We start from the raw sequence: 54,995 nt of genomic DNA on the forward strand, positions 1-54,995 counted from the left end.
AACCGCCGACCGGCAGTGACACCTTCACCGGCTCCCAGCTGGGCCCCGAATGGGAGTGGAACCACAACCCCGACACCACCCGATACAGCGTCGGCTCCGGGTTGCGGCTGCAGACCGCCACCGTGACCAACGACCTGTATTCGGCGCGTAACACGCTGACCCACCGCATCCAGGGGCCGTCCTCGACCGCCACGATCCAGCTGGACTACACCAGTATGCGTGACGGCGATCGGGCCGGGCTGGCGATGCTGCGTGATTCCTCGGCCTGGATCGGGGTGCGGCGCGACAACGGGCAGACCCGGGTGGTCATGACCAACGGCCTGGCCATGAACGGCAGCTGGCAGACCACCTCCACCGGCACCGAGGCCGCAAGCGCGGCCGTGTCCGGCGGGCGGATCTGGCTGCGGGTCAACGCCGACATCCGCCCGGGCACCGGCCGGCAGGCCCGCTTCTCCTACAGCACCGACGGAGTGAACTTCACTCCGCTCGGGCCCGCCTTCACCATGGGCAACGCCTGGCAGTTCTTCATGGGCTACCGCTTCGCCATCTTCAACTACGCCACCCAGTCCCTGGGCGGCGCGGTCACCGTCAACCGATTCGACCTGACCACTCCTTGATGAAGGCCCTGCGGTCGTAGTCTGATCACTGAACCCGGTACTCCCGGATTTTCCCGGGAGTACCGGGTCTGATCGCGCTTACGCGGCAATGAGAACAGGAGTACAGATGCCCGACGTGACGGGTCCCGAGCATTCCGAGCAGATTCTGAAGCGGATCAACACCAAGGTCCCGCACCCCGCGCGGATCTACGACTACCTGCTCGGTGGCAAGGACAACTACGCGGCCGACCGCGAGGCGGCCGAGCAACTCGTCAAGGCCTCGCCGGGCACGCGCGAGGGCGTCCGCGCCCACCGCGCCTTCCTCCGCCGAGCGGTACGTCATCTCGCCGCCGAAGCGGGAGTGACGCAGTTCCTCGACCTCGGCACCGGCATCCCAACCCAGGGCAACACCCACGAGATCGCGCAGCAGGCCAACCCCGAGGCCCGCGTGGCGTACGTGGACAACGACCCCATCGTCCTGGTGCATGGTCGCGCCCTGCTGACCGGCACCGGGAGGACCTCCGTGATCGAGGCCGACCTCCGGGAGCCGGAGAAGATCCTCACGCATCCCGAGGTGCTGGCCGTGATCGACTTCACCCGTCCGGTGGGCGTCATCCTGGCGGGTGTCATGCACTTCGTCACCGATCAGGAGGATCCGTACGGCGTGGTCGAGCGGTTCAAGGCCGCCGTGCCCTCGGGCAGCCACCTGCTGCTGTCGCACATCACGCTCGACTTCGCTCCCCAGATGCGCGAGGAGTTGACCAAGCCGTACGACAAGAGCACCGCGCCCATGGTGCCGCGCAGCCACGCCGAGGTGTCGAAGTTCTTCGAGGGCTGGCAACTGGTCGACCCCGGCGTCGTCGAGGTGGTGCTGTGGCGCCCGGACGCGACCGAGCGTCAGGAGCACATCCCGGGCGGGGGGCATGCCTGGGCGTACGGCGGCATCGCGGTCAAGCCCTGACCAAGTTGCCCTGACCGAGTTGCCCTGACCGAGGAGCCCCGCGTCATCCCTCCGCGACCGGCCGGTACGTGCAGACCTGAACGCCGGTGCCGCCGGTGGTCGCGGAGGCCAGTTCGAGTCTGCGCCGCAGGCCGTCGCCGGGGAAGATCGACTTTCCGCCGCCGAGGATGACCGGCATGACGATCAGCCGGAGCTCGTCGGCCAGGCCCTCGTGCAGAAGAGTGCGTACGAGGCTCGGGCTCCCCATGACGACCAGGTCGCCCTCGCCGGTTTCGCGCAGCTTCCGGATGCGGGCGACGGCCCCTTCCCCGGGGATCCGCGTGGTGTTCCAGGCCAGCTCGTCGCCCAGCGTGTCCGACACCACGTACTTCGGCAGCGCGTTCATCCGGTCGGCGAACGGGTCACCGGCGCGCTCCGGCCACGCCGCCGCCATGTTCTGCCAGGTACGGCGGCCGTAGAGCAGTCCTTCCGCCTTCTCCACCGTGTCGTCGAACGCGGCGCCGACGGTTTCGGCGTCGAAGAACGGGCCCACCCACCCGCCGTGGGCGAAACCGCCGTCGGTGTCCTCTTCGGGACCGCCCGGCGCCTGCACGACGCCGTCCAGGCTCATGAACTCGATGACCACGATGCGCATGGCGCTCTCCTCTGCGGCTTGTCTCGATCGGATAGCCCTACCGTAGCCACCGAAAAATAAAATTGTCAATGACGTTCAATCGTTCGGTTGCCCTCCTGCGTGTGCACGTGAGACGACGGTCTCGGCGGGCCGCCCGAGCACCCGTTCGAGGTCGTCGGTCCGCTGCTCCAGCATCCCCGCGCGGATCTGGGCGTTGATCCAGCTCATCGGGCCCGCCCCGGCGTCGGGCACCTCGCGGTAGGGCACGCCGAGCGCCTCGGCCACCTCGGGATAACTCCACAGCGGCCCGGTGAGGTCGTACGCCCGGCCCAGATGTCCCTCATCGGTCAGCACGTTGGCCGCCGCCTCCGCGAGATCCGACCGGAACGCCGTGTTCAGGCCGCGCCCGCCGGTGCTGCTGGTGATCTCACCCTCGACGACCCGCGGGACGAAGGCGTCGCTGTAGAAGGGATGACGCAGGAACGTGTACGGCAGGCCGCTGCGGAGTACGGCCTGCTCGGTGGCGTGATAGGCCTCCGTCATGCCGGTGGCGGCGACGCCGGCCCCCAGGAAGCTGGTGAAGACGACCGCGCCGACGCCGGCCTCCTTGGCCGCGGTCACCGCGTTCAGGTGCTGCCCGATCCTGCGGGCGGTGTCGAGTTCCGGAGAGGAGATCAGGAGCAGACGGGCGGCTCCGTCGAACGCCTCACGCAGACTCGCCGGGTCGTCGTAGTCACCGCGGCGCGCCGGCACGCCCTCGGGCGCGCGGCCGGGGTCGCGCACGGCGGCCACCACTTCCGTACGGGTACGCAGATGCTCGATGACGAGGCGGCCGAGCGCGCCGGAGGCGGCGGAAATCACGATCATGGGGCAAGTGAACTCCCGGCCATCGCCACCCTGCCACCGCTTTTCGGGCGGTAACGGGCGCGGTAGTCGTCCCAGTCCCAGGTGGACAGGAAGGCCGCCGCGGCCGTCCGGCCGTTGAGATAGAGGTGCAGCTTCCGTCGCTCGTCGAGGTCGAAGTCGACCACCCCCACGCCCCCGGTGTCGACCTGGATGGTCCTGGCGCTCACCCAGGGCTGGTTCAGATACGTCTGGTCGTGGCCGACGATCGCGGTCCCGACCAGGGACGTCAGCAGCCGCAGGGCGGGCAGATGGGGAGTCCCGACGAACGGCAGCCTGAGCGTGTCCTCCCGGACCGCGGGGAGCAGCTTCACCCCGAACGTGGGCCAGCGCGGCTGCTCCCCGTCCGGCCGGTCGAGCGTGTCGATGGGGAAGTTGGACAGCACGCCGCCGTCCACGAGCGTCGACACCAGGCCGGTCTCCGGATTGGTGATCGTGACCGGCTCGAAGAAGAAGGGGATCGACATCGAGGCGCGGACCGCGTCGGCCACCCGCTGCCTGCCCGGCTCCGCCACGCCGTAGACGCTCCGGTAGTCCCACGGCAGGCGCACCAGCCGGCCCTGGGTGACGTCCGTGGCGGTCACCACCAGGCTGTAGCGCTGGTCCTCGCCCATCCAGGGCGCCGGGTCGTCGAGCGCCAGGTCGTCGAACGTCTCGACGCCGAGGCCGGCCAGTTCGTTCCCGAGCCACTCCCTCAGGTAGTCGCCCTCGAACACGCCTCGTTCGAACAGCAGGGACAGCAGTGAGAAACCCCTGCCGACCAGCGGGACGCGCTCCACGGCGGACCCGTCCCTGAACCTGCGGTAGTCGACGGCGAACAGGAGCTCGCGCATGCGCTCCGGCGGCATCCCGGCCGCGGCCAGCGCTCCCACCACCGCCCCCGCGGACGTTCCCGCGACACGGGTGCCGGCGGCCCGCCCGAACCGGTATCCGGCCGCGTGCAGTTCGTCCAGCGCGCCGACCAGGCCCACGCCCTTGACGCCGCCGCCCTCCAGCACCAGGTCGGCCCGCATGTCTCCCCCGCCCATCGGCCCCGCCTTTCTTCCATCCGTCCTCGCACTTCGTGCCCGCGGGCGGGGAAAATGGTGGTCATGACCCGTCCCGTACTCGCCTCGGTTCCGGCCGGGCCGGTGGAGGTGCCCGGCGTCGTGGCCGAACTCGCCGGGAGCGACGCCGTCACGCCGGTGTGGCGCAACGAGCTCGGCGGCCTGACGTTCCGGCTGGAGGACGCGGACGGCGGCGCGAGGTACGTCAAATGGGTCGCCGCAGGCACCCCCGAGATCGACCTGCCGGGCGAGGCGGAGCGCCTGGAATGGGCCGGGCGGTGGGCCGCCGTTCCCCGGGCGCTGGCATGGGGCTCGGACGCGGACGGCGCCTGGCTCGTCACGGCGGCGCTTCCCGGCCGCTCGGCGGTGGACCCGCGCTGGACCGCCGACCCCGCCGCCGCGGCGGCCGCGATCGGCCGGGGGCTGCGCCTGCTGCACGACACCCTGCCCGCGCAGCACTGCCCGTACGACTGGAGCGCGGAGCGGCGGCTCCGCGACCGCCACGAGGCCCGGCGGCGTCTCGGCGAGCCGCCCGCCGCCGACCGCCTCGTGGTCTGTCACGGCGATGCCTGCGCGCCCAACACGCTGCTGCACGACGACGGGACGTTCGCCGGGCACGTCGACCTCGGCTCGCTCGGCGTGGCCGACCCGTGGGCCGACCTCGCGGTCGCCGCGTGGAGCACGGAGTGGAACTACGGCCCGGGGTACGACTCCGTCGTGTACGACGCGTACGGCATCGCCCCCGACCCGGAACGCATCGCCTACTACCGGCTGCTGTGGGACGCGACCTAGCCCTCCTGGTCCTGGGGATACCAACGCAGCTCGATGACGTTGCCGTCGGGGTCCTTGACGTAGATCGAGGTGGCGACGCCGCGCGCCCCGAACCGGGGGCCGGGTCCGTCGACGACGGTGAGGACGCCGGAGTCGATGACCTCCTGCCAGTCCAGCGGGTCGACGACCATGCAGAAATGGTCGACGTTCGACTCCCCGCGGGAGCCGCGCAGCAGATCGATGATCGTGTCCGGCGAGACCCGCACCGAGGGGAACGGCGCCTTGCCGGCCCGCCACTCGTCGACGCGCACCGGCTCCAGGCCGAGGACGTCGCAGTAGAACGCCAGCGAGCGCTCGACGTCCTCCACGGTCAGCACCAGATGGTCGAAGCCCTTCACCCGCAAGTTCGCTTTGCTCATGGGCTCCACGATGCCAGGACCGGCCGACAATCCAAGGCCCTCCGCGCGTGACCTATTCGGTATGGGGCCTTCTGCAACACGTTGCGATTGCGGTAGAAGATCACTCGTACCATTTCTCCTCTTTTCGAGGTACATGTGAGAAAGATCCTGCGAGTCGCCGCGGCCCAGATGTTCGCCACGGCCTTCGTCCTCGCCGCCCTGTCCGCTCCCGCCACCGCCGACACGACCGGCGACACGACCGCCGGTACGACTGCCGGCACGGCCGAGAGCGACGCCCAGATCGCCCAGGAGTGGCAGACCGCCTGGGACACCTACAAGTTCTCCGACACCACTCCGCCCGCGCCCGGTTCGGGACGCGGCCGGGTCACCAACAGCATCTCCGTCGACATCGACGCACCGATGCCGGGCACCTTCTACAAGTACTCGGACTTCAACAACCACATGGGCATGAACCCGTTCCTGAAGCGGGTCGTCACCCACAAGCAGTGGGCCGAGCCCCCGGCGCTCTATCGCAACCTCACGGCGATCGAGGAGATCCCGTACGAGGGCATGCTCGTGGTCAGCAAGACGCACGCGCAGCAGCGTCTGTACGCGAGCGGGTTCTACTACGAGACCGACAGCTGGTCGGAGCCCAACGTGGTGACGCACCAGAAGATCACCTTCACGCCGATAGCCGGCGGGAAGACCAGGGTCACCGAGAACCTCACCTTCGAGGCGGACACCACACTGATCGACTTCGTCGCCGCGAACGGCACCGCCGCGCACCAGCAGCTGCAGGCGGCCCTCAAGCAGGCGATCGAGAGCGGCGAGCTCTGATCCCCATCCGGCACTGAGAAGGGCGTCCTCCCGGTGGGAGGACGCCCGTTTCAGTGGGCCCGGCTTCAGCGTCCGATGCCGCTTCTGCTCTCTTCGGCCTGAAGGGTCTGGTTGATCGAGCAGTTGTCGATCCCGTTCTGGCAGTTGCCGCTGAGGGAGTCGGTGAAGACGCTGACGCTCGACACCTGCTGGGTGCCGGCGAAGTCGACGGCGCTGTTGCCCGCGGGGGCGTTCACGTTGCGCTTGCCGGTGGACAACTGGAAGGGCGGGCTGCTGATCGTCGGCGCGTTGGCGGTGTTGATGCCGGTCGTGCGCTGGGTGCCGCCACCGTCGTCGCCATCGCCGAAACCGCCGCCGAACCCACCGCCGAACCCGCCCCGGAAACCGGCCAGACGGGCACCGAGGCGGGCGCCGTGACCATGGCCCTTGTTCCCCTTGCCCTTCTTGCCGTTCTTCCCCTTCTTCCCCTTCTTGCCCTGGCCGCCCTGGCCGCCCTGGCCGTGCGCGCCCGGCGCGTGACCGTGGCCGTGCGGGCCGTGGCCGGCCATAGGGGCCGGCGCCGCCAGTGCCGGCGACGCCGCCGCGACGTTCGACATCGCGATGAGGATCACGGCGACGGCCAGACGCCGGGCGGACGCCGTCATGACGCGCGAGCTCCCTGCCCTGTTGTCGCCCATCCGATCCACACCTGCCTTGTCTCGTGTCATTCGCCTCCGGCGCGTCCGCTTCGGGACACAAGCGGCGCATCCGGCTCATACCCCTCGCTTCGCCTCTCTTTTCCCGCCGAAGGGTCAGGACGTGGCGATGGCGGTCAGCACGTCGAGCCTGGCCGCGCGACGGGCCGGCAGCAGCCCGGCCAGCAGGCCGGCGACGGCGGCCACCGCGACGACGAGCAGGAGCGGACCGACCGGCAGCGTGAGCATGGCCTCGGTGGTGCGGCCCAGCGCGGTGACCGTGCCCGCGGCGAAGGCGACGCCCAGGCCGACGCCCGCGACGATCGCCAAGGCCGCCACGAGGACCGCCTCACCGCGGATCATCCAGCGCATCTGGGCACCGGTCATCCCGACCGCCCGCAGCAGCCCGAGCTCCCGGGTCCGCTCGATGATCGAGAGGGCGAGGGTGTTGGTGATGCCCATCAGCGCGATGAGGACGGTGAGCATCAGTAGCGCGGTCACCAGCCCGAGGACCTGGTCGATCATGGCGTTCCGCCCGGCGACGGCCGCGGCCTGGTCGCGCACCTGTGCGGTCGGGGCGTCGCCGAGGGCCCGTTCGACGGCCTTCTTGGCGTCCGCGTCCCTCACCCCGTCGGCCACCTTGACGAAGACGCTCGCGTCGACGTGTTCTCGGTAGTTCCGCTCGAAGGTGTCCAGCGAGATGACGTAGCCGGTCGACAGCGCCTGGGCGTCGCGGTCACGCAGCAGGCCGACCACCGGGAGACGCTGGACACCGGTGCGGGAGAACGTCATCGCCAGGGTGTCGCCGATCTTGAGGTTGCGTTCCTTGGCGACGTTCGCGGCCAGGACGATCCCGCCGTTCGCGACGGCGTCCAGGCGGCCGGCGACCATGTGGAGCGAGGTGACGCGGGGCAGCGTGACCGGGTCGACCGCGGTGAGCGCCTCGGTCGACTGGCCGTCCTTCCAGTGGCCGTAGCGCAGCCGGGAGGCCACGGCGACCTGCGGCAGCTCGCTGACGTGGTGGTAGGCGTGCGCGGGCAGACCGCCCAGCATCTCGTTGCGGGCGCTCTCCACCACGTAGTCGGCGGTGATCGCCTCGGTGTACGACCGTGCGGTCGAGTCCTTGATCGAGGTCCCCAGCACGGTCATGAAGCTGATGAGCGCGAGGCCGAAGGCCAGGGCCAAGGCGGTCGCGGAGGTACGCCGGGGCGCCCGCGCGGCGGACTCCCGCGCCAGCCGCCCGGGGACGCCGGCCGCACCGAGCGGCCGTCCGAGCAGCCGGATCAGAGCCGGGGTGACCGCGGGCCCGAGCAGGGCAAGCCCCACGACGGTGCAGACCGCCGCCTCCCCGAGCACGACGACCGACCCCGGCCCGGCCAGGACGATCGACAGCCCGGCCGCGCCGAGCGCGGTGAGAACCGCTCCGACGACGGTACGGCCCCAGCCGGCCCGCCCGGGGACGTCGTCGGCCGACGAACGCCGCATCGCCTCGACCGGCGCCACCGAGGCGGCGCGGCGGGCCGGCCCGAGCGCCGACAGGACCGTGACGCCGGCTCCGACCGCGAACGCGACGACCAGGGTCCGGGGCGTGACGACGAGCCCGCCGTCGGGCAGCGTCATCCCGAAGGCCCCCGCGAGGTCGCGCAGCCCCGCCGCGCAGGCGACGCCGAGAGCCGCGCCCGCGGCGGAGGCGGCCAGCCCCACCAGCAGGGCCTCGCCGAGCACCGAGCGCATGACCTGGGCGCCGGTGGCCCCGGCCGCACGCAGGACGGCCAGCTCACGCGTGCGCTGGGTGACGACGATCGAGAAGGTGTTGGCGATGAGGAACGCGCCGACGAGCAGGGCCGCCGCGGCCAGTGCGAACAGCATCACCTGCAGGTAGGAGATCTGCGTCTTGGCCGCCGCCGCGCTGGACGCCGCGACGTCCCGGCTGGAGGAGACCTCGTACCCGGCGCCGATCGCGGCCGACACCGACGACCGCAGCCGCTGGACGTCCGCTCCGTCCGCGGCGAGGACGGCGACCTCCGAGGCGTTCCCGCCGAGCGCGAGCAGACGTTGCGCCGAGGGCCGCGTGACCAGGGCGACAGTGGTCTCGGGCAGCCCCTCGCCGGACCCGAACCCGGCCAGCCCCACCACGCGCAGCCGCTCCGTGCGCTCGGCCCGTACGGTCACCTCGGAGCCGAGGCCGATGCGGTGCCGCCGGGCGGTCGCCGCGTCGACCACGACCTCGCCCTCGGCGGCCGGAGCGCGTCCGGCGCGCAGGGTGAACGCGCCGACCGGGGCGGGCTCCCACGACAGCAGCAATGACGGGCCCGCAGGGACGATGGTCTTCCCGCCCACGCCGAGCAGTCCCTGTCCCCGGACGACGGGGGTGGCGGCGGCCACGCCCGGCACCGCGCGGACGCGGTCCACGACCTCGGCGGGCAGCGGATCCCGCTCGACCTCGACGCCCATGGCCGAGTCGAACGCGGCGGCGTCGCGGACGGTCAGGTCGACCCCCGCGGTGGCCGTGCGGAACTGGTCGTCGAGCAGCCGCTGGGAGGTGTCGGTGAGCACCAGGCTGCCGGTGACGAAGGTCACGCCGAGCAGGACGGCGAGCAGGGTCAGCGCCAGCCTGCCCCGGCGCGCGACGGTGTTGCGGACGATCAGGTGCCACATCGCGATCACTTGTCCTTCGCGCCGAGCCCCGCCATGCGGGCCAGGATGTCCGGAACCTCGGGGTTGTACAGCTCGCCGGCCACCCGGCCGTCGGCGAGGAACGCGACCTGGTCGGCGTACGCCGCGGCGTTTGCGTCGTGGGTGACCATGACGATGGTCTGGCCCAGCTCGTGGGCGGCGTGGCGGAGGAAGCCGAGCACCGCCTCCCCCGCCCGGGAGTCGAGGTTGCCGGTCGGCTCGTCGGCGAAGACGATCCGCGGGCGGGCGGCCAGCGCCCGGGCCACGGCGACCCGTTGCTGCTGCCCGCCGGACAGTTCGGCGGGCCGGTGCCGCAGCCGGTCGGCCAGCCCGAGCATCGCGACGATCTCGTCGATCCACGCCTGGTCGGCGCGCCGCCCGGCGAGGGTCAGCGGCAGCACGATGTTCTCGGCCGCGGTCAGCGTGGGGACCAGGTTGAAGCTCTGGAAGACGAAACCCACGTGCTCGCGGCGCAGCAGCGTGCGCTGCCGCTCGCTCAGCCGGCCGAGGTCGGTGTCTCCGATGAGCACCTGCCCCTCGTCCACGGTGTCGAGGCCGGCCAGGGCGTGCATCAGCGTGGACTTACCGGACCCGGACGGTCCCATGACGGCGGTGAACCGCCCGGCGGGGATCGACAGGGTCGCGCCGTCGAGGGCCCGGACGGCGGTGTCGCCGCGCCCGTAGATCTTCACGACGTCGCGGGCCAGCGCGGCGACGTCGGTACGCGGGAGTGCCTGGGTGATGGTCATTTGGAGGGCTCCTGAGATGTCGTGATCCGGCGGGCGGGGACGGCTCGGTTCCGCCGGTGTTGCTCGGCCTGCCGCAGCAGCTCGTGGTGCCTCAGATGGATCAGCTCGGGGAGGACGGGGAGGATGAGGTGCATGACTGGAGCGTCGCGGTCCGGGCTGTCCGGGGGCTGGCCGCCGGCTTTGCCCGCTCCTGGCGGCCCCCGCGAACCCGGACAGCGGACGGACAGCGGGCCGCCAGACCGTGACGGCACGCTGGACGGCATGGCAGACCAGAGCCGTCAGGGGGCGGCGGAGGAGACGACCGTGCGGGTGCCGGCACTGCTGTGCCGCCGGTGCGTCCGCCTTCTGAGCAGGCACGTACGAGACGTGGCCGGCGTCACCTCGTTCGAGGTCGACGCCGCCCGGGGCCTGCTGCGCGTACGCGGAGACGTGGACGCCGGGCACCTGCGGGCGGCGCTGGCGTCGGCGGGGTTCGCGGGCGACCGGTGCGAGCACCGGCGCGCCTGAGCCGGCTCTGTGCGCTCAGCCGGTGAGCTCAGCCGGTGAGCGCTGCGGCCGTCTCACGGGCGCGGGCGGCCTCGTCGGGCAGTCCCGCCTCGGCGGCGCAGTCGGCCAGGAACGACCACAGGCGAGCCCTGGCCCAGGGGAACTCGCCCTCCTTCAGCAGGGCCACCGCGTCCCGGCATTCCTGGGCGGCGAGGTCGGCCTTCCCACGCACGCGCGCCATGCGGGCGCGGCCCCACGCGGCCCACGCCTGGCAGCGGGGGTTGCGCGCCCGGCGAGCGACGTCCCGGGCCTCGGCGAGCAGCGCCGTCACGTCGTCGTGTTCGTCCAGGTCCAGCCGGGTGTGGGCCATGTGCACGAGGGCGAAGGCCAGCCCGTGGAGGGAGCCCTGGCCGCGCACGTCGTCCTCGGACTCCCGCAGGACGGCGAAAGCCTCCTCCCGCCGTCCGGACTCCCGCAGGGCGATGGCGAGGTGCGCGAGGATCGCGCTGCCGATGACCCGGTCACCCGTGACCCGGGTCAGCTCGAGACAGCGCCGCCACTCGACGGCCGCGGTCGCGAAGTCGCCCAGGCGAAGGGCCAGCAGGGCCTCCAGATACTGGCTCATGCCCAGCCACCAGCCGCCGTCGGCGTCGCCCAGGTCGCGGCGGCTTCGCTCGATCATCGCCCGGTAGCGCACGGCGTCTCCGCCGTACTGGCCGGCCCAGGCCACGACGAGCCGGGAGATCGCGGCGTTGCGTACGTCGCCGATCTCCTCGAAGACCTCGAGGCTCTCCTCGGCGGCGGCGACCGACTGCGGGGTCGGGTAGTAGACGTGCAGGAATCCGATCCCCTGCAGCGCGCGGGCCCGTGCGACGGTGGAGCCGCCGCCAGTCTCCAGCAACATGGTCAGCGCCCGCGTGCCCTCGTAGCGGATCCCGTAGTTCCAGAACCACACGAGCGCGCAGGCCAGCCGGTAGCCGTTCTCGACGTCGCCGCCGTTCACCGCGTGGTCCACGGCGGCGCGGAAGTTGTCATGGTCGTCGTTCAGCCGGGCGAACACGGCGGGGTCGCGGACGCCCAGCCCGTGCTCCTCGGCGAGGCGGACGAAGTGGGCCAGGTGGCGGTCGCGGCACTCCGCGACCTCCCCGGCCTCCTCCAGCCGGGTCCACGCGTAGTCGCGGACGGTGACGAGCAGCCGGAACCGCCCGGTGGCCGGTTCCGGCACCACCAGGGACCGGTCGACCAGCCGGAACAGCAGATCGAGCACCTCGCCGCGGCTGACGCCGCCGCGTTCTCCGGGGAAGGCGCACACCTCCTCCGCCGCGGCCGGGGTCCAGCCGCCGCGGAACACCGCGAGGCGGCGCAGCAGCAGCCGCTCGGCCTCCGGCAGCAGATCGTGGCTCCAGTCGAGGGTGGCGCGCAGCGTGCGGTGGCGGGCCTCGCCGGTGCGGGGTCCCGCCGTCAGCAGCGAGAACCTGTCCGCCAGCCGGGCCTCGATGTCGGCCGGAGACAGCGCCTTGACCCGGGCGGCGGCCAGTTCGATGGCGAGCGGCATGCCGTCGAGCCTGCGGCAGATGGACGCCACCACGGGAGCGGTCTCGGCGTCGAGCGTGAACGAGGGCCGTACGGCACGGGCCCGCTCCGCGAAGAGCCGGACGGCGGGATCGTCTCCGAGCGGGCCGACCGCGACCTGCACCTCGCCGGGTATCGCCAGCGCCTCCCTGCTGGTCGCCAGCACGCGCAGGCGCGGGCAGGCCGCGGCCAGCCGCTCCACGAGAACGGCCACGTCGTCCACCACGTGCTCGCAGTTGTCGACCACGAGCAGCGTGCGGCCGTCCCGCAGGTGCTCCTCGACCGCGTCGGCCGCTCCGCTGCCCTGCGTCACCACGCCCAGCTCGGCGGCGAAGGCGCCGGCGACGTCCGTCCCCGGCTCCAGGGCGGCCAGGCGGACCGGCAGCACGCGGTCGACCAGTGTTCCGACCGGCGTCTCGTCCGGCGACTCGCTCACCCTGCGCGCGATCTCGAACGCGAGCGTCGTCTTGCCCATCCCGCCCGGGCCGGTGAGCGTCACCACCCGCGCCTCCACGAGCCGCTCCAGCGCCGTCGTCACGTCGTCCTGGCGGCCGATCACCGACGTCAGCCGTCGCGGCAGCCGGTCGGCGCTCTCCGGCGCCCGTCCCCGCTCGGGTGCGGCGGGCGGCCCCCCGGCGGACGGAACCTGCTGGCGGAGGATCGCCTCGGCGAGCGCCTGCAGCTCCGGCGACGGGTCGATGCCGAGCTCGTCGGCGAGACCGCGGCGCAGCGCCTGGTAGGCGGCCAGCGCCTCCGCCTGCCGCCCGCCCCGGTACAGCGCGAGCATCAGCAGACGGTGCAGCCGCTCCCGCAGCGGGTGCCGCGCCACCAGGCGTTCGATGTCGGCGACCGCCTCGTTGTGCCCGCCGGACTCCAGCAGGAGCTCGATCCGGTCCTCGACCGCGCCCAGCCGCAGCTCCTCCAGCCGGGCGCTTTCCGTCGTCGCCCACGTCGTGTGGCCGACGTCGGCCAGCGCGGGCCCCCGCCACAGCCGCAGCGCCTCGTCCAGGCAGCCGATGGCGGCGGTGACGTTCCCGGCGGCCGTCTCCTCTCGTGCGCGGACGAGCAGGCGCTCGAACACGTTCGCGTCGACGGCCTCGGCGGGCGCGGCGAGCCGGTATCCGGGGGCCTGCGTGACCAGGACGTCCGCGCCGAGCCCGGCGGCGGCGAGGGCGCGGCGCAGCTTGGACACCCGGATCTGCAGGGCGTTCGCCGCGTCGGCCGGCAGGTCGTCGCCCTCGTCGCCCCACAACGCGTCCGTCAGGGCGTCCACCGGCACCACCCGGCCGCAGGACAGGGCCAGCCGGGCCAGCAGCGCCCGCACGGACGGCGGCAGGGCCGCCGGGGAGCCGTCGGCCCCCCGCACCTCGGTGGGCCCGAGAACCGCGAACGTCACGGCGGTGTTCGGCATGTCACTCCTCGTCATCCCCGGCCCCGCCGGGACTGCCCAATATTAAGGGGCAATGAGTGATTTGCCGGGATTATTTGCGGCGGCGGTCAGCCGCTCGGCCAGGACGCGCGCGTCGCGCCCCACCCACCCCAGCACGGACGAGCCGCGGGTCCGCTGCCAGGGCAGACCGAGGAAGTACAGCCCCGGCCAGGCCGTCACGCCCTCGCGATGCACCGGCGCCCCCTGCTCGTCCAGCACCGGCACGTGCAGCCAGGGGTAGTGCGCACGGAAACCGGTGGCCCAGACGACTCCGTCGGGGCGCACGCGGCGGCCGTCCGCGAGGACGACGTCCCGCCCTTCGGCGTCCACGGCGCGGTCCACCCGCTCCACCCGCCGCAGCAGCCGCTTCACGTCGGTCCCGATGATCAGCTCCCGGTTTCCGACGCGGCGCCCGATCCGGCTGTCACCGCGGATGCCCATGAAGCCCAGGTGGGAGAACCACCAGAACAGGTCACGGCCCAGCACGCGCTGCGGCAGCACCCGGCCCATCGACGAGACCGACAGCCGGACCCGCCGTCCGCTGCCGGCGAGCTCCTCGGCGATCTGCACACCGGTGTTGCCCGCGCCGACGACCAGGATCTCGCCCATGGGGAGCTGCTCCGGACGGCGATACCCGGTGCTGTGCAGCTGAGGGACGCTGGGGTCGAGGCCCGACGCGAAGGCGGGCGTCCGCGGCGTGTGGAACGCCCCCGCCGCGACCACGACCCGCGCTGCGGTGTAGGCCCCTGCCGAGGTCTCGACCAGGAACCGCTCCCCCTCGGGCCGTACGGCCGTGACGTGACGGCCGAGGTGCACGGGGAGGGCGAACCGCTCCGCGTACGCCTCCAGGTAACCGGCCACCTCGTCCTTGTCCGGGTGGCCGTCCGGGTCTCCCGGGAACGGCAGGCCCGGCAGCCCGTCGTACCGGCGGGGCGTGAACAGCGTGAGCGAGTCCCACCGGTGGCGCCATGCGTCTCCGACCCGTTCGTGCGCGTCGAGGATGGCGAACCGCTCACCCGCGCGGCGCAGGTGGTATCCCAACGCCAGCCCGGCCTGCCCGCCACCGACGACCAACGTGTCGTAGTCGGTGTGGCCGGTCACGCCGCCACCTCGTAGCCGGCCTCGGCGATGGCCGCGCAGACGGCGTCGCGGGCGGCGGAGCCGGTGACCACGACAGTCTTGGCGGTGAAGTCGACGGCCACCGAGCCGACGCCGGGCACCTCGCCGACGGACTCCGCGATCGCCTTGACGCAGTGGCCGCAGCTGATGGCCGGCACGGACAGCACGAGCTGGTTCATCGTTCGTTCCTTCGCGTCGCGGGCCGCTCCGTACGGCCCGGATGAGAAGACCATGCCGGGCGGCGCTGTCCGGCCCCTGTCCCGAGCCCGACAGGGCGGACAGGGACCGACAGGAGACGGGCAGCGGGGGGAAAGCGCCGGGCGGGATCGTCGCCTCGAAGCATTCAACCAGGAGGTGGAGCGATGACGGCCATGACGACCGTGCGGGCGCTGGACATCGGCGGCATGACCTGCGCGTCCTGCGTCCGCAGGGTGGAGAAGGCCCTCACCCGTGTCGACGGGGTGGAGGCGGCCGAGGTGAACCTCGCCACCGAGGTCGCCACCGTCACCTACGATCCCGCCCGCGTCACCGTCGAGATGCTCGCCGAGTCGGTCGTACGCGCCGGGTACACCGCCCAGACCACCGTGCCGGAGCCGGGACCAGAACCTGAGCCGGAGCCGGACGGCGAGCAGGACGGGGATGTCGTCCGGCTGAAGCGCACCTGGCAGGCCACCCTCGCCGCCGGGCTGTCGATGATGGTGCTGATGTATCTGCCGCTGCCCATCGACGCGATGGACTGGCTGATGCCGCTGCTGCTGGTCGTCGCGACGGTCGCGCAGTTCTGGGCGGGCCGGCCCTTCTACCGCGCCGCCTGGGCGGCCGGCCGGCACGGCGCGGTCAACATGCACACACTCGTCGCCCTGGGCACGACGGTGGCGTACGGCTACAGCGCCTTCGTCACGCTGTGGCCGGCCGCGGCGGAGCGGCTGGGGCTGCCGCTGCACGTCTACTTCGAGATCTCCGTCGTCGTCATCGCGCTCGTCCTCATGGGCCGGTGGATGGAGGCGAGGGCCAAGAAGCGGACGACCTCGGCCATCAAGGAGCTGCTCGGGCTGCGGCCGAAGACGGCCCGCGTCCTGCGCGGGGACGCCGAGATCGAGGTCCCGGTCGAGGACGTCGTCGTCGGTGAACTCGTCCGGATCCGCCCGGGCGAGAAGATCCCCGTCGACGGCGTCGTCACCGCCGGCGTCTCCACCGTGGACGAGAGCATGATCACCGGCGAGAGCATGCCGGCGCGCAGGGGCGAGGGCGACCCGCTGATCGGCTCCACGATCAACCGGACCGGCTCGGTCGTGATGCGGGCCACCGCCGTCGGACAGGACACGACGCTGGCGCAGATCGTGCGGCTGGTCGAGCGGGCGCAGGGGTCGAAGGCGCCGTTGCAGCGCCTGGCCGACACGGTGTCCGGGTGGTTCGTGCCCGCCGTCATCGGCATCGCCGTGCTCACCTTCGCCGTCTGGGCGGTCTTCGGCCCCGACCAGGGAAGGCTCACCTTCGGCATCGGCACCGCCATCGCCGTACTGATCATCGCCTGCCCGTGCGCGCTCGGCCTGGCCACTCCCACGGCGATCATGGTGGGCACCGGGAAGGCGGCCGAACTGGGCATCCTCATCTCCGGTGGCGACGCGCTCGAACAGGCCCGCCGCCTCACCACGGTCGTCCTGGACAAGACCGGCACGATCACCCGGGGCCGTCCCGATGTGACCCACCTCGCCGCCGTCGCGGGTGGGGACGCCGACGAGCTTCTCGCGTACGCCGCGGCGGCCGAGACGGGCTCCGAGCACCCCCTCGGTGAGGCGATCGTGACGCGCGCCCGGGACCGCGGGCTCCGCCTGCCCGAGATGGAGGGATTCGACGCCGTACCCGGTCACGGCATCGAGGCCCGGGTGGCCGGCCGGGCCGTGCTCATCGGCAACGCCGCGCTCATGCGCCGCCACGACGTGGGCGTCGGCGAGCTGGAGCAGATGGCCGCCACTGCGGCGGCCGAGGGAGCGACCCCCATGTACGTCGCCCTCGACGGCCGCCTCGCCGGACTGATCGCAGTGGCCGACACGATCCGGCCCGAGTCGCGCGAGGCGGTCGACCGGCTGCGCGCGCTCGGCCTGGAGGTGTGGATGCTGACCGGCGACAACCGGGTCACCGCCGACGTCGTCGCCCGGCAGGTCGGCATCGACCACGTGATCGCCGACGTACGGCCCGAGGACAAGGCGGCCCGCGTGGCCGCCCTGCGCGAGAACGGCGCGGTCGTCGCCATGGTCGGCGACGGGATCAACGACGCCCCCGCGCTGGCGACGGCCGACCTCGGCATCGCCATCGGCACCGGGACCGACGTCGCCATCGCGGCCTCCGACATCACCCTCGTGGGCGGCGACCTGCGCGGCATCGTCTCGGCCATCGACCTGTCCCGGCGCACCGTCACCACCATCAAGCAGGGACTGGCCTGGGCGTTCGTGTACAACGTGCTGTTGATCCCGGTCGCCGCCGGTGTGCTGTATCCCTTCAACGGCGTGCTCCTCGACCCGTCCCTCGCCGCCGCCGCCATGGCGATGAGCTCGGTCAGCGTCGTCACCAACGCGCTGCGCCTGCGCCGCTTCCGGCCCGGCTCCGCCGTGTCCCGGCTCGCCGACTGGGGCTATCTCGCCGGCATCGCCTGCCTCGCGCTGGCCGTGGGCGCCGGGTTCACCGCGCTCAGCCGTACGGAGGCGGCGCAGCGCGGGATGAACGGCGTGCTCGCCTGGGCGCAGGACACCGGCATGCCCATGCGGCCCGCCATGAGCGTGATGATGACGGCCGAGACCGAACCCGTTCCCGCCGAGGACGCCGGCGTCCGGATGGACATCCGGGTCCCCTGGGACGTCACTCCCGGCGTCCCCGCCACCGTCCGCATCCAGCTGACCGATCCCGCGACCCGCCGTCCCGTCGACGACGTCGTACGCAGCCACGAGGCGTGGATGCACTTCATCACCACCCGCTCGGACCTGGGCACCTTCTCCCACGTCCACCCCGAGCCCACGGGCCGGCCCGGCGAGTTCTCCGTCCGGCTGACCTTCCCCACCGCCGGCCGCTACCTCGTCAACGCCGAGTTCCGGCGGCGCGGGGAGATGACCGACGTGCTCGACCACCAGGAGATCACGATCGGCCGCCCGGAGGCTTTCGTCACCTCCGAAACGACGACGCCGTCCCCCCGCGAGCAGGTCGTCGGCGGCCTCCGGGTCACCCTCGACGGCGAGGCCGAAGCGGGCGGCAGGAGCGACCTCACCTTCCGCTTCGCGGACGCCTCGACCGGCAGGCCCGTCTCCGGCCTGCGCCCCTACCTGGCCGCCGCCGGGCACGTGGTGATCATGCCGCTCGACGGCGACGGATTCGCCCACGAGCACGCGGAGGCCGAGGACGACCAGGGCCGCCCCGTCTTCGCCCTCCCGGGTCAGACATTCGGGCCCGAACTCGGCCTGCACGCCCGGTTCCCCCGCCCCGGCCTGTACCGCCTGTGGGGACAGTTCCGCGACGCACAGGGCCGGGTCCTCACCACGACGTTCACCGTCGAGGCCCGCTAGTCACGCGCACAGCACTGGCACAGCACGGGCACAGCTCGCGCACTTCGCAGCCCGCCGGCTCTGCGCATCCGTACGGCACCCCGCTCGGATGTGCAGAGCCTCAGCGTGTGCAGGGACGTGTGCGGGGATCGGCGTCACGCTCACCGCTCGCGGGGCGCTATACCTGCAGTCGCCTGGTCCGGGCCGGGTGGTAGGTGAAGGCCCAGCGGTCTGTGCCGATCTTGCGGCGGGTGTAGTGGTCGGGGTTTTGGTAGCGGTCGCGGTTGTGGAACTGGCAGGCGGGGCCGAGGAGTTTGAGGTCGGTCAGGCCGCCGGTGCTCCAGTTGTCGGCGTGGTCGATCTGGCATCTGGTGGCGGGCAGGGGGCAGCCGTCGATCCAGCAGGTGGCGTAGCGGGCGAAGATCGCCCGCCGCTGGGCCGGGGTCGCCAGGCGGACCTTGCGGCCCATGTCCAGCACCTGCCCCTCGGCATCCATCACCAGGCGCACGAGGGTGGAGGTGCGGGCCAGCCGGTGCACGCCGGAGACGGGCAGCACCTGCCCGGTCGCCAGCAACAACCCCGGCGCCGTCCCCAGCAGTGGACCCAGCAGTGGACCCAACACCGTGCCCAGCCGCGCCCCCGACAGCCCTCCGGCCGACGCTCCCGGTCCTGGTCCCGGCGGCGTCCCCGGCTCTGCTCCCGGTGACGCCTCCGGCTCTGATCCCGTCGGCCTCTCCGGCTCTGGTCCGGACAGGCCGGACCGCGTCTCCGTGCCTCCCGGCCCATGCCGGACCTCCCCCGCAGGCCGAGGCCCGGCGTGGGTGGGAGAGTCGGAGGTATCTCCGGGAGGATCAGGCGATCGCCACTCGCTCCACCGCGACTCCCACGAATGCGACTCCTGCCGCTGCGACGTGCTTCCCTGTGACTCCCTCTGCTGTAGCGCGCTCTGCTGAGACTCCCGCCGCTTCGACGAGCTGCTCTGCTGTGACTCGCCCTGCTGTGACTCGCCCTGCTGTGACTCGCCCTGCTGTGGCGCGCTGTGCTGTGGCTCTTGCTGCGACTCGCTGCGCTGGCTGCTCTTCGCCTGCGCGCGTCCGGTCACGTCATCGCCGGACCGCACGTCGCGGGGCCCGGGCTCTTCAGAGGTCTCAGAGGTCTCGGGGTGGTCGGCGCTGGCGGGGTGGCCGGCACTTCCAGCGTGCTCGGGGGCGGTGTCGGTGTCGGGGGTGGGGTCGGTGGGGAGGGATTCGGCGTTGACCAGGACCAGGAGCTCGGCGGCGATCTTCTCCTCCAGCAACGCCATGAACGCATCCGCCTGACGCACCCGCAGCGGCCGGTCATCACCCTCGGCCTTGGGCCTGGCATAAGCGTCCAGCAACGCCTGCAACCGCGCGGCGTGCTCACGCGGCAGATAGAACTCCCCCTCCAGGCCGCCGCCCTTGCCCGGGCGGACCCGAAGGAACCGCCGCCCGTAGTCGGCCCGCTCATCGCGGTCCTCACCATCGGGGTCCAGCACCGCCCGCAGATAACGGCCCGCCTTGGCCACCTCCGCCGCCCCCGCCCTGCCCGCCAGCTCCACCAGGATCGGCTCGGCCAAGCCGGCCTGCTCATCCGACAGACCGCAAACCGCAGCACAGATGGCCTCGGCCACCCCCGCCGCCAACCCACCCGCGGCGAACATCTCCCGCACCCGCGGCAGACGCGCCAACTCGACGCCCAAGGTCAGCAGCCGGCCCGCACCCGCGACCGTCATCCCGCCGGTGGTGCGCAGCCAGCTACGGGTGGAGGCATGCCCATGCCGCTTGGCCTGCCCCGCCCGATGCACCCGCCCCACCCGATCAGCCAACGCCGAGGTGATCCGATCCCGGGCGAACAACAGGTCCTCGGCCTCGGCTAGGCAGATGTCCACATCGTCCGGAACCGGCGCCAGCGCCAACGACTGCGCCGACTCACGCAACGACCCCACCAGCACCCACGACGACCGGCCCCTACCATCGGCGGTCCCGCGGTTAGTGGGGGCGTCATCCTCCACTTTTTGGTCGCGGGCTGCCTCGTCGCGGGCTGCCGAGCCGTCGGACGACCACAAAGGAGAATCGGCAGTCAGCCGATCCCACCAGCCGCCGTCCGCATTATTCGAACGATGGAGGCGCTCAGGATCGAGGTCGAACAGATCCATCGCACCTCCTCGTCGCTTGATTCGAAAACCTGTATGAATTTTCTCCCAGCCGACTCACCTTGAGCAACCTGACCAGGCGATTTGTTGGAGCTACAGGCGCGGCAGGAGATCGAGCAGGGCGTGGAACACGTAAGAGAGCCCGACCGCGACAAGGACGGGAATGACCACGCTGAGACAGACAGCCAGAGCGCAGCCGCGACCTCCGCTCAGAGGGTTGGGAACCGGTTCCTGCGGCTCCACTCCATGCCATAGGGATCGGGGTTCGAGGAGAAGGAACAGCATCGCGCCCACCTCGCCGACGGTGAACAGCCAGAACCAGGCCCATCTGTTCCCCAGCCTGGGCCGTTCTATGCCGAGCATGACGAGGAGCGCGGCGACCCAGGCGACGCCGACGGGCCAGGCCGCGCCGCGGACCGGCACACGGAACGGCCAGCCCGAGAAGAATCCCTGGCGGGACTGAGCCGGCACGGCCTCCGGGCGGGGAACGGCGGCATCGAGATCGCGAAAGAGGTGACTGCGGGTATGGGCCTCGGACTGGTCGGCGTGGTACCAGAACAGGGGGCCCGTCGACCAGCGCAGGTCCACCGGATCCCCCCGGTAGATCACATACGTGACCTGCCCGGCCCGCAGCGCAGCGTGGAAGTCCGCGAGGGTGCGCTCGCGCGGCGTCAGGCTGAGCACGGTCACCAGAGCGCCCCACAGCAGCACGACGAGCAGCACCACGCGCACCCACAGCCCCGCGATCCGGTACGGCAGTCGCATGATCCGAGCTTCACACGGGCGCGCTGTCCGGGAAAAGCGCTACAGCCGGTCCTGCCGGGGCAGCACCACCTCGCGGGCCAGGAGGAGCAGGGCCGCCGCCAGCGGGATGCCTAGCAGGGCCCCGACGATCCCGAGCAGCGCCCCGCCGAGGAGCGCCCCGACGATGGTCGCCACGGGCGGTACGTCGACCGACGACTTGAACACCTTCGGGGAGATCCAGTAGTTCTCGACCTGCTGGTAGACGACGAAGAAGACCACGCAGGCGATGCCGGCCTGCACCGAGGAGAGGAAGCCCACGCCCGAGGCCACGACCGCGCCGATGACCGCGCCCACCAGCGGGATCAGGTCGGTGACCGCGACGAAGATGGCCAGCGCGAGCGCGTACGGCACCTTCATCATGGACAGGAACAGGAAGGTCACCACTCCGGCGATCAGCGAGATGATCAGGTTGCCCGCGACGTAGCCGCCGATCTGGTTGATGATCTCGTCCCCGAGCAGGCGGACCCGCGTACGGCGTGAGCGGGGCACGAACCGGTAGGCCGTCTCCTTGATGGAGTTGAGCGACCCGAGGAAGTAGAGCGTGAGCACGAGCACGGTGAAGCCGCTGAACAACGCGCTGATCACGATGCTCGCCACGCCGAGGAGACCGCCGAACATCTGGGTGGCGAGCCCGCCGCCCGCGACGTACTGCTGGATCTTGTCGAGGATCTGGTAGCGCTCGTCCACCGAGCGGATCACCGGATGGTTCTGGAGTTGCTGCACGTAGTCGGGCAGTTGCCGGACGAACCCGGTGGTCTGCTCGGTGAGCGGCGGCACGACCGCGAGCCCGAAGACCACGAAGAACGCGATGACCGACCCGAACACGATCGTGATCGCGAGGCGGCGGGACAGGTTGCGCCGCTGGAGCGCCTCGACCGCGGGATTGAGGCCGATGGCCAGGAACAGGGAGACCACGATCAGCACGATCGCCGAGCCCGCGCTGGCGATCGCCTGGACCAGGAGCCAGGCGGTCAGCACGCCCAGGGCGCCGATCAGGCCGAACATGAACGGGTTGCCACGCAGCGGGCGTCCCGGCAGGCCGAACGGCCGGTCGAGGGGCATGTCGTGGTCGTGGTCCTGTGGGTTCACGCCGTCCCGGGACCGGTCGGGGGCCGCCGGAGAGCCGGCCGGCTCCGGCGTCGTCTCGCTCTGACCGGGGAGCGAGGGGAACACGCTGGAGATGCCGCTTCCTGGGGAAAGACCGCTGTCGGACACGCCCCCACTGCTGCCCAACCAAGGTCACTTGACACGGATTTATCCGGACAAGTCGCCCTACCCTGCTGGTGAGGCCTGCATGGCCCGCGGCACTCGCGCGGTCCGCAGCAGCGCGGCTCCGGCGAGGTAGACCGGGAGCATCGGCGCGGGCAGCCCGTCCGAGCCGGTGAGCGCCGCGCCGAGGATGCCCGCGACGACCAGGCCGGCGCCCACGAGGGTGACGGCCGTGGCGCCCACGCCGACGGGCCGGCCGGGCGCCGGGCAGGGACCCGCGCGCCGTTCGAACCGGCCGAACACGGCGACGAGGACCACGAGGGCCGCCGTCAGGAACGCGAGCCAGGGCACGCGCAGGAGCAGCCAGGCGGCCGACCCGGGCGGCGGCTGCGACAGCAGGCCGGTGACGTAGAGGGCGGGCACGGCGATCACGACCGCGGTCATGTGCCAGAGGAACACCGTCATGATCACGGAGTTGGTCGCGACGACGGCCGTCCAGGGACGCGTACGGCGCAGCATGCGCCCGCCGCGCTCGTGCAGCAGCAGGGCGACGCCCGTCTGCGCGACCGCCAGGGCGAGCAGCGCGAGCGTGGGCGGCGAGGTGTTCTGCAGGCGGTCGCCGGGGTCGGCCACCATGCTCACGGGGTACGGCCCCGGGACGGTGAGCAGCACGAGCGCCGCCAGGCCGCCCACGGCCATGGGCGCCGCGACCCGGGGACGGGCGGGCAGCGCCCCCTCCCGCCAGGCGATGCCGAGCTGGTAGACCGCCGCCCAGGCCAGCAGGTAGCCGGCGGCGCCGAGCACGGCCGGGCCGCCGAGCAGCCGGGCCGCGTCCCCGAGCGCCACCGGCACCGCGAACACGACGGGCACCGCGAGGCCCGCCCTGCGGTGCAGCGCGAGCAGGACCGGCGTGAGCAGGACGACCGTGACGTACGCGGCGAGGAACCACAGCGGCAGGCAGGCGAGCCAGACTCCCCGGCCGGCCGTGACGGGGTCCGTTCCCAGGAGGACCGCGAGCAGGGCCGCGCCGCTCAGCGTGAGGACGAACGCCGTCGTCGGGCGGATCAGCCGGTCGGTGCGGCCCAGGAACCACCCGATCGCGCCGCCGCCGCGGCGCCGGTAGGAGTCGAACGAGGCGGCGTTGGCGAAGCCGCCCACCAGGAAGAACACCGGCATGACCTGGAACAGCCAGGTGAGCGGGCGGGCCCAGGGAGCGAACGCGAGGACCGTGCCGCCGCCGACGCGATCGCCGTACGTCACCACGACGGCCAGCCAGTGCCCGAGGACCACCAGGGCGATCGCGACGGCGCGCAGCAGGTCGACGTGGCGGTCGCGGCCGGGCGGCGTGCGCTCCGCCGTACGCCGCAGGGTCGTGAACATCTAGTCGCTCTGGTGCTGCGGTTCGCTGATCTCCTTGACCACCGGGGTGAGCAGGTCGGCGGTGAGCTGGTGCATCTGGAGGAGCAGGTCGTCGATCGTCAGCATGCCGACCACACCTGCCTCGTCGGCCACCGGCAGCCTGCGGAAGGCGTGGTGGCGGAACAGGTCGAAGGCCGCCTCGATCTCGTCCTCCGGCCGCACCACCACGGGGTTTTCCGACATCACCCGGCCGACCGGCGTGTCCCCGTCCCCGCCCTGGGCGAGCACGCGCAGGGCGAGGTCCCGGTCGGTCACGACCCCCGCGACGCCCCGCCCTTCGGACACGACGACACAACCGACCCCCGAGTAGTCCATGTGCCGCGCGACGTCCCGCACCGGCGTGATCGGCGGCACGACGACCACCGGCGTGGACATCAGATCTTTGACTCTCATGGCGGGCCCTCCCCCTCGTACGGAAGTCCGCCCTGCTTTGTGACCTAATGCCCTATTTATCCCTCCAAGTTCGAATAAACGTGGAAATGGAGGTGATCCGTATGATCACGCTGAGTGTCATCAAGGCCGACACAGGGGGGTTCGTCGGCCACTCCGCCGCCCATCCCCGGCTGCTGGCCGAGGCCAGGCGGGAGATCGAGCGGGCGAAGTCCTCCGGGCTCCTCATCGACGGCCACGTCGACAGCTGCGGCGACGACATCTCGCTCATCATGACCCACACCTACGGCCAGGAGGCGGGGCTGATCCACTCCTTCGCCTGGGACACCTTCCAGGCGACCACCCACCTCGCCAAGGAACTCGGCCTGTACGGCGCCGGCCAGGACCTGCTGTCGGACGCCTTCTCCGGCAACCTGCGCGGCATGGGCCCGGGCTACGCCGAGCTGGAGTTCGAGGAGCGGCCGTCCGAACCGGTGCTGTGCTTCCTGGCGGACAAGACCGAGCCGGGCGCGTGGAACCTCCCGCTGTACAAGATGTTCGCCGACCCGTCCAACACCGCCGGACTGGTGATCGACGAGAAGATGCACGCCGGGTTCGCCTTCGAGGTGTACGACCTCCGCGAGGACCGGCGCATCGTCTTCGACTGCCCGGCGGACCTGTACGACATGCTCATGTACATCGGCGCCCCGTCTCGTTACGTCATCCGCGGCGTGCGCTCCAAGACGCTGGGCACGACCGCGGCGGCCACCAGCACCCAGCGGCTGTCGCTGATCGCCGGCCGGTACGTCGGCAAGGACGATCCGGTGCTGATCGTGCGCTGCCAGTCGGGCCTGCCGGCCGTGGGCGAAGTGCTGGAGCCGTTCGCCTTCGCGTACTCGGTGGCGGGGTGCATGCGCGGCTCGCACCACGCGCCGCTGATGCCGGTGTCCGTCGGGCAGGCGCACCCGTCGCGGTTCGACGGCCCGCCGCGGGTGGTCGCTCTCGGCTTCCAGATCAAGGACGGCAGGCTGATCGGCCCGCGCGACATGTTCGACGACCCGGCGTTCGACGGAGCCCGGCGGCAGGCCGGCGAGGTGATGGACTACCTGCGCCGTCACGGGCCGTTCGAGCCGCACCGGCTGCCGTTGGAGGACCTTGAGTACACCACCATGACCTCCCTCACCGCGCGCCTGGCACACCGCTGGACGCCGATCACGACCGAGGTCGCGACCCCGGTGGGCGGCTGACGATGAAGGCATTCGTCGGCGACCACCTGATCGTGGAGAGCATTCGCACGGGCAGGGCGGGCCGCGTCGGGATCGTCGTGGCGCTCTACCACACGGACGGTTCGCCGCCCTACCTGGTGCGATGGCTCGACGAGGAGCGGGAGACGCTGTGCTACTACCCCGGGCCCGACGCCCGGGTCGAGCACAGCTGGGAGCGGCTGCCCGAGAGTCCCTGATCTTGTCGCCGATCAGCCCGCCGCCTGCCGCAGGTACTCGATCACGTCCTCGTCGCGCGTCTGGCTGAAGTCGTCGTACCAGGCGCCGATCGCGTAGAAGTGATCGGGCGTGTCGAGGCAGACGACCTCGTCGGCGTCCCTGCGCAGGCTCGCGATCGTCTCAGGGGCGCCGACCGGCACCGCGAGCACCACCCGGGAGGCTCCGTGGGCGCGCGCCACCTGGCAGGCGGCACGGGCCGTCCCGCCCGTCGCGATGCCGTCGTCCACCACGATCACGGTACGGCCGGCCAGGTCCACGGGCGCGCGATCACCCCGGAAGCGTTGTGCCCGGCGCTCCAGTTCGGCCCGCTCACGCCGCTCCACCTCGGCCATCTCGTCGCGGGTGACGTTGGCGAGCCGCAGGACGTCGGGGTTCAGCACCCGCACCCCGCCCTCGCCGATGGCGCCGAAGCCCAGCTCCGGCTGGTACGGCACGCCCAGCTTGCGTACGACGATCACGTCCAGAGGGGCGCCGAGGGCCCTGGCGACCTGGAACGCGACCGGCACGCCCCCTCGCGGCAGCCCGAGGACGACCGCGTCCTCCGCGCCGGGGAGTCCGCGCAACCGCTCGCCCAGGCGCAGCCCGGCGTCCCGACGATCGACGAACACGACAGTCACCCCTGACCTTCGCTCCTGCTTCTCACGGTCCGTCCCCGCCGCCGTCCGCGGTAGGGCCGAAGGGCCCGGGGAAACAGCCCGGGGAAATAGACTGTCGCCGTGACCTCGACCGACCCGGCCCTCGACGGGGAGCTTCCGCGTCAGAGGCTGACCGTGGCCGAGATCGCCCACCTGGCCGGAGTCTCCGCGCCGACCGTGTCCCGGGTGCTCAACGGTCATGCGGGAGTCGCCCTGGCCACCCGGCAGCGGGTGGAGGCGGTGCTGCGGGAGCACGGCTACCGGCGGCGCGACAGCGAACCCGCGGCGATCCTCGAGCTCGTCTTCCACGCATTGGAAAGCCTGTGGGCACTGGAGATCATCCAGGGCGTCGAGCAGGTCGCGCGGGAGCACGAGCTGGCCGTGGTGCTGACCGAGATGGAGGGCAGGCTGACCCCGGGCAGGGCGTGGACCGAGCAGGTGCTCGCCCGCCGTCCCACCGGGGTCGTGGCGGTCTTCTCCGAGCTCACCGTGCAGCAGCAGTCGCAGCTGGCCACCCGCTCGATCCCCCTGGTCGTGCTCGACCCGACCGGCGAGCCGCTGCACCAGACCCCGTCGGTCGGCGCCACCAACTGGAGCGGCGGGATGGCCGCCACCCGCCACCTGCTCGACCTCGGCCACCGCCGCATCGCGATGCTGAGCGGGCCCACCCAGTGGCCGTGCTGCCGGGCGCGGCTCGACGGCTACCGCGCCGCGATGGACGCGGCGGGCGTGCCCGTGGACCCCGCGCTCGTGCGCGTCAGCACGCTGTACGTGGAAGGCGGCCTGCGTGACGGGGCCGAGCTGCTGCGCCTGCCCGATCCCCCGACCGCCGTCTTCGCCGCCAACGACCTGCAGGCGCTCGGCGTGTACGAGGCCGCCAGGCGGGCCGGGCTGCGCATCCCGGAGGACCTGAGCGTCGTCGGGTTCGACGACCTGTCGTTCACCCAGTGGACCGGGCCGCCCATGACGACCGTACGGCAGCCGCTCGTGCAGATGGGGGCCGCCGCCGCGCGGATGGTCCTGGCCCTCGCGGACGGCGGGCACCTCGAACAGCACCGGGTCGAGCTCGCGACCACCCTCGTCGTCCGGGAGAGCACCGCGTCGCCGCGTTCCTGAGTGGCGTTCACCGCGCCCCGGCCCAGGTGGCCCGCCGCCACAGCCACTCCAGCGGGCCGTACGGGCGCCGGCGCAGCCAGAGCGTGGACCACAGCCACTGGACGGCGAGGACGGCGGCCGAGGTCAGGGCCACCCGCGCCGAGGACCAGGCGTCCGCCGGGCCGCCGCCGACGCGGGTGATCAGCAGGACGAGGACCGTCGCGGTCAGATAGTTGGTCAGCGCCATCCGCCCCAGCGGCGCGAACAGGGCCGCCAACACCGGCCGCAGCGGCGTCGCGAGCAGCACCAGCAGGGCGCAGACGTACACCCCGGCGACCAGCAGCCCGCCCAGCGCCAGCGCGCGGCTGAAGCCGGGGTCGCCGCCGCCCAGCCGGGTCTGCCACCACAGGACGGGCGCGGCGAGCGCCGCGAAGGTCAGGCCGAGGACGGCGGGCGCCCGGACGGACCGCTCGATCCGGGCGGCCACGCCATACCGGGTCAGCGCGGAACCCAGCAGGAACAACCCGGCGACCAGCAGGAACCTCTCGCCTCCGAGGATCAGCGACGCCGTGACGAGCGTGGGGGCGAGCACGGCGACGGCCGCGCGCGGCAGCCATGTCGAGGGCAGCAGCACCAGCAGCCCGACGACGGCGTACGTGCTGAGGATGTCGCCGGGCCACAGCAGGAAGAAGTGCGCCAGCCCGGCCGCGAGCAGCACGAGCAGCCGACGGGCCAGGACCAGCCGCGGCCGGGCGACCCGGGCCGCGGCCGATTCCAGCAGCAGCGAGAACCCGACCCCGAACAGCAGGGAGAAGATCGGGAAGAAGCGCTGCTCGACGAGCAGCCCCATCCAGGCGTCGTCGGGGGCCGCGGGCTCGCCGGGCGCCATGAGGTCGCCGAGGTGGGCGATCGGTTTGACGTTGGCCAGCAGGATCCCGCACAGCGCGAACCCGCGGACCACGTCGAGCGCGACGATGCGTTCACGTTTCATGGGGCCTCATGGTGCGCGGCGGCCGCCCGGCTCCGGCACCGGCCGGAAGCGGGAATCAGGCCGGTCGCAACCGTACTTTCGGCCGGTTCCTGCGCGGGCGGCCGATCTCATAGCCTCGGCATCGTGCGGGTGCGGAGATGGGCGGCCGACATCGGGCTCGGTGTCGTGTTCGCGGTGGTGCTGGCCTTCTGGGCCTCCCGGATCGCGGACAGCTGGGGCGGCGGCTACTGGCGGTTCGGCTGCGCGGCGGGGGCCGTGGTCTGCGCCGCCGCCCTCGCACGGCGGCTCGATCGCACGCGGGCGGCCGTCGCCGGCCTGGCCGTCGCGGCGACCGCCGTCCTGGCCTCCCGGTTCGCCGGGCTGCCGAGCGAGCCCGGCCCCGGCATGGCTCTGGGCCTGTCGGTGCTGATGGGCTCGGCGGTGCGGGTGCTGCCCGTGCACGTCGCCCGCGCCGTGGCGGGCGGCGGCCTCGTCGTGGCGGTGGGCAGCCTGCTGTCCGCGCACACGCTCACCGCGGGGGTTCCCTCTGTCACCGCGCTGAACGTGGCGGCCTGGCTCGCGGGTGTCGTGGCCGGGCTGGTTCCCCGGCTGCTCGACGCCCGCCGCCGGGCCGCCGCCGAGGCCGTGCGCCGCGCCGAGCGGCTGGCGCTCGCCCGCGAGCTGCACGACGTCGTCGCGCATCACGTCACCGGCATCGTGGTGCAGGCCCAGGCCGCCCGGATCGTGGCGCGCAGGAGTCCCGAGAAGGTCGGCGGCGCCCTGGCGGACATCGAGGCCGCCGGTTCCGACGCGCTGGCCGCGATGCGCCGCGTCGTCGGTCTGCTGCGCGACCCCGGTGACCGCGCCGGCCCGGCCGCACCCGCAGGACCGGGCGAGCTGGACGAGCTGGTCGAACGCTTCGAGGCCGACGGCCGCGCCGTACGCGCGCGGCTGCCGGGCGAGGAGGAGACGGCCGCGTGGCCGCCCGAGGTGACCGGCACGGTCTACCGGGTCGTGCAGGAGTCGCTGACCAACATCGCGCGCCACGCCCCGCACGCGCGCTCGGTCACGGTCAGCGTGGAGCGGGACCGGGAGGCCGTCACCGTCGAGGTCGCCGACGACTCGCCGCGCGGCCCCTCGCGGCACCACCAGCGCGGCGGATACGGCCTGCTCGGGATGCGCGAGCGGGTCGAGGCCCTCGGCGGCACGCTGCGGGCCGGGCCACGTCCAGGGTCCGGCTGGTCGGTGCTCGCGACCCTGCCGGTCCCGGTGCGCGACCAGCGATGTGACCACCGATGACGATCAGGGTGCTGGTGGCCGACGACCAGGCGATGGTCCGCGGCGGCCTGCGGCTGATCCTGGAGGACCAGCCCGACATCGAGGTGGTCGCCGAGGCGGCCGACGGAGCCGAGGCCGTCGAGGCGGCCCGGCGGCTGCGCCCGGACGTGTGCCTGGTGGACGTGCGGATGCCCCGGCTCGACGGTATCGCGGTCACCCGCGCCCTGGCCGGGCCGGGCGTCCCCGAGCCGCTGCGGGTGGTCGTGGTCACCACCTTCGACCTGGACGAGTACGTCTACGGCGCGCTGCGGGCGGGCGCGACCGGCTTCGTGCTCAAGGACTGCGGCCCCGCCCTGCTCGTGGAGGCCGTGCGGGCCGCGCACCACGGGGACGCGCTGGTCTCCCCGTCGGTCACCCTGCGGCTGCTGCGTCACCTGACGGCCGCCGCGACGGCCGCGAGGCCGTCGGCGGACCATCCGCTCTCGAAGCGGGAGATCGAGGTCGTCAGGGCGGTCGCCAGGGGGCGCACCAACCAGGAAATCGCCGCCGAACTGTTCATCTCGCTGAGCACGGTCAAGAGCCACGTGGCCGGTGTGCAGGCCAAACTCGGCCTGCGCAACCGGGTCGAGATCGCCGCGTGGGCCTGGGAGAACCGCATCGCGGACGGCACCCAACCCTCCCGATTTGTCGAGTTTTGTCCGGTTTCTGCTGGGCAGAAGGGAGGCACCGACCACTAGGGAGGGTGGCAGCATGGCCGTCAGCGGCATCATCTCCGCCATCATCATCGGACTCATCATCGGCGCCCTCGGCCGGCTGGTCGTCCCCGGACGCCAGGCCATCCCGATCTGGCTGACCATAGTCATCGGCATCATCGCCGCCTTCATCGGCACGGCGATCGCCGGAGCGCTCGGAGTCGCCCCCGCGGGCGGGTTCGGCTGGATCCAGCTGATCATCCAGGTGGCGCTCGCCGCGATCGGCGTCTTGGGCGCCGTCGCGTTGTACCGTCGCAAGAGCGTCGGGTAGACCCTGCCCCGCCGACGGCCCCGGTCCGGCCGGGGCCGTCGGCGTGTTCGGGCTGTAGTGATCTTTACGAAATCACCGACATCTGTTGATTCCCCCCGTCCCGGCTCGGCGTACGGTCGTTAACCAGGGGTTTTCCCTGAGGGATGACGCGATCCGGGGGAAGTGGTCCGGGATGGACCAGGCGGTCCTTGCACGTGTTCCGGAGGTCTTCGCGCGCCGCGTGGGCCCGGCGCTCGGCCTGGCCGACGAGGCCGACGCGGTGGCCAGGGCCTGCCACGCGATGGCGACGCGCTTCCACGGCGGCGGCAGGCTCATCGTCTTCGGCAACGGCGAGGCCGCCACCGACGCCCAGCACATCTCGGTGGAGTTCGTCCATCCGGTGATCGTGGGCAAACGGGCGCTCCCGTCGTTCTCACTCACGAGCGACGTGGCGACGATCACGGGAGTCGCCGCGACGGCGGGCCTGGAGGAGGTCTTCGCCCACCAGCTGCGCCGTCTCGCCGCGCCGCGGGACATCGCCCTCGGCGTCTCGCCCGACGGCGGCTGCGTGAACGTGCTCCGTGGCCTGGAGACCGCACACCGGCTCGGCCTGCTCACGCTGGCGCTGACCGGCGGCGACGACGGCGGGCCGATCGGCCGCAGCCCGGCCGTCGACCACGTCCTGATCGCCCGCTCCGCCGATCCGCGTGTGGTCAAGGAGGTGCACGTCACCACCTACCACATCCTCTGGGAGCTGGTGCACGTGTTCTTCGAGCAGCCGGGTGTGCTCGACCCACGGGTGATCCCGTGAACTGCCCCGGCGAAAGCTGCGTCACCTGCTCCGACGAGGCGGTCGCGGTGACCGTCGTACGGCTCCTGGAGCGGGAGCTCGCGCTCGTCGACACCGGCCGGGGCCGGGAGGTGGTCAGCGTCGCCCTGGTGGACGCCGGGGCCGGCGACACGATCCTGGTCCACGCCAAGGAGGCCATCGCGGTCATCGCGGTCGCGCGGGAGGTGGGTGGGCCGTGACCGGCGACATGGAGGCGCTCTACCCCTTCCTCTACTCGGAGTCCACCGACCTCGACGCGGTCATGACCTCCGTACGTCAGTCGACGGTGGAGAAGGTCGACGAGATCGTCACCCTGCGCCGGACGGTGCTGGAGCGCGACGGGGACCGGATCGCCGCCTGCGCGCAGGACATGGCGGAGTCGTTCGCGGCGGGGGCCCGGCTGTTCGCCTTCGGCAACGGGGGCAGCTCGACCGACGCCCAGGACGTGGCCACGCTCTTCATGAATCCCGGCTTCATCAACCACGGGGGTCCTGCCCGCCCTCTTCCCGCGTTCGCCCTCACGGCGGACATCGCGGTCGTGACGGCGCTGGCCAACGACATCGGCTTCGAGGTGGTCTTCGCCCGGCAGCTCGCCGCGTCCGCCTTCGCCGGGGACATCGCGCTCGGCCTGTCGACCAGCGGGAACTCCCGCAACCTCATCGCCGCGTTCGAGGAGGCGGGCCGGCGCGGCATGCTCACGGTCGGACTGGCGGGCTACGGCGGCGGCCAGATGGCCGAGCTCGGCACCATCGACCACCTGTTCGTGGTCCCCTCGGCCTCGGTCCACCGGATCCAGGAGGCCCAGACGACCGTCTACCACGCGCTCTGGGAGCTGACCCAGCAAGCGCTGATCCGATCGGAAGCCGGTGACAGCGATGACGGCGCCTGACGGACAGAACGAGCCTGTCATCCACATCCTGTGGATAAACGCCGGGTTGAGCTGCGACGGCGACTCGGTCGCGCTCACCGCCGCGACCCAGCCGAGCATCGAGGAGATCGTGCTCGGCGCGCTGCCCGGCCTGCCCAAGGTCGAGGTCCACTGGCCGCTGATCGACTTCGAGTGCGGCCCGATGCAGGGCGCGGACACCTTCATCGAGTGGTACTTCAAGGCCGACCGGGGCGAACTCGACCCGTTCGTGCTGGTCATCGAGGGATCGATCCCCAACGAGTCGATCAAGCGAGAGGGCTACTGGTGCGGGTTCGGCAACAACCCCGACACCGGGCAGCCGATGACGACCAGCGAGTGGCTCGACCGGCTCGCGCCGAAGGCGACCGCCGTCCTCGCCGCCGGCACCTGCGCCACGTACGGCGGCATCCACGCGATGGCGGGCAACCCGACCGGGGCGATGGGCGTGGCCGACTACCTGGGCTGGGACTGGCGGTCGAAGGCCGGGCTGCCCATCGTCAACGTGCCCGGCTGCCCGATCCACCCGGACAACCTGTCGGAGACGATCCTCTACCTGCTCTACCAGCTCGCCGGGCAGGCGCCGATGATCCCGCTGGACCACGCGCTGCGCCCGACGTGGCTGTTCGGCCAGACCGTGCACGAGGGCTGCGACCGGGCCGGCTACTACGAGCAGGGCCAGTTCGCCACCGAGTACGGCTCGCCGAAGTGCCTGGTGAAGATCGGCTGCTGGGGGCCGGTCGTCAAGTGCAACGTGCCCAAGCGCGGCTGGATCAACGGCGTCGGCGGCTGCCCCAACGTGGGCGGCATCTGCATCGCGTGCACGATGCCCGGCTTCCCCGACAAGTTCATGCCGTTCATGGACGAGCCGCCCGGCGCCCGCGTCTCGTCGACCGCGAGCCAGGCGTACGGCACGGTGATCCGCGCGCTGCGGAGCATCACGTTCAAGACGGTCGACAAAGAGCCGAAGTGGCACAAGAAGGGCCGCGAGCTGCTCACCGGTTACAAGGCCCCCTGGAGCTGACGATGACGACCCGGGAACGCGAACTGGTCGAGATGGCCTGGGACCCGATCACCAGGATCGTCGGCAGTCTCGGCATCTACGCCAAGGTCGACTTCGCCAACCGCGAGGTCGCGGAGTGCTACAGCACCTCGTCGGTGTTCCGTGGCTACAGCATCTTCATGAAGGGCAAGGACCCGCGCGACGCCCATTTCATCACCAGCCGGATCTGCGGGATCTGCGGCGACAACCACGCCACCTGCTCGGTCTACGCCCAGAACATGGCGTACGGCGTGCGCCCGCCGCACATCGGCGAGTGGATCATCAACCTCGGCGAGGCGGCCGAGTACATGTTCGACCACAACATCTTCCAGGAGAACCTGGTCGGGGTCGACTACTGCGAGAAGATGGTCCGCGAGACGAACCCGGGCGTGCTGGCGCGGGCCGAGCGCACCGAGGCGCCGCACGCGGCCGACCACGGCTACCGCACGATCGCCGACATCATGCGCTCGCTGAACCCGCTGGAGGGCGCGTTCTACCGCGAGGCGCTGGCGATGAGCCGCACCACCCGGGAGATGTTCTGCCTGATGGAGGGCAGGCACGTGCACCCCTCCACGCTCTACCCCGGCGGGGTGGGCACGGTCGCGACCGTGCAGGTGTTCACCGACTACCTCACCCGCCTGACGCGGTACGTCGAGTTCATGAAGCGGGTCGTCCCCATGCACGACGACCTGTTCGACTTCGTCTACGACGCGATGCCCGGCTACGAGCAGGTGGGCCGCCGGCGGGTCATGCTCGGCTGCTGGGGCAGCTTCCAGGACCCCGAGCACTGCGACTTCGACTACCGGCACATGAACGACTGGGGCCGCCGGATGTTCGTCACCCCGGGCATCGTGGTGGACGGGAAGCTCGTCACCAACGACCTGGTGGACATCAACCTCGGCATCCGCATCCTGCTCGGCAGCTCCTACTACGACGACTGGGCCGACCAGGAGCCGTTCGTCACCGAGGACCCGCTGGGCAACCCGGTGGACATCCGCCATCCGTGGAACCAGCACACGATCCCGCATCCGCAGAAGCGGGACTTCAGCGACAAGTACAGCTGGGTGATGTCACCCCGCTGGTTCGACGGGCGGGACCTGCTCGCGCTCGACACCGGCGGCGGCCCGCTCGCCCGCCTGTGGGTCACCGCGCTGTCGGGGCTGGTGGACATCGGCTACGTCAGGTCCACCGGGCACAGCGTGGAGATCAACCTGCCGAGGACGGCGAGCCTGCCGGAGAAGACCTTCGAGTGGCGGATCCCCCGGCGGAACGGGGAGCTGCTGTCCAACGCCGTCGAGCGCAACCGGGCCAGGACGTACTTCCAGGCCTACGCCGCCGCGTGCGCGCTGCACTTCGCGGAGCAGGCGCTGGGCGAGGTCCGTCAGGGGCACACCCAGACGTGGTCGCCGTTCACCGTGCCCGACGAGGCGATCTCCTGCGGCTTCACCGAGGCCGTGCGGGGCGTCCTGTCCCACCACATGGTGATCAGGAACGGGAAGATCGCCAACTACCACCCGTACCCGCCGACGCCGTGGAACGCGAGCGTGCGCGACTTCAACGGCACGCCGGGGCCGTACGAGGACGCGGTGCAGAACACGCCGATCTTCGAGGAGAACCCGCCGGAGACCTTCAAGGGCATCGACATCATGCGCACGGTGCGCAGCTTCGACCCCTGTCTGCCCTGCGGCGTCCACATGTACCTGGGCCGGGGCAGGCAGCTGCGCGTGGTGCACAGCCCGCACGCCTTCCCGGGGACGCCATGACTCACGACGTCGCCGCCACCGGTGAGCGGATCGAGCGGCTCATCGCGGAGCTGACCGGCGAAGGCGTCCGGGCCGGGGCCGAGGAGCTCGTGCGGGAGGTCGTCGGCCTGTACGGCGCGGGTCTCGAACGGGTCATGGCGATCGTCACCGAGGCCGGGGCGGCCGGCGCGCTGCGCGGGCTGGTGGAGGACCCGCTGGTCTCGAGCCTGCTCGTGCTGCACGACCTGCACCCGCTGACCACGGCCGAGCGGGTGCGGGCCGCGCTCGACGGCCACCCCGCGGAGCTGCTGAGCGTCGAGGACAGCGTCGTACGGCTGCGTCTGGAGGGGACCTGCGGCTGTCCCTCGTCGCGGGTCACCGTCACCGAGTCGATCGAACGCGCCATCGCCCGGGTGGCCCCCGAGGTGACGCGGGTGGACGTCGAAAGCGCCGTGACTCTGCTGCAGATAGGCAGGCGCCCGTCATGAGCACCGGCCTTCGCCGCTTCCGCGAACCGGCCGTAGTGCCGGAGCTGTGCGAGATGTGCGCCGACCCGGTGGAGGCGGAGCACGGGCACGTGGTGGACCTGGAGACCAGGGCGCTGATGTGCGTCTGCCGGGGCTGCCGCCTGCTGTTCGTCCGGCCGGGCGGGGGACGCTACCGCGCCGTTCCCGACCGCTACCTCTACGCGCCGTCCTTCCGGGTCTCTCCCGCCGACTGGGACGAGCTGGGCATCCCGGTGCGTACGGCGTTCTTCTTCCGCAACTCCTCGCTCGGCCGGACCGTGGCCTTCTATCCCAGCCCGGCCGGGGCGACCGAGTCGCTGCTCCCGCTCGCGACCTGGGAGCGCGTGCTCGCGGCCAACCCGGCGCTGGCGGACGCCGAGCCCGACGTCGAGGCGCTGCTGGTGGACCGGGCTCCGGACGGGTCGTTCTCCTGCCATCTCGTGCCGATCGACGCCTGCTACCGGCTCGTCGGCCTCGTACGGCTGCACTGGAAGGGCTTCGACGGCGGACGGGAGGCGTGGGAGGCCATCGACGGCTTCTTCGCCGCCCTGCGCCGCCGGGCCCGTGTTCTGAAGGAGGTTTGACCTTGGACGACGGTCTCCGCTTCGACTGCCTGGACGCCCGGCCCGAGCCGTACGCCGCCTCGCCCACGCTCGTCTTCCGCCTGCGCGTCACCGATCCCTCTCCCGAGGGCGTCCACGCCATCGCGCTGCGCTGCCAGATCAGAATCGAGCCGCGCCGCAGGCCGTACGGCCCGCAGGAGGCGGCGCTGCTCGCGGACCTGTTCGGCGAGCCGGCCCGGTGGGGCGACACGCTGCGGCCGGTGCAGTTCGCCATGGCGCAGACGATGGTGCCCGGCTTCACCGGGAGCGCGACGATCGACATGCCCGTGCCGTGCGGCTACGACCTGGAGGTGGCCGCGGGCCGCTACTTCGCCTCCCTGGACGACGGCGAGATCCCGCTGCTGCTGCTGTTCAGCGGGACCGTGCTCGCACGCTCCGGCGGGGGCGTGAGCATGCGGCAGGTCCCCTGGCACTGCGAGACCCGTCACCGCCTGCCGGTCGCGGTCTGGCGGGAGACGATCGACACCGCCTTTCCCGGCTCCGGCTGGCTGCGGCTGCGCCGCGACACCGTGCGCGAGCTCCTCCGCTTCAAGTCCGAACGGGTGCTCGCCACCGTCGACGAAGCCGTGGAAGCCCTGCTGGAAGAGGCGAGCCCGAAGGAGGGAGCGCGGTGACCGCGCCCATGGAGTCGGCCCGCCGCGTCGCGGACGCCGTGCTGTACGAGGGCTACCTGCTCTACCCCTACCGCGCCTCGGCCGCCAAGAACCGCATGCGCTGGCAGTTCGGCGTGCTCGTGCCGCCGAACTATCCCGGCGAGCCGTCCGCCAGCGTGACCGAGTGCCTGCTCGAGGCCCCCGGCGAGGCCCGGCTCGACGTGCGGCTGCGGTTCCTGCACGTCAGGGGCAAGACGGTCGAGCGGCGCGAGGACGACGGCTACTGGCCCGTGCCGCGGCTGACCGTCGGCGGGCGCGACTACCTCAGCTTCGACGAGGCCGCCGAGCGGGAGGCCAGAACCATACTGTCCCTGCCGGACGTGACGGACGGACGGCGCACGATCGAGGTCCGGGTGCCCGGCGAGCGGGTCATCGAGCCCATCACCGGTCCCGGCGGCGAGCGGACGGGCCGGGTCGTCTGCGAGCACCAGCCGCTCGACGCGGAGATGCGGATCTCCGCCGAACGGCTGCCCGGGCCGTACGGGCTGGTGCGGCTGCGGGTCGAGGTGGAGAACACCGCCCACTGGGAGCGGGCGGACGCGCCGCGTGAGGAGGCCCTGCGCCGCTCGCTGGTCGCCGCCCACCTGCTGATCGGGGTGAGCGGGGGCGCCTTCGTCTCGCTGCTCGACCCGCCGCTGTGGGCCGAGGGGGCGGCGCGGCAGTGCCGCAACGAGAACACCTGGCCGGTCTTGGTGGGCGAGCCCGGCCGCCGCGACGTCGTGCTGTCCTCGCCGATCATCCTGTACGACCACCCGGCCATCGCCCCGGAGAGCCCCGGCGACCTGTTCGACTCGACCGAGATCGACGAGCTGCTCACGCTGCGCACGCAGACGCTGACCGAGGAGGAGAAGCGGGAGGCCAGGGTCACCGACCCGCGCGCCGCCGAGATCCTCGAACGGGCCGCCGACCTGCCGCCGGAGCTGCTCGAACGCCTCCACGGCGCCATCCGTCACCTGGAGGTGCCCGCCAGGACGCCGGAGGACGACGCGGTGACCGTGTGCGGGGTGCGGATCGGCAAGGGGAGCCGGGTGCGGCTGCGGCCGGGCACCCGGCGCGCCGACGCGCACGACATGTTCCTGACCGGGCGGATCGCCCGGGTCGAGGCGGTGTTCCTCGACGTGGACGGGGTGCGCCACCTGGCCGTGACGCTGGAGGACGATCCCGGCTCCGATCTCCAGCGCGAGCAGGGACGCTTCCTCTACTTCGCACCGGACGAGGTCGAACCCGCAGGAGAACCGGCATGAGAGCACTGGTGGCCGGCGTGGGCAACGTCTTCCTCGGCGACGACGGCTTCGGCGTGGCGGTGGCCCGTCACCTCGCCGCCACCGGGGTTCCCGAGGGCGTGGAGGTCGGCGACTTCGGCATCCGGGGCATCCACCTCGCCTACGAGCTGACCTCGGGGTACGACCTCGCGATCCTCGTGGACGCGGTCCCGGCGGGGCGGGCTCCCGGCACGCTGTGCGTCCTGGAGCCCGCGTCCCCGGAGCCGGCCCCGGCCTTCGTGGACGCGCACGCGATGACGCCCGACGCGGTGCTCACGCTGGCCTCCGGCCTCGATCTCCCCCGCGGAGACCGGGGAGGCAGAGTTCTGCTGGTCGGCTGCGAACCCGCCGACGTGTCTCCCGGGATGGATCTGAGCCCGCCGGTCGCGGCCGCCGTCCCCGAGGCGGCCGGTCTCGTGCTCGAACTCATCGCGGAGGAGTTCCCGGAAGGGGAGCGGCGATGGTGAAACGCGTGGTCCTCGTGCTGCTGGTGGCCGGGATGACCGTCCTGGTCGTCCAGTCGCTTCCCGACATCCGACGCTATCTGCGGATCAGAAGGATGTGATTCCGATGCACGAGTTCGGGATCGCCGAGGCGGTGCTGGAGACCGTCGAGCACCGGGCGGACGGCAGGCGGGTGCGCCGGGCCCGGGTGCGGGCCGGCGCCCTGCTGCGCATCGCGCCCGCGGCCCTGGACCAGGCCTTCTGCCTGGCCGCCGCCGGGACGGTCGCCGAAGGAGCGACGCTCGATCTGGTCATCGAGCCCGCCCGGCTCATCTGCCGGGGGTGCGGCCACTCCGCGCTGTGCGCGGACCCGCTCATGATCTGCGGACTGTGCGGGGGCATCGACGTCGACACGGAGGGCGGCGACAGTCTCGTCCTCGAATCCATCCAGCTCGACCCCGAGACCACTGCGGAGGAGTCCCATGTGCCTGGGCATCCCCGGCGAGATCGTGGAGATCCCGCCGGACCAGACTGACCTCGCCAAGGTCGACGTGAGCGGGGTGCGGCGGGCCGTCAACATCGGGCTGCTCGACGGCCAGCCCCTGGGGCCCGGCGACTGGGTCCTGATCCACGTCGGCTTCGCACTGTCGAAGATCGACGAGGCCGAGGCCCGGGCCGCGCTGGAGTTCCTCGAAGGCATCGGCCAGGCGTACGAGGACGAGCTGGCCGCGCTGCGTGACTCGTCCATCGGCGACTCGTCCATAGAGAGGTGAACAGCGGTGCGTTTCGTCGACGAGTACCGCGACGCGGACAAGGCGCGGGCGCTGTCCGCCAGGATCGCGAGCCTGTGCGAACCGGGCCGGGCGTACAAGTTCATGGAGGTGTGCGGCGGCCACACCCACACCATCTACAAGCACGGGCTGGAGGACTACCTGCCCGAGACGATCACGCTGGTGCACGGCCCCGGCTGCCCGGTCTGTGTGATCCCGATGGGCCGCGTGGACGACGCGATCCACATCGCGGAGCAGCCGGACGTGATCATGACGTCGTTCGGCGACATGATGCGGGTGCCCGGCGGGCGCGGGTCGTTCTTCGACTCCACCGCCCAGGGCGCCGACATCCGCATGGTCTACTCACCGCTGGACGCCCTGAAGATCGCCCGCCGCAACCCGGACCGCCGGGTGGTCTTCATGGCCATCGGGTTCGAGACCACCGTGCCGTCCACCGCCATGACCGTCCTGCGGGCGGCGGCCGAGGGCGTGCGCAACTTCTCGGTCTTCTGCAACCACGTGACGATCATTCCCGCGATCAAGGCCATCCTGGACTCGCCCGATCTACGTCTCGACGGCTTCATCGGGCCCGGCCACGTGTCCACGATCATCGGCTGCCGGCCGTACGAGTTCATCGCACGGGGATACGGCAAACCGCTGGTGGTGGCGGGCTTCGAGCCGCTGGACATCCTGCAGTCGGTCTACATGCTGCTGCTCCAGCTCGCCGAGGGGCGCTCGGAGGTCGAGAACCAGTACGCCCGGGTCGTGCCGTGGGCGGGCAACGTCAGGGCCCTGCGGGCGATCAACGAGGTGATGGAGCTGCGGCCGTACTTCGAGTGGCGCGGCCTCGGGTTCATCTCCCACTCGGCCCTGCGGATGCGGGACGAGTACGCGGCGTACGACGCGGAGCGCCTGTTCGCGATCCCCGGCGGCCGGGTGGCCGATCCGAAGGCGTGCCAGTGCGGCGAGGTGCTCAAGGGCGTGCTCAAGCCGTGGGAGTGCAAGGTCTTCGGCACGGCCTGCACACCGGAGACGCCGATCGGCACCTGCATGGTGTCGTCCGAGGGCGCCTGCGCGGCCTACTACAACTTCGGCCGCTTCTCGCGGCAGCGGGTGAGGGAGGCGACGCGGTGACCGAGACGACCCGTGAGCGGCAGGTCCTCGAACGCATCGACCGCGCGCGGCAGCGGAAGGCCCGCGTGCGCGAGGAGCACATCACGATGGCCCACGGCGCGGGCGGCAAGGCCACCCAGACCCTGATCGAGGCGGTCTTCCTCGACGCGTTCCGCAACCCGCTGCTCGAACCGCTGGAGGACGGCGCGGTGTTCGGCGCGGGCGGCGCGCGGCTCGCGTTCACCACCGACTCCTACGTGGTCTCGCCGCTGTTCTTCCCCGGCGGCGACATCGGCGACCTCGCCGTCAACGGGACCGTCAACGACCTGTCGGTGTGCGGGGCCCGGCCGTTGTACCTGTCGGCCGGCTTCGTCCTGGAGGAGGGTTTCCCGGTCGAGGACCTGCGGCGGATCGCGGCGTCGATGGCCGGGGCCGCCGGGGCGGCGGAGGTGTCGATCGTCACCGGGGACACCAAGGTGGTGCAGCGTGGCAAGGCCGACGGCTGCTACGTCACCACCGCGGGCGTGGGACTGCTGGAGCGGGACGCCCGTCTCGGCGTCGCGCACGCGCGTCCCGGCGACGCCGTCCTCGTGTCCGGCCCTATCGGCGAACACGGCGTCACGATCATGCTGGCCCGGGGCGAGCTGGACATCGAGGCCGACGTGACCTCGGACACCGCTCCCCTGAACGGTCTGGTAGCCGCCCTCCGGGCCGCCGCAGGCGAGGGAGTGCGGTGCCTGCGGGACGCGACGCGCGGCGGCGTCGCGACGATACTCAACGAGATCGCCCGGGCCTCCGGCGTCGCCGTCGTGGTCGAGGAGGACGCGGTGCCCGTACGGCCCGCCGTACGCGGAGCGTGCGAGCTGCTGGGCATCGACCCGCTCTACGTCGCCTGCGAGGGCCGGATGGTCGCGGTCGTGGACGGGGACGCGGCCGGGGCCGCGCTCGCCGCCCTGCGGGGCCATCCGCTCGGCGAGGGCGCCGCGGTCGTCGGCCGCATCGGGGACGATCCACCGGGCCTGGTGCTGCTCAAGACCGCTTTCGGCGGCACCCGGATCATCGACGTGCTGGTCGGCGACCCGCTGCCGCGGATCTGCTGACCGGGAGGTGACTTCATCATGAGCGAGACCGAGCGGGCGGGCGATCTGGCGTTCCGGCCGGAGGCCGCGGGCGAGCCCGGGCCCGGGCGGAAGCCGTCCGCCGAGGAGGAGTCGGGCGTGCCCGCCACGGACACCGAGGCGAGATCTCCTCTCGGCGCGGGCGAGACCCTCAGCCGGAGAGGCGAGGAGACCGCCCAGCGGGAGCGGGAGCCCGGGCGGGACCGGGAGGGCGTGCGAGGCGAGGCCGACCGGCCGCACGGCCGTTCCACGCTCGAGGACTCCACCGGCATCGAACCGGAGGGGCCCATCGACGAGGAGAGCCCCCCGCTGCCCTCCGGCGACCAGGGCGGCTGAGATCGCGCCCGGCCCGATCAGACGAGGACGTGCCCGCCGTCCACGGTGAGGACGGTCCCGGTGGCGAACGGCTCCGTCATCAGGAACACGTAGGCTCGCGCGATGTCCTCGACCTCGCCGACCCGGCCCGCCGGGATCGCGGCGCCGATCTCGGCGTACATCCGCTCGCGGTCCTCTTCCCCCATCCCGGACCACAGCGGAGACCGTACGAAGCCGGGCGACACGACGTTCACCCTGATGGGCGCGAGCTCGACGGCCAGCGCCTTGGTCAGTGCCTCCATGGCGCCGCAGATGCTCGCCGCGACGGCCCAGCCCGGACCCGGCCGGTCCTTGGCGATGCCGGTTGTGAGAGTGATCGAACCATCCTCGCGCAAGTACGGCAGAGCGGCGCGGACCGCCCCCAGCGCACCGAAGTAGCGCAGCGCGAAGAAGTCGCACGCCGCGTCCAGGTCGAGCGTGTCCAACGGCATCATCGTCAGCGGCTCACCGGCTGTGTAGACGAGGTGGGCGAACTCGCCGAGGTCCTCGAAGAGCCGGCCCACGGCCCGGGCGTCCGTGAGGTCGGCGACGCGGCCGTCGCAGCTCCCGGGCAGCCGGGTCAGCGCGTGCTCGACGCTGGCTCGCCGGCTGGAAACGACCGTGACGACGGCGCCCTGCCGCGTGGCCGACTCCGCGGTGGCCAGTCCGATACCCGACGTGCCGCCGAGCACGACGACGCGTTGCCCCTGCAGATCCATGACTCGTCCTTCTGTTGGGAATCTCGACTTCTTCAGGGTGGGCCCACCCCATCGCCGCCGTCCAAGACCCTCCGCCACGCCTGTAATACCCTGTGGGCATCAAAGGCGGGAGGATGCGCTGGTGGACGTCGATCTGCGGAAGCTGCGATATTTCGTCGCGGTGGCCGAGCGGCTGCATTTCGGGCGGGCCGCCGAGGCGCTGCATATCGCGCAACCCGTACTGTCCCGCCAGATCCGGGCGCTCGAGAAAGAGCTGAAGGTTCAGCTCTTCGTACGCGACAGGCGGGCCACCGAACTCACCTCCGCGGGCGAGCAACTGCTCGCCGACGCCCGCCCGCTGCTGGCCTCGGCCGAGGCGCTGCGCCGACGCGTCAGTCGCGCCGCACGCGGCGCCGACACCTTCACCGTCGGATTCATGCCAGGGCTGATCGTCACTCCGGCGGTCCGTGCGCTGCGCGAACGTCACCCCCGGCTGACAGTGGAGGTGGTGCGCACAACCTGGGACGATCAGGTCGAGACCATCCACGACGGGCGGGTGGACATCGGCTACGTGCGCCTGCCGATCGACCGGCGCGGGCTGCGCGTCCGGCCGCTGATGGACGAGCCGCGCGTCGCTGTGCTGCCCACCGGCCACCATCTGGCGGGCAAGGACATGATCGGCATCGCCGACCTCGCCGACGAACACCTCCTCCAGGACCCCGATGCCGTTCCCGAATGGCGCGACATCGCCGGCGAGCTGCGAGGGCCGGGACCGCGTCGCCCCGCGCCGGTCTTCCACGCTGTGGAGGAGAAGCTCGAACACGTCGCCGCGGGTCGTGGCGTCGTCATCCTGCCGCTGTCGGTGGTGACCTTCTACACCCGGCCGGACGTCACCTACGTCCCGGTCGCCGATATCCCGCCGAACCAGGTGTGCCTGGCCTGGGACAGCACCCGCCGCACCCCCCTGATCGGCGAGTTCGCCGCCATCGCGACGGACCTGCGGGCCGACACCCTGCGCGCGGTCTAGGGATCTCCGCGATCGAGCGCCGCGGCGACGGCGGCCTGGCCGAGGCTGACGCCGCCGTCGTTCGGGGGGACGCGGTGGTGGGTGAGCACCGTGAAGCCGCGCTCCTCCAGCAGGGTCACGGCCCGGCCGAGCAGCAGCAGGTTCTGGAACACGCCGCCGGACAACGCGACCGTGGACAGGCCGCGGGCCTCCCTGACTAGGGCGCAGCCGTCGGCGACGACGCGGGCCACGGCGTTGTGGAAGCGCGCGGCGACGACGTCGCGCGGCACACGCGCGCGCACGTCCTCGGCGGCCGCGCGGACCAGGGCCACGCCCGGCACGGTGAACCGCGTGCCCGTTGCGACGAAACCGCAGGGATACGCCTCGTCCACCGCGGGGTCGGCCAGCTGCTCGAACTCGACCGCGGCCTGGCCCTCGTAGGTGATCGCGTCGCGCACGCCCGCGACCGCCGCCACCGCGTCGAACAGGCGGCCCATGCTGGAGGTGAGGGGCGGGTTGACAGGCGCGTTCCCGCCCCGGCGGGCCAGCGCGACGACGGCCGCCCACCGTTCGGCGTTGCGCCGGAGGACCTCCAGGTCCTCCGGGACGTCCCCGTCATAGGCGAGATCGAGGTAGGCCGCCGCCATGCGCCAGGGCTGCCGGATCGCGGTGGCGCCGCCGGGCATCGGCACCGGCGCCAGGTGACCCACCCGTTCGAATTCCGCCAGGTCGGCCACGAGGAACTCCCCGCCCCACAGCGTGCCGTCCGGGCCGTACCCGAGGCCGTCGAAGGCCACTCCCACGACCGGCCCGGCCACGGCGTTGTCGGCCAGGCAGGAGGCGATGTGGGCGTGGTGGTGCTGCACGCCGACCAGGTCCGCGTCCTGGTCGAGGGCCCACTTCGTGGACAGGTACTCGGGGTGCAGGTCGTGCGCGACCACCTCGGGCGTGATGTCGAACAGCCGCCGGAAATGCTCGACGCCCTCGGTGAACGACCGCAGGGTCTCGTAGTTCTCCAGGTCGCCGATGTGGTGGGAGACGACCGCACGGTCGCCCTTGACCAGGCAGAACGTGTGCTTCAGCTCGGCGCCGCAGGCGAGCACGGGCCGGGGGGCCGCCCGGGCGAGCGCCAGCGGCTGCGGCACGTACCCCCGCGACCGCCTGATCGGCAGGTCGCGGCCCCGGAAGACCCGTACGACCGAGTCGTCCGTGCGGATGTGGATGGGGCGGTCGTGCGTGAGGAAGGCGTCGGCGATGCCGCCCAGCCGTTCCAGAGCGTCCTCGTCGCGGTAGGCGATCGGCTCGTCGGACACGTTTCCACTGGTCAGGACGACGGGCTGGCCCAGCGCCCGGAGCAGCAGGTGGTGCAGCGGGGTGTAGGGCAGCAGCACGCCCAGCCACCGGTTGCCCGGTGCCACGGACGGCGCGACGGACAGTGCGACGGACAGTGCGGCGGAGGTGCCCTGCAGCCGCCGCAGCAGCACGACGGGGCGGGCGGGCCCGGTCAGCAGGCGCTCCTCGGCCGGGTCCACCACGCACAGCCGCCGTGCCTCGTCCAGATTGCCCGCCATCACCGCGAACGGCTTGTCCTCGCGGTGCTTGCGCGACCGCAGCGCCGCCACGGCGGGCTCGTCGGCCGCGAGCGCCGCCAGGTGGTAACCGCCGAGCCCCTTGACCGCCAGCACCCCGCCCGCCCGCAACAGCCGTACGGCCCGCGCGAGCGGGTCGCCTGCCGGGTCTCCGCCGCTCCCGGAACCGACGAAGCGCAGCCGGGGCCCGCAGGCGGGGCAGCACACGGGCTGGGCGTGGAAGCGCCGGTCGGCGGGGTCGTGGTACTCCCGGGCGCAGTCCGCGCACATCCGGAAGCCGGCCATCGTCGTGTTCGCCCGGTCGTACGGCACGTCGCGGACGATGGTGAAGCGCGGCCCGCAGCCGGTGCAGTTGATGAAGGCGTAGCCGTGCCTGCGGTCGGCGGGGTCGGTCAGCTCGCGCAGGCAGGCGTCGCAGGTCGCCACGTCCGGCGAGACGAGCGCGCGCCGGTCCCCGCAGGCCGTGCTGGGCGCGATCACGAAGGTCCTGCGGCCGGTGACCGGCGCCGGGCCCGTGCTGATCCGCTCGATCACCGCCAGCGGCGGCGGGTCGCCGGCCAGCGCGGCGAGGAACTGCTCGACCGGCGCGCTGCCGCCCTCGACCTCGATGAAGACGCCGCGTTCGTCGTTGCCGACGACCCCGGCGAGGCCGAGCCGCGTGGCGAGGCCGTACACGAAGGGCCGGAAGCCGACCCCCTGCACGATCCCCTCGACCCGGACGGCGACGGCACGCCTGCTCACCCGCTCATTGTCTCAGCCGGGCGAGATCTCAGTCGGGCAAGGTCTCAGTCGGGCAAGGTCTCAGTCGGGCAAGGTCTCAGTCGGGGAGGTCCAGCACGTCGTCGAGGGCGACTACCTCGATCAGGTGGCGCAGATAAGGGGTGAGCGCGACGATCCGGAAGCCGGCCCCGCGCTCCCCGGCCCCCATGTAGGCGTTCATCAGGACGGCCATGCCCGAGGAGTCGATGAAACTCAGCCCGGCCAGGTCGAGTTCGAGCAGACGCAGGTCTTCGGCGAGCGCCTTGTCCACCGCGGCGGACGCCTCGTCCGCCGCGCCGAAATCGAGCTCACCGGTCATCACGAGGCGCACGGCGCCGGGTTCGGAAACAAGCGTCTCGACCTGGAACTGGGGCGTGTCCTGCATCAGACGCTCGTCTCTGTTCGTCGGACCGCGCAACACATCTGTGCCGCGGTGACGCCCTCGGTCAGCAGCGCCCGGGCGCGGGGGCAGTCCGCCAGTACATCATGGAAAACGCCCAGCCCGAGCACGACGGACTCCGCCGGCACATTCCGGGCCGCCAGCACCCGGCAGGTCCACGCCACGAAATCGGTGAACAGCGAGGCGTCGTGGACGTAGATCGCGGCGACCAGGAAGTCGGCGAGGTGACCGAGATCCTCGCCGGTGTGCTCCAGTTGCCGCGCGCTGTAGCCGCCCATCGGGGCGTAGGCCTCCCTGAGCCCGTCCATGACGCGGGACAGCAGTTCGGCGCGGTGCCGGGTCAGGTACGCGTACTCCTCGTCGCCCAGATGGACCGCGTCGTCATGAGCGGCGGGAAACGACGGCAGCCCGGCGGCGAGCCGGTCGGCCGCCGCGTCGGCGGTGGGCGCCCACGCGTCCGCGCCGAGCAGCCGGGCGTAGCGGCCGTCGGCGCCGAACCCGGCCCCGCCGGCCAGCACGGGGATGCCCACGGCCTGGCAGGCCGCGATGGTGGCGTGCGCGCGGGGCAGCCGGGTCGGCAGCGTGCAGCCGAGCGCGACCACGTCGGGCCCCGTCTGGTGCAGATGGGTGATCAGGTGCGGCCCGGGCACGCTGGCGCCCAGGAAGTCGACGTCCCAGCCCCGCAGGCGCAGCACCTCCGCCATGATGCGGGTGGGCAGCGCGTGATACTCGCCATCGGCGCAGGCCACGGCCACCCGGCCGCGTGTCGGCGCGGGCCGGACGCGCCCGCTGACGGCGGCCACCGCGCGCTCGCTGACCGCGGTCGCGCCGTGCTCGCGCGCCACCGACCACTCGTTCGACGCCCACAGCTCACCCACCCGGCGCTGACCGGGCGCGATGACCCTCAGCAGCACGTCCTCGGCGGGGACGCCCCCGTCGATCAGGCCCACGACCAGGTCGACCGCGCCGTACTCGTCGGCCCGGCCGATCAACTCCAGGTAGCGCCCGGTGGCAACCTCCAGGTCCGGCGTCATCGCGACGTCCCCCTCCCCGCGCTTACGGCGAGCAATGCGCGGTCGTCCTGCTGCCCGCCCCGCAACCACTCGGTGCTGAGCTGCTCCAGACGCTCGACGAGCGCGTCGACCGGCATGCCGGCGCAGGTCGCCAGCGCCCGCTTCAGCCGCTCCTCGCCGAACATCTCCCGGCCGCTCGGACCGCCGAACGCCTCGGTGATCCCGTCGCTGTACAGCAGGCACACCTCGCCGGGAGCCAGGTCGAGCGTGACGGGCCACAGGCTGATCTTCTTCAGCGCGCCGAGGATCGAACCGCGGACGGCGACCTCCTCCACCGTGCCGTCCCGGCGCAGGACCAGCGGGGGCGGGTGCCCGGCGACGGACAGGTCCACCAGCACGTGGTCGCCGGGGGCGCTCCGCAGCGCCGCGAGGATCAGCGTGACGTAGGAGTTCGGCGACGGGGACGCGACCAGCGACCGGTTGAGCAGTTCGAGCAGCCGCTCGGGACGGCTTTCCAGCAGCAGCAGCGTACGCAGGCTGTGGCGGACCTGACCGGCCAGGACCGCCGCGCGGGCGCCCTTGCCGCAGACGTCGCCCAGGATGACCAGCGGAGGCCGCTCCACGATCTCGCTCTCCGGCGCGGACTCGGGCAGGTAGACGTCGTAGAAGTCACCGCCGATGGCGCCCGCCTGCTGTGAGGCCCGCAGCCGGCCGGCCAGCCGCATGCCCTCGATCTCCGGCAGGTCGGGCGGCAGCAGGTCGCCGGTCAGGATGGCGTTGACCGTGCTCTGTTCCCGGAACAGGGAGGCCGCCGAGATCGCGGCGCCGGCCCGGGTCGCGAGGTCGCACGCCATCACCTGGTCGTCCTCGCCGAACGGCGGCCGCCCGGCGCGGCGGGCGAGCACGATCGCGCCGGCCGGCACGCCGTTGCCGGGCAGCGGGAGCACCAGCAGGTGGCCGACCGGGCCGAACCCCTCCGGCAGCAGCCAGCCGGGCGTGCCCGCCGGGTCCTGCCGTCCCGCGGCGTCCTCACGCAGGCCGGCGAGCGCGTCGGTCAGGCCGGGCACCTCGGCCGCGGCGGCGGCCGGCACGATGCCCTCGTCCGGGCCGGAACGGCCGGAGACGGCGCGCACCCACTCCACGCGACGGCGGGCGGTGGGCGGCAGCAGCACGACCGCCGCGTCGCACAGGAAGTCGGTGCCCAGCTCCGTCGCGGCCCGGGCGCACCGGTGGGGGTTGAGCGAGGCGGACAGGCGTCGCGCGGCCTCCAGCAGGAACTCCGTACGCTGCGTCTCCCGCTGTTCCCGGGGCGATTCCGCGGTCAGATACCAGGCGGTCCGGCCTTCGCCCATTTCCTCGGCGCGGACCCGGATCTCCCGTCCGCCGTGCGTCACGGTCCGGCCTTCGAGGGCGGACGGGGCGGAACCGAGCGGGGCGGGCAGGGGCAGCCCCGGCTCGATCCCCGGCACCAGGCGGGCCGCCGCCGGATTGGCCAGTGTCACGACGCCGCCGGCGTCGCACAGCACGACGCCCTCGCCGCCGCGTTCGAGCAACGCCGCCATGAGATCGGGGGCGATGGCCCCTTTCACCTGTGCGTTCCCGTCATGGCCGCGTCCCCCGATTCCGATTCGATCCTCCAGACTACCTTTGCCCCCGAAATGGAAATATCGCACTAATTTCGGTCAACCCCACCCCGGTGAGCCGTACGGCCGTGGGGATGCAGCCGATCACTCGGCGCGTACGTCGTCTATCCGGAAGGTGCCGGGGCTCACCCAGACGAACATGCCGCGCACGTCCTTGAGATCCTCCGTCGTGCAGGACATCGCCGAGGTGAGGTCGATCTCCACCGTCCCCGTGGCGTCCTGGTTCTGCCATCCCCAGGTGGACTGGCACCAGGCCCAGCCGGAGCCGGTCTGCAGCGCGACACTGGTCGAGGTGCCGGCGGCCCCCGTCTTGACGTCGTACTTCAGCGTGCCCTTGGCCGACAGGTCGACGGGCTCGGGGAAGGCCGCGCCGAACCAGCCGCCGCCGGTCGCGTCCACCCGCAGGGCGTGCGTGCCGTCGGTGGCCCAGTCGGTGGACTGGGCCACCGTGCCGGCGTCGCTCTGCCAGTTGCCGGGCGCCCAGCCCTGCACGCCGTCCTCGAAGGAGAACAGCCTGATCGCCGCGCCCGGGTCGGGCTTGACGGTCACCGTGATCGTGGCGGTGCCGGACCACCGCAGCAGGCTGTCGCGCACCCGGTAGGTCGCCGTGGCCCGGCCGCTGAAGCCCTCGGCGGGAGTGAAGGCGACCTTCCCCGACGTGTCGGCGGTGAACGTGCCGCCGGTCACGGTCAGGCTCGCCTGACGGCCCGCCCTCGCCGGGTCGAGGTCGAGCGTCTCCGGCCTGATCCTCGCGAGGTACGCGATGTCGTTGGCGGTGGCGTCCACCGTGACCGCGGTGCGGAAGGTCGTGACGGCCGTGTCGTCGTCGGCCACCGGCGGGAAGATAGGCAGCCTGCCGCGGATCGTCGCCGAGGCGTTGGTGATCGTCGTGCAGACCGGGCTGGGGCAGTAGACGGTGAAGCCGTCGTAGTCGGGATAGAGCGTGCCGTCGTCCTGCGTGCCCGCGATCAGCCAGTACAGGAAGCCCGCGCCGCCGCCGGACACGAAGGCGTCCGTCCACTCGCGGTAGACGGGGTTGCGCCCGGCCTTGCTCAGCAGGCCGAACTCGCCCAGCATCACCGGCTTGCCGATCCTGCGGCCGTCGGCGAGGTGCTTCTTGATCCAGGTCGTGCCCCAGGCGGCGTCCTTGCCCCATCCGTCCGGATAGAGGTGCAGGGACATCAGGTCCATCTTCGGCAGCCTGGCCAGCGCGACGGTGTCCACGCCCTCGCCGCAGTTGTCGGTCCAGTCCGGGCCGCCGGGATCGGCGCAGTAGAAGCCCTCGTCGCCCGCGCCGACCAGGTGCCTGGCGTCCACCGACTTGATGTGCCGGGACATCTCGTCCGCCCACGCGGTGACGGTGGCCGTGGTGCAGCCGGGGGATGCCGGGTAGTCGCCCGACCCCTTGCACCGGGGTTCGTTGGCCAGTTCCCACGCCATGATCGTGGGGTCGTCCTTGTAGGCGACGCCGGTCAGCGTGTTGACCCGGTTGAGCAGATGGCTGATCCAGCCCTTGAACCAGCCCCTGATCGCCGGGTCGGTGTAGAAGTCGTCGTGGTGCTGTCCCTTGGCCCAGCGGACGTACTGGTCCATGCCGCCGTAGGCGTTCCAGTTGTTGACGAGCGGGATGACCAGCTTGATCCCGGACTTCCTGGCCTTCCACAGCACGTAGTCGAGGTGTTCGAGGCCGTCGGCCCCGTCGTTGTAGGCCGGTTTGGTCCCGTCCCAGTACTGGAAGTAGACGCCGTCCGCCTTGCCCTGGATGGAGTCGGACCCGTCCTGGTTGCCGATGTCCAGCGACCCCCAGTTGCGGATCACGGACAGGTCCGCGGCCTTGGCGCGGGCGAACACGTCGTCCACCATCGCGTGCGACTTGTACATCAGGTAGTAGTTGTTGGCCCCGGCGAAGCGGAACGGCTTGCCGTCGAGCACGAGGTGGGCCCCCGCGCGCTTGACGAAGCCGTCGTTCCCGGTGGCGGCCTCCGCCGTGCCGGGGGCCGCGACCAGCCCCGCCAGCACGGCGGCCACCATGACGCCCGTACGCGGTCCTCTCATCGACGCTCCTTGTGTCGGGAGGCCCGGGCAGGTCAGGTGCCCGGGTTGTCCTGGATCAGGACGAGGGCGGCGGCGCCGAACAGCCCGGCGTCGCGGCCCAGAGAGGTCGGGTCCACCCGCAGGCGCCGCAGGAAGCCGAGCCCGGCGTTCCTCTCGATCGCCTGCCTCAGCGGGTCGAAGAGAATCGGCCCCGCCGCGGCCACGCCCCCTCCGATGACGACGTGGTCGAGGTCGAACAGGGCGGACGCCGTGAGCACGGCGGTGGCCAGCGCGCCGGCGGCGCGCCGGAAGGCGAGTGCGGCGGTGGGGTGCCCGGCCCGGGCGTCGGCGGCCAGCGCCCGCGCGTCCGCGCCGGACCAGCCGTTCGCGGCGGCCCACCGGACCATGCCGGGCCCGCTCGCGATGGTCTCCACACACCCGGCGCCGCCGCAGGGGCACGGCTCACCGCCGGGGTCTACCGTGATGTGCCCGATGTGCCCGGCGTTGCCGGTCGGGCCGACGTACGGCACGCCGTCGAGGACGAAGCCCCCGCCGACGCCGGTGGAGACCACCATGCCGAGCATGGCCCGTGCCGCGCGGTCCCCGCCGAGGCCGCGCCACCACTCTCCGAGCGCCATGCACTGGGCGTCGCCCGCGAGCCGTACGGGCCTGCCGGGAAGCACCTCGCCCAGCGCGTCCACCAGCGGGAACTCCCGCCAGGTGGGGATGTTCACCGGGCTGACCGTGCCCCGGCGGGGATCGAGCGGCCCGGCCGAGCCCACTCCGATCCCGTTCAGGCGAGCGGGCGCGACGCGCTCGGTGATCCGGCCCACGACCTCCGACAGCGTCTCGCCGGCCGAAGCCGGGCCGCGCAGCGGCACCTCGGCGCGGGCCAGCATCTCGCCGTCGGGTGCGACGGCCGCGGCGGCGAACTTCGTGCCGCCGATGTCCACCGCGAGGACGGTCATCGCCGCATCCCCGGCCCTTCGACCACTGGCACTCCCGCCACTTAACCGGATAAGTCCGGGCAAACGTAATCGCTCGATGACCACCACGTCAACGGTCGTCCGCCCAGGGGGGGTATCCGTATTTCCGATGGGTTTGGTAGGGTAAAGGAGTGGATTTCGACTACACCATGGCGATGGGCTCCTTTCTGGTCGCCGTCGTCGTCGGCCTGACCGGGATGGGCGGCGGCGCCCTGATGACGCCCATGCTCGTGACGTTCTTCGGCGTGCCGCCTCTCGCCGCCGTCTCGAGCGACCTCGTCGCCGCCGCCGTGATGAAACCGGTGGGGAGCTTCGTGCACCTGCGCCGGGGGACGGTCAACCTGCGGCTCGTCGCCTGGCTGTGCGCCGGCTCGGTCCCCGCGGCGTTCTGCGGCGTGCTCATCGCCCGCGCGCTCGGCGACGGCGAGGGTGTGCAGAACGTGATCCAGAAGGGCCTCGGTATCGCGCTGCTCATCGCGGCGGCGGGCCTGGCCGTACGCGGCTATCTCGCGATGCGCGACCGCGCCGAGGGCCGCACCCCCGAGACCGGCCGGCGCACCGCCGCCCCCGGCGAACCGGCCGCGACCGAGATGCCCGCCGTCACCGTACGGCCGCTGCCGACCGCGCTGGTGGGGGCCGTCGGCGGGCTGGTGGTCGGCATCACCTCGGTCGGCTCCGGCTCTTTGATCATCGTGGCCCTGCTGGCGCTCTACCCCGCGCTGAAGGCCAACCAGCTCGTCGGGACCGACCTGGTCCAGGCCGTGCCGCTGGTCATGTCGGCCGCGCTCGGTCATCTGATGTTCGGCGAGTTCACGCTGTCGGTCACGGTCGCGCTGCTGGCCGGCTCGATCCCGGGCGTCTACCTCGGCTCGCGGATCTCCTCGCGCGCCCCCGGCGGGCTGATCCGCCGCGTCCTCGCGTTCGTGCTGCTCGCCTCGGCGCTGAAGATGTTCGGCGTCGGCAACACCGAGACCGTCTGGGTGCTGCTCGCCGTGCTGCTGCTGGCCCCGGCCTTCTGGATGCTCCTGCGCGTGCGGTGCGGCCTGCCCGCGCTCCCCTGGAAGCGGGAGGCGCGGGAGGCTCAGACCGCCGGGAGGTGACGGCGCAGGAAGTCCATGGCCAGCGCCCACGCCGCAGGGCCCGCCTCGGGGTCGTGGAACATCGGCGCGTAGAAGTTGTGGAAGGCGTGGCCGGCCCCCTCCTGCACATGGACCTCCACGCCCGGCCGCCCGGCCGCCGCCTCCTCCACGATCGCCACCCGGTCCCGGGGGATGTAGGGGTCCCGCCCCCCGAAGTGGAACTGGATCGGGCAGCGGATGTCGTCCAGCGACTCCGGCGCGTCCGGGACGGCCGAGCCGTAGAAGGACAGCACGGCCGACAGGCCGCTTTCGTCACCGCGGGCCGCCACCGCGTAGGCCAGCGAGCCGCCGAGGCAGAAGCCGAGCGCGCCGGTCCCGCCCGTCACCTCGGGCCGCGCGGCGAGCGCGCCGAGCGCGGCGGCGCAGTCGTCCGCGGCCTTCTCGGGGTCGAGGTCCGCCACCTGCTCCAGCGACGCGCGCAGCCCCTCCTCATCGTGCGCGGCCGCCCAGCCGGGGTTCAGCCGCCAGAAGAGGTCCGGGACGCCCACGACGTAGCCGAGCCCGGCGAGGTCGGCGGCGACGGCCCGGATGTAGTCGCTGACGCCGAAGATCTCGGGAATGAGCAGCAGCCCCGGGCCGCTCCCCCGCTCCGGAATCCACAGGCGCAGGTCGAACCCGCCGTCCGCGACCGTCACCGTCTGCGTGCGCTCGGACATCCGTTCCTCCCCATCCGCGGTGCCGAGCGCGATCATCTCACGCGCCGTGCGGGCCGGCGCTCAGGGACCGCCAGATGGGCTCGGGCAGCAGCCGGGCGGCCTCGTCGAGGTCCACCCCCGGCTCGCCGGCGATCCAGCGGCGGGCGACCTCCGCGACCGGGCCGATCAGCAGCATCTCGATCATCGGAACGGGCAGGTCCGCGACCGCCCCGGACGCCACGTGCGGGCGCAGCCACGCCACCAGCGCGTCGAGGCGGGGTGCCTTGGCGACGGCGGCCGTCTTCTGCTCCAGATGCCCGAGGTACGGCGAGGCGTGGATGAACCGCGCCTTGACCGGGCTCGCCCGGACGAACCCGAGATAAGCCCCGACCAGCGCGCGCACCCCGGCGCGGGGGTCGTCCACGCCCTCCAGCGCCGCGATCAACTCGTCGAGCAGATCGGCCATGCATTCGGAGTAGAGCGCGGTCGCCAGGCCGTCGAAACTGCCGAAGTGGTGGTAGAGGCTGCCGACGCTGACCCCGCCGCGGGCCGTGACCGCCCGCATCGTGAAGCCCCGCGGCCCGTCGTCGGTGTAGACGGCGAGCGCGGCGTCGAGCAGCCGCCGCACCGTCTCCTCGCCGCGCCGCTGACGGGTCACGCCGTCCCTGTCAGGGCCGCGGCCTGCCGCCACAGCGCCTGCGCGATCTCGGGATCACACGCGACGGGGGCGAGCGGGGTCTCCTTGCCGATCTCGAAGTAGCGCCCGGTGCCGCCGGAGCCGTCGAGGGCGAGCCGGACGACGGGTTCGGCGCCGTCGTCCGGGGTGCCCCAGGTGCGCTTGACCGCCTTCAGCACGAGCCCGAACAGGCCGTCGCGAGCCCCCAGATCGGTCCGGATCACCCCCGGGTGGACCGC

57 protein-coding genes (1 of these 57 running past the window's edge) are annotated in these 54,995 nt (G+C 72.4%); 30 read left to right on the top strand and 27 right to left on the bottom strand.

Annotated features, from left to right (window positions below):
- Positions 1-617 (top strand): beta-xylosidase family glycoside hydrolase (locus ACWEQG_RS11800; protein ID WP_452283942.1); only part of this gene is annotated, 617 nt, incomplete at its 5' end.
- Positions 618-723: 106 nt separating this feature from the next.
- The gene (locus tag ACWEQG_RS11805; protein ID WP_452283944.1) at positions 724-1,557 is read left to right on the top strand and encodes an SAM-dependent methyltransferase; all 834 of its coding nucleotides are present in this window, start codon (positions 724-726) and stop codon (positions 1,555-1,557) included.
- A 43-nt stretch (positions 1,558-1,600) separates the two neighbouring features.
- On the opposite strand, the gene ACWEQG_RS11810 is transcribed toward ACWEQG_RS11805, so the two are convergent.
- From ACWEQG_RS11810 to ACWEQG_RS11820, 3 genes are all read right to left on the bottom strand, one after another.
- Positions 1,601-2,191 (bottom strand): dihydrofolate reductase family protein, encoded by a 591-nt coding sequence (locus tag ACWEQG_RS11810; RefSeq protein ID WP_452283946.1) that lies wholly within the window; start codon positions 2,189-2,191, stop codon positions 1,601-1,603.
- 75 nt (positions 2,192-2,266) lie between these two features.
- Positions 2,267-3,037 (bottom strand): NAD(P)H-binding protein, encoded by a 771-nt coding sequence (locus tag ACWEQG_RS11815; RefSeq protein WP_452283948.1) that lies wholly within the window; start codon positions 3,035-3,037, stop codon positions 2,267-2,269.
- Entirely contained in the window at positions 3,034-4,101 is a 1,068-nt protein-coding gene (locus tag ACWEQG_RS11820) for a patatin-like phospholipase family protein (RefSeq protein ID WP_452283950.1), read from the bottom strand. Before ACWEQG_RS11820 ends, ACWEQG_RS11815 begins: the two co-directional genes overlap by 4 nt.
- Before the next feature lie 63 nt (positions 4,102-4,164).
- Here ACWEQG_RS11820 and ACWEQG_RS11825 point away from each other — a divergent pair, with 63 nt between their 5' ends.
- Positions 4,165-4,911 (top strand): phosphotransferase, encoded by a 747-nt coding sequence (locus tag ACWEQG_RS11825; RefSeq protein WP_452283952.1) that lies wholly within the window; start codon positions 4,165-4,167, stop codon positions 4,909-4,911.
- On the opposite strand, the gene ACWEQG_RS11830 is transcribed toward ACWEQG_RS11825, so the two are convergent.
- Positions 4,908-5,309: a VOC family protein gene (locus tag ACWEQG_RS11830; RefSeq protein WP_452283954.1), complete on the bottom strand. Its 402-nt coding sequence runs from the start codon at positions 5,307-5,309 to the stop codon at positions 4,908-4,910. The two genes, ACWEQG_RS11825 and ACWEQG_RS11830, sit on opposite strands and share 4 nt — an antisense overlap.
- 135 nt (positions 5,310-5,444) lie before the next feature.
- Between ACWEQG_RS11830 and ACWEQG_RS11835 the strand changes: the two genes are divergently transcribed.
- A complete protein-coding gene (locus ACWEQG_RS11835) occupies positions 5,445-6,125 on the top strand; it encodes a hypothetical protein (RefSeq protein WP_452283956.1) in 681 nt (226 codons plus the stop codon).
- A gap of 65 nt (positions 6,126-6,190) precedes the next feature.
- Here the strand turns inward: ACWEQG_RS11835 and ACWEQG_RS11840 are convergent, their stop codons facing one another.
- The 3 genes from ACWEQG_RS11840 to ACWEQG_RS11850 form a co-directional block, all read right to left on the bottom strand.
- Positions 6,191-6,769, bottom strand: coding sequence for a hypothetical protein (locus ACWEQG_RS11840; protein WP_452283958.1), 579 nt, complete (start codon positions 6,767-6,769; stop codon positions 6,191-6,193).
- 147 nt (positions 6,770-6,916) lie between these two features.
- A complete protein-coding gene (locus ACWEQG_RS11845; protein ID WP_452285079.1) occupies positions 6,917-9,457 on the bottom strand; it encodes an FtsX-like permease family protein in 2,541 nt (846 codons plus the stop codon).
- 5 nt (positions 9,458-9,462) lie between these two features.
- A complete protein-coding gene (locus tag ACWEQG_RS11850) occupies positions 9,463-10,224 on the bottom strand; it encodes an ABC transporter ATP-binding protein (RefSeq protein ID WP_452283959.1) in 762 nt (253 codons plus the stop codon).
- Positions 10,225-10,485: 261 nt separating this feature from the next.
- Between ACWEQG_RS11850 and ACWEQG_RS11855 the strand changes: the two genes are divergently transcribed.
- Positions 10,486-10,731: a heavy-metal-associated domain-containing protein gene (locus ACWEQG_RS11855; protein WP_452283961.1), complete on the top strand. Its 246-nt coding sequence runs from the start codon at positions 10,486-10,488 to the stop codon at positions 10,729-10,731.
- 28 nt (positions 10,732-10,759) lie between these two features.
- Here ACWEQG_RS11855 and ACWEQG_RS11860 read toward each other — a convergent pair whose 3' ends face one another.
- The 3 genes from ACWEQG_RS11860 to ACWEQG_RS11870 are packed head-to-tail and all read right to left on the bottom strand — an operon-like array spanning position 10,760 to position 15,009.
- Entirely contained in the window at positions 10,760-13,693 is a 2,934-nt protein-coding gene (locus tag ACWEQG_RS11860) for an AfsR/SARP family transcriptional regulator (RefSeq protein WP_452283963.1), read from the bottom strand.
- 42 nt (positions 13,694-13,735) lie between these two features.
- Entirely contained in the window at positions 13,736-14,812 is a 1,077-nt protein-coding gene (locus ACWEQG_RS11865) for a flavin-containing monooxygenase (protein ID WP_452283964.1), read from the bottom strand.
- Positions 14,809-15,009, bottom strand: coding sequence for a heavy-metal-associated domain-containing protein (locus tag ACWEQG_RS11870; RefSeq protein ID WP_363470110.1), 201 nt, complete (start codon positions 15,007-15,009; stop codon positions 14,809-14,811). The genes ACWEQG_RS11865 and ACWEQG_RS11870 overlap by 4 nt, the downstream gene beginning before the upstream one ends.
- Positions 15,010-15,192: 183 nt before the next feature.
- Here ACWEQG_RS11870 and ACWEQG_RS11875 point away from each other — a divergent pair, with 183 nt between their 5' ends.
- Positions 15,193-18,384 (top strand): heavy metal translocating P-type ATPase, encoded by a 3,192-nt coding sequence (locus ACWEQG_RS11875; protein ID WP_452283966.1) that lies wholly within the window; start codon positions 15,193-15,195, stop codon positions 18,382-18,384.
- A 157-nt stretch (positions 18,385-18,541) separates the two neighbouring features.
- On the opposite strand, the gene ACWEQG_RS11880 is transcribed toward ACWEQG_RS11875, so the two are convergent.
- The 5 genes from ACWEQG_RS11880 to ACWEQG_RS11900 all read right to left on the bottom strand — a co-directional run bounded on the left by ACWEQG_RS11880 (position 18,542) and on the right by ACWEQG_RS11900 (position 24,361).
- On the bottom strand, positions 18,542-20,320 hold the full coding sequence (locus ACWEQG_RS11880) for a DUF222 domain-containing protein (protein ID WP_452283968.1): 1,779 nt from the start codon (positions 20,318-20,320) through the stop codon (positions 18,542-18,544).
- Between the two features lie 309 nt (positions 20,321-20,629).
- Positions 20,630-21,301, bottom strand: a complete 672-nt coding sequence (locus tag ACWEQG_RS11885; RefSeq protein WP_452283970.1) for a hypothetical protein — start codon at positions 21,299-21,301, stop codon at positions 20,630-20,632.
- A gap of 39 nt (positions 21,302-21,340) precedes the next feature.
- Positions 21,341-22,513, bottom strand: a complete 1,173-nt coding sequence (locus tag ACWEQG_RS11890; RefSeq protein WP_452283972.1) for an AI-2E family transporter — start codon at positions 22,511-22,513, stop codon at positions 21,341-21,343.
- A gap of 99 nt (positions 22,514-22,612) precedes the next feature.
- Positions 22,613-23,929, bottom strand: coding sequence for an acyltransferase family protein (locus ACWEQG_RS11895; RefSeq protein WP_452283974.1), 1,317 nt, complete (start codon positions 23,927-23,929; stop codon positions 22,613-22,615).
- Positions 23,930-24,361, bottom strand: coding sequence for a CBS domain-containing protein (locus ACWEQG_RS11900; RefSeq protein WP_452283976.1), 432 nt, complete (start codon positions 24,359-24,361; stop codon positions 23,930-23,932).
- A 101-nt stretch (positions 24,362-24,462) separates the two neighbouring features.
- Here ACWEQG_RS11900 and fbp point away from each other — a divergent pair, with 101 nt between their 5' ends.
- Both fbp and ACWEQG_RS11910 read left to right on the top strand, forming a co-directional pair.
- The gene (gene fbp / locus ACWEQG_RS11905; RefSeq protein ID WP_452283978.1) at positions 24,463-25,584 is read left to right on the top strand and encodes a fructose-1,6-bisphosphate aldolase/phosphatase; all 1,122 of its coding nucleotides are present in this window, start codon (positions 24,463-24,465) and stop codon (positions 25,582-25,584) included.
- A gap of 2 nt (positions 25,585-25,586) precedes the next feature.
- Positions 25,587-25,799, top strand: coding sequence for a DUF1918 domain-containing protein (locus ACWEQG_RS11910; protein ID WP_363462627.1), 213 nt, complete (start codon positions 25,587-25,589; stop codon positions 25,797-25,799).
- Positions 25,800-25,811: 12 nt separating this feature from the next.
- On the opposite strand, the gene ACWEQG_RS11915 is transcribed toward ACWEQG_RS11910, so the two are convergent.
- A complete protein-coding gene (locus ACWEQG_RS11915) occupies positions 25,812-26,447 on the bottom strand; it encodes a phosphoribosyltransferase (RefSeq protein WP_452283980.1) in 636 nt (211 codons plus the stop codon).
- A 108-nt stretch (positions 26,448-26,555) separates the two neighbouring features.
- Here ACWEQG_RS11915 and ACWEQG_RS11920 point away from each other — a divergent pair, with 108 nt between their 5' ends.
- Positions 26,556-27,590, top strand: coding sequence for a LacI family DNA-binding transcriptional regulator (locus ACWEQG_RS11920; RefSeq protein WP_452283982.1), 1,035 nt, complete (start codon positions 26,556-26,558; stop codon positions 27,588-27,590).
- Between the two features lie 7 nt (positions 27,591-27,597).
- On the opposite strand, the gene ACWEQG_RS11925 is transcribed toward ACWEQG_RS11920, so the two are convergent.
- Positions 27,598-28,560, bottom strand: a complete 963-nt coding sequence (locus ACWEQG_RS11925; protein WP_452283984.1) for a DUF418 domain-containing protein — start codon at positions 28,558-28,560, stop codon at positions 27,598-27,600.
- 123 nt (positions 28,561-28,683) lie between these two features.
- Here ACWEQG_RS11925 and ACWEQG_RS11930 point away from each other — a divergent pair, with 123 nt between their 5' ends.
- The 19 genes from ACWEQG_RS11930 to ACWEQG_RS12020 all read left to right on the top strand — a co-directional run bounded on the left by ACWEQG_RS11930 (position 28,684) and on the right by ACWEQG_RS12020 (position 42,160).
- Positions 28,684-29,838: a sensor histidine kinase gene (locus ACWEQG_RS11930; protein WP_452283986.1), complete on the top strand. Its 1,155-nt coding sequence runs from the start codon at positions 28,684-28,686 to the stop codon at positions 29,836-29,838.
- Positions 29,835-30,554, top strand: a complete 720-nt coding sequence (locus tag ACWEQG_RS11935; RefSeq protein ID WP_452283988.1) for a response regulator — start codon at positions 29,835-29,837, stop codon at positions 30,552-30,554. The genes ACWEQG_RS11930 and ACWEQG_RS11935 overlap by 4 nt, the downstream gene beginning before the upstream one ends.
- Before the next feature lie 13 nt (positions 30,555-30,567).
- Positions 30,568-30,840, top strand: coding sequence for a GlsB/YeaQ/YmgE family stress response membrane protein (locus ACWEQG_RS11940; protein ID WP_452283990.1), 273 nt, complete (start codon positions 30,568-30,570; stop codon positions 30,838-30,840).
- A 172-nt stretch (positions 30,841-31,012) separates the two neighbouring features.
- A complete protein-coding gene (locus ACWEQG_RS11945) occupies positions 31,013-31,630 on the top strand; it encodes a D-sedoheptulose-7-phosphate isomerase (protein ID WP_452283992.1) in 618 nt (205 codons plus the stop codon).
- Positions 31,627-31,848 (top strand): hydrogenase assembly protein HupF, encoded by a 222-nt coding sequence (locus tag ACWEQG_RS11950; protein WP_452283994.1) that lies wholly within the window; start codon positions 31,627-31,629, stop codon positions 31,846-31,848. Before ACWEQG_RS11945 ends, ACWEQG_RS11950 begins: the two co-directional genes overlap by 4 nt.
- The gene (locus ACWEQG_RS11955; protein WP_363462618.1) at positions 31,845-32,537 is read left to right on the top strand and encodes a D-sedoheptulose-7-phosphate isomerase; all 693 of its coding nucleotides are present in this window, start codon (positions 31,845-31,847) and stop codon (positions 32,535-32,537) included. Before ACWEQG_RS11950 ends, ACWEQG_RS11955 begins: the two co-directional genes overlap by 4 nt.
- Positions 32,524-33,576 (top strand): NADH-quinone oxidoreductase subunit B family protein, encoded by a 1,053-nt coding sequence (locus tag ACWEQG_RS11960; RefSeq protein WP_363462617.1) that lies wholly within the window; start codon positions 32,524-32,526, stop codon positions 33,574-33,576. Before ACWEQG_RS11955 ends, ACWEQG_RS11960 begins: the two co-directional genes overlap by 14 nt.
- A 2-nt stretch (positions 33,577-33,578) precedes the next feature.
- Positions 33,579-35,357 (top strand): nickel-dependent hydrogenase large subunit, encoded by a 1,779-nt coding sequence (locus ACWEQG_RS11965; RefSeq protein ID WP_452283996.1) that lies wholly within the window; start codon positions 33,579-33,581, stop codon positions 35,355-35,357.
- Positions 35,354-35,824: a NifU family protein gene (locus tag ACWEQG_RS11970; protein ID WP_452283998.1), complete on the top strand. Its 471-nt coding sequence runs from the start codon at positions 35,354-35,356 to the stop codon at positions 35,822-35,824. Before ACWEQG_RS11965 ends, ACWEQG_RS11970 begins: the two co-directional genes overlap by 4 nt.
- Positions 35,821-36,426 (top strand): DUF5947 family protein, encoded by a 606-nt coding sequence (locus ACWEQG_RS11975; protein WP_452284000.1) that lies wholly within the window; start codon positions 35,821-35,823, stop codon positions 36,424-36,426. The genes ACWEQG_RS11970 and ACWEQG_RS11975 overlap by 4 nt, the downstream gene beginning before the upstream one ends.
- 2 nt (positions 36,427-36,428) lie before the next feature.
- Positions 36,429-37,079 carry a DUF6084 family protein gene (locus tag ACWEQG_RS11980; RefSeq protein ID WP_452284002.1) on the top strand — a complete coding sequence of 217 codons (651 nt, stop codon included), beginning with the start codon at positions 36,429-36,431 and terminating at the stop codon, positions 37,077-37,079.
- A complete protein-coding gene (locus ACWEQG_RS11985; protein WP_452284004.1) occupies positions 37,076-38,362 on the top strand; it encodes a hypothetical protein in 1,287 nt (428 codons plus the stop codon). The genes ACWEQG_RS11980 and ACWEQG_RS11985 overlap by 4 nt, the downstream gene beginning before the upstream one ends.
- Entirely contained in the window at positions 38,359-38,847 is a 489-nt protein-coding gene (locus ACWEQG_RS11990; RefSeq protein WP_452284006.1) for a hydrogenase maturation protease, read from the top strand. The genes ACWEQG_RS11985 and ACWEQG_RS11990 overlap by 4 nt, the downstream gene beginning before the upstream one ends.
- Entirely contained in the window at positions 38,841-38,945 is a 105-nt protein-coding gene (locus tag ACWEQG_RS11995; protein WP_452284008.1) for a DUF6893 family small protein, read from the top strand. The genes ACWEQG_RS11990 and ACWEQG_RS11995 overlap by 7 nt, the downstream gene beginning before the upstream one ends.
- Before the next feature lie 5 nt (positions 38,946-38,950).
- Positions 38,951-39,358, top strand: coding sequence for a hydrogenase maturation nickel metallochaperone HypA/HybF (locus ACWEQG_RS12000; protein WP_452284010.1), 408 nt, complete (start codon positions 38,951-38,953; stop codon positions 39,356-39,358).
- A complete protein-coding gene (locus ACWEQG_RS12005; protein WP_363462609.1) occupies positions 39,306-39,596 on the top strand; it encodes a HypC/HybG/HupF family hydrogenase formation chaperone in 291 nt (96 codons plus the stop codon). The genes ACWEQG_RS12000 and ACWEQG_RS12005 overlap by 53 nt, the downstream gene beginning before the upstream one ends.
- 6 nt (positions 39,597-39,602) lie before the next feature.
- Positions 39,603-40,727, top strand: a complete 1,125-nt coding sequence (gene hypD, locus ACWEQG_RS12010) for a hydrogenase formation protein HypD (protein ID WP_452284012.1) — start codon at positions 39,603-39,605, stop codon at positions 40,725-40,727.
- The gene (gene hypE / locus ACWEQG_RS12015) at positions 40,724-41,806 is read left to right on the top strand and encodes a hydrogenase expression/formation protein HypE (RefSeq protein ID WP_452284014.1); all 1,083 of its coding nucleotides are present in this window, start codon (positions 40,724-40,726) and stop codon (positions 41,804-41,806) included. The genes hypD and hypE overlap by 4 nt, the downstream gene beginning before the upstream one ends.
- Positions 41,807-41,824: 18 nt before the next feature.
- Positions 41,825-42,160, top strand: a complete 336-nt coding sequence (locus ACWEQG_RS12020; protein ID WP_452284016.1) for a hypothetical protein — start codon at positions 41,825-41,827, stop codon at positions 42,158-42,160.
- A 17-nt stretch (positions 42,161-42,177) separates the two neighbouring features.
- On the opposite strand, the gene ACWEQG_RS12025 is transcribed toward ACWEQG_RS12020, so the two are convergent.
- Positions 42,178-42,897 (bottom strand): SDR family oxidoreductase, encoded by a 720-nt coding sequence (locus tag ACWEQG_RS12025; protein WP_452284018.1) that lies wholly within the window; start codon positions 42,895-42,897, stop codon positions 42,178-42,180.
- A 121-nt stretch (positions 42,898-43,018) separates the two neighbouring features.
- Between ACWEQG_RS12025 and ACWEQG_RS12030 the strand changes: the two genes are divergently transcribed.
- Positions 43,019-43,903: a LysR family transcriptional regulator gene (locus ACWEQG_RS12030; protein ID WP_452284020.1), complete on the top strand. Its 885-nt coding sequence runs from the start codon at positions 43,019-43,021 to the stop codon at positions 43,901-43,903.
- Here ACWEQG_RS12030 and hypF read toward each other — a convergent pair.
- The 6 genes from hypF to ACWEQG_RS12060 form a co-directional block, all read right to left on the bottom strand.
- The gene (hypF, locus tag ACWEQG_RS12035; RefSeq protein ID WP_452284021.1) at positions 43,900-46,212 is read right to left on the bottom strand and encodes a carbamoyltransferase HypF; all 2,313 of its coding nucleotides are present in this window, start codon (positions 46,210-46,212) and stop codon (positions 43,900-43,902) included. The genes ACWEQG_RS12030 and hypF overlap by 4 nt on opposite strands.
- A 76-nt stretch (positions 46,213-46,288) precedes the next feature.
- Entirely contained in the window at positions 46,289-46,615 is a 327-nt protein-coding gene (locus ACWEQG_RS12040; RefSeq protein WP_452284023.1) for an STAS domain-containing protein, read from the bottom strand.
- Positions 46,615-47,664, bottom strand: coding sequence for a cobalamin B12-binding domain-containing protein (locus ACWEQG_RS12045; protein ID WP_452284025.1), 1,050 nt, complete (start codon positions 47,662-47,664; stop codon positions 46,615-46,617). The genes ACWEQG_RS12040 and ACWEQG_RS12045 overlap by 1 nt, the downstream gene beginning before the upstream one ends.
- A complete protein-coding gene (locus ACWEQG_RS12050) occupies positions 47,661-49,232 on the bottom strand; it encodes a PP2C family protein-serine/threonine phosphatase (protein ID WP_452284027.1) in 1,572 nt (523 codons plus the stop codon). The genes ACWEQG_RS12045 and ACWEQG_RS12050 overlap by 4 nt, the downstream gene beginning before the upstream one ends.
- Before the next feature lie 138 nt (positions 49,233-49,370).
- Entirely contained in the window at positions 49,371-51,341 is a 1,971-nt protein-coding gene (locus tag ACWEQG_RS12055; RefSeq protein ID WP_452284029.1) for a cellulase family glycosylhydrolase, read from the bottom strand.
- Between the two features lie 32 nt (positions 51,342-51,373).
- Positions 51,374-52,288: an ROK family protein gene (locus tag ACWEQG_RS12060; RefSeq protein WP_452284031.1), complete on the bottom strand. Its 915-nt coding sequence runs from the start codon at positions 52,286-52,288 to the stop codon at positions 51,374-51,376.
- A gap of 167 nt (positions 52,289-52,455) precedes the next feature.
- Here ACWEQG_RS12060 and ACWEQG_RS12065 point away from each other — a divergent pair, with 167 nt between their 5' ends.
- Positions 52,456-53,406 carry a sulfite exporter TauE/SafE family protein gene (locus tag ACWEQG_RS12065; protein WP_452285081.1) on the top strand — a complete coding sequence of 317 codons (951 nt, stop codon included), beginning with the start codon at positions 52,456-52,458 and terminating at the stop codon, positions 53,404-53,406.
- Here the strand turns inward: ACWEQG_RS12065 and ACWEQG_RS12070 are convergent.
- The 3 genes in view from ACWEQG_RS12070 to ACWEQG_RS12080 are tightly spaced (at most 37 nt apart) and all read right to left on the bottom strand, a layout consistent with a single transcriptional unit that may run on beyond the window.
- Positions 53,388-54,101, bottom strand: coding sequence for a dienelactone hydrolase family protein (locus ACWEQG_RS12070; protein ID WP_452284033.1), 714 nt, complete (start codon positions 54,099-54,101; stop codon positions 53,388-53,390). The genes ACWEQG_RS12065 and ACWEQG_RS12070 overlap by 19 nt on opposite strands.
- A 37-nt stretch (positions 54,102-54,138) precedes the next feature.
- Positions 54,139-54,738, bottom strand: a complete 600-nt coding sequence (locus tag ACWEQG_RS12075) for a TetR/AcrR family transcriptional regulator (protein WP_452284035.1) — start codon at positions 54,736-54,738, stop codon at positions 54,139-54,141.
- Positions 54,735-54,995, bottom strand: partial view of an SDR family NAD(P)-dependent oxidoreductase gene (locus ACWEQG_RS12080; RefSeq protein ID WP_452284037.1) — the final stretch only. It continues 549 nt past the right edge of the window; 261 of the gene's 810 nt are visible here — the last part of the coding sequence; its start codon lies beyond the right edge, outside the window — the gene reads right to left on this strand; the stop codon is at positions 54,735-54,737. The genes ACWEQG_RS12075 and ACWEQG_RS12080 overlap by 4 nt, the downstream gene beginning before the upstream one ends.

The organism is Microbispora sp. NPDC004025, from assembly GCF_053604425.1.

Bases quoted from the DNA above. Each gene is read 5' to 3' on its own strand.
- ACWEQG_RS11830 (WP_452283954.1), bottom strand. From the start codon at position 5,309: ATGAGCAAAGCGAACTTGCGGGTGAAGGGCTTCGACCATCTGGTGCTG.
- ACWEQG_RS11910 (WP_363462627.1), top strand. From the start codon at position 25,587: ATGAAGGCATTCGTCGGCGACCACCTGATCGTGGAGAGCATTCGCACG.
- ACWEQG_RS11820 (WP_452283950.1), bottom strand. From the start codon at position 4,101: ATGGGCGGGGGAGACATGCGGGCCGACCTGGTGCTGGAGGGCGGCGGC.
- ACWEQG_RS11840 (WP_452283958.1), bottom strand. From the start codon at position 6,769: ATGACGGCGTCCGCCCGGCGTCTGGCCGTCGCCGTGATCCTCATCGCG.
- ACWEQG_RS12065 (WP_452285081.1), top strand. From the start codon at position 52,456: ATGGCGATGGGCTCCTTTCTGGTCGCCGTCGTCGTCGGCCTGACCGGG.
- ACWEQG_RS11870 (WP_363470110.1), bottom strand. From the start codon at position 15,009: ATGAACCAGCTCGTGCTGTCCGTGCCGGCCATCAGCTGCGGCCACTGC.
- ACWEQG_RS11995 (WP_452284008.1), top strand. From the start codon at position 38,841: ATGGTGAAACGCGTGGTCCTCGTGCTGCTGGTGGCCGGGATGACCGTC.
- ACWEQG_RS12040 (WP_452284023.1), bottom strand. From the start codon at position 46,615: ATGCAGGACACGCCCCAGTTCCAGGTCGAGACGCTTGTTTCCGAACCC.
- ACWEQG_RS12025 (WP_452284018.1), bottom strand. From the start codon at position 42,897: ATGGATCTGCAGGGGCAACGCGTCGTCGTGCTCGGCGGCACGTCGGGT.
- ACWEQG_RS11805 (WP_452283944.1), top strand. From the start codon at position 724: ATGCCCGACGTGACGGGTCCCGAGCATTCCGAGCAGATTCTGAAGCGG.
- ACWEQG_RS11970 (WP_452283998.1), top strand. From the start codon at position 35,354: ATGACTCACGACGTCGCCGCCACCGGTGAGCGGATCGAGCGGCTCATC.
- ACWEQG_RS11825 (WP_452283952.1), top strand. From the start codon at position 4,165: ATGACCCGTCCCGTACTCGCCTCGGTTCCGGCCGGGCCGGTGGAGGTG.
- ACWEQG_RS11850 (WP_452283959.1), bottom strand. From the start codon at position 10,224: ATGACCATCACCCAGGCACTCCCGCGTACCGACGTCGCCGCGCTGGCC.
- ACWEQG_RS12055 (WP_452284029.1), bottom strand. From the start codon at position 51,341: ATGAGAGGACCGCGTACGGGCGTCATGGTGGCCGCCGTGCTGGCGGGG.
- ACWEQG_RS11875 (WP_452283966.1), top strand. From the start codon at position 15,193: ATGACGGCCATGACGACCGTGCGGGCGCTGGACATCGGCGGCATGACC.
- ACWEQG_RS11965 (WP_452283996.1), top strand. From the start codon at position 33,579: ATGACGACCCGGGAACGCGAACTGGTCGAGATGGCCTGGGACCCGATC.
- ACWEQG_RS12060 (WP_452284031.1), bottom strand. From the start codon at position 52,288: ATGACCGTCCTCGCGGTGGACATCGGCGGCACGAAGTTCGCCGCCGCG.
- ACWEQG_RS11885 (WP_452283970.1), bottom strand. From the start codon at position 21,301: ATGCGACTGCCGTACCGGATCGCGGGGCTGTGGGTGCGCGTGGTGCTG.
- fbp (WP_452283978.1), top strand. From the start codon at position 24,463: ATGATCACGCTGAGTGTCATCAAGGCCGACACAGGGGGGTTCGTCGGC.
- ACWEQG_RS11960 (WP_363462617.1), top strand. From the start codon at position 32,524: ATGACGGCGCCTGACGGACAGAACGAGCCTGTCATCCACATCCTGTGG.
- ACWEQG_RS12045 (WP_452284025.1), bottom strand. From the start codon at position 47,664: ATGACGCCGGACCTGGAGGTTGCCACCGGGCGCTACCTGGAGTTGATC.
- ACWEQG_RS11845 (WP_452285079.1), bottom strand. From the start codon at position 9,457: ATGTGGCACCTGATCGTCCGCAACACCGTCGCGCGCCGGGGCAGGCTG.
- ACWEQG_RS11810 (WP_452283946.1), bottom strand. From the start codon at position 2,191: ATGCGCATCGTGGTCATCGAGTTCATGAGCCTGGACGGCGTCGTGCAG.
- ACWEQG_RS11815 (WP_452283948.1), bottom strand. From the start codon at position 3,037: ATGATCGTGATTTCCGCCGCCTCCGGCGCGCTCGGCCGCCTCGTCATC.
- ACWEQG_RS11990 (WP_452284006.1), top strand. From the start codon at position 38,359: ATGAGAGCACTGGTGGCCGGCGTGGGCAACGTCTTCCTCGGCGACGAC.
- ACWEQG_RS11935 (WP_452283988.1), top strand. From the start codon at position 29,835: ATGACGATCAGGGTGCTGGTGGCCGACGACCAGGCGATGGTCCGCGGC.
- ACWEQG_RS12005 (WP_363462609.1), top strand. From the start codon at position 39,306: ATGTGCCTGGGCATCCCCGGCGAGATCGTGGAGATCCCGCCGGACCAG.
- ACWEQG_RS12020 (WP_452284016.1), top strand. From the start codon at position 41,825: ATGAGCGAGACCGAGCGGGCGGGCGATCTGGCGTTCCGGCCGGAGGCC.
- ACWEQG_RS11895 (WP_452283974.1), bottom strand. From the start codon at position 23,929: ATGTTCACGACCCTGCGGCGTACGGCGGAGCGCACGCCGCCCGGCCGC.
- ACWEQG_RS12070 (WP_452284033.1), bottom strand. From the start codon at position 54,101: ATGTCCGAGCGCACGCAGACGGTGACGGTCGCGGACGGCGGGTTCGAC.
- ACWEQG_RS11925 (WP_452283984.1), bottom strand. From the start codon at position 28,560: ATGAAACGTGAACGCATCGTCGCGCTCGACGTGGTCCGCGGGTTCGCG.
- ACWEQG_RS11860 (WP_452283963.1), bottom strand. From the start codon at position 13,693: ATGCCGAACACCGCCGTGACGTTCGCGGTTCTCGGGCCCACCGAGGTG.
- ACWEQG_RS11975 (WP_452284000.1), top strand. From the start codon at position 35,821: ATGAGCACCGGCCTTCGCCGCTTCCGCGAACCGGCCGTAGTGCCGGAG.
- ACWEQG_RS11940 (WP_452283990.1), top strand. From the start codon at position 30,568: ATGGCCGTCAGCGGCATCATCTCCGCCATCATCATCGGACTCATCATC.
- ACWEQG_RS11945 (WP_452283992.1), top strand. From the start codon at position 31,013: ATGGACCAGGCGGTCCTTGCACGTGTTCCGGAGGTCTTCGCGCGCCGC.
- ACWEQG_RS12000 (WP_452284010.1), top strand. From the start codon at position 38,951: ATGCACGAGTTCGGGATCGCCGAGGCGGTGCTGGAGACCGTCGAGCAC.
- ACWEQG_RS11855 (WP_452283961.1), top strand. From the start codon at position 10,486: ATGGCAGACCAGAGCCGTCAGGGGGCGGCGGAGGAGACGACCGTGCGG.
- ACWEQG_RS11900 (WP_452283976.1), bottom strand. From the start codon at position 24,361: ATGAGAGTCAAAGATCTGATGTCCACGCCGGTGGTCGTCGTGCCGCCG.